47 protein-coding genes and 2 pseudogenes (1 of these 49 running past the window's edge) are annotated in these 57,671 nt (G+C 58.4%); 19 read left to right on the top strand and 30 right to left on the bottom strand.

Annotated elements, in window-relative coordinates; translation table 11 throughout:
* The 4 genes from D5S08_RS14440 to D5S08_RS16530 form a co-directional block, all read right to left on the bottom strand.
* Positions 1-394, bottom strand: partial view of a histidine kinase famiy protein gene (locus tag D5S08_RS14440; RefSeq protein ID WP_338322992.1) — the beginning only. Its footprint begins 1,352 nt before the window's first position; only the first 394 of its 1,746 coding nucleotides appear in the window; its start codon is at positions 392-394; its stop codon lies off the left edge, out of view.
* 72 nt (positions 395-466) lie between these two features.
* On the bottom strand, positions 467-3,154 hold the full coding sequence (locus D5S08_RS14435) for a hybrid sensor histidine kinase/response regulator (protein WP_162301988.1): 2,688 nt from the start codon (positions 3,152-3,154) through the stop codon (positions 467-469).
* Positions 3,155-4,583: 1,429 nt separating this feature from the next.
* Complete coding sequence (locus tag D5S08_RS14430; protein WP_126665588.1) at positions 4,584-4,865, bottom strand: hypothetical protein; 282 nt, start codon at positions 4,863-4,865, stop codon at positions 4,584-4,586.
* A gap of 109 nt (positions 4,866-4,974) precedes the next feature.
* A complete protein-coding gene (locus D5S08_RS16530; RefSeq protein ID WP_126665587.1) occupies positions 4,975-5,370 on the bottom strand; it encodes a phage integrase central domain-containing protein in 396 nt (131 codons plus the stop codon).
* A gap of 540 nt (positions 5,371-5,910) precedes the next feature.
* On the opposite strand from D5S08_RS16530, the gene D5S08_RS14425 reads away from it, so the two are divergent.
* A complete protein-coding gene (locus D5S08_RS14425) occupies positions 5,911-6,582 on the top strand; it encodes a hypothetical protein (RefSeq protein ID WP_126665586.1) in 672 nt (223 codons plus the stop codon).
* Here D5S08_RS14425 and D5S08_RS14420 read toward each other — a convergent pair.
* A complete protein-coding gene (locus tag D5S08_RS14420) occupies positions 6,579-6,827 on the bottom strand; it encodes a hypothetical protein (RefSeq protein WP_126665585.1) in 249 nt (82 codons plus the stop codon). The two genes, D5S08_RS14425 and D5S08_RS14420, sit on opposite strands and share 4 nt — an antisense overlap.
* 195 nt (positions 6,828-7,022) lie before the next feature.
* Positions 7,023-7,181 (bottom strand): hypothetical protein, encoded by a 159-nt coding sequence (locus D5S08_RS16750; RefSeq protein WP_155522981.1) that lies wholly within the window; start codon positions 7,179-7,181, stop codon positions 7,023-7,025.
* Between the two features lie 1,403 nt (positions 7,182-8,584).
* Between D5S08_RS16750 and D5S08_RS14415 the strand changes: the two genes are divergently transcribed.
* From D5S08_RS14415 to D5S08_RS16740, 4 genes are all read left to right on the top strand, one after another.
* Complete coding sequence (locus D5S08_RS14415; protein ID WP_121119802.1) at positions 8,585-8,935, top strand: acyltransferase family protein; 351 nt, start codon at positions 8,585-8,587, stop codon at positions 8,933-8,935.
* The gene (locus tag D5S08_RS16745) at positions 8,920-9,057 is read left to right on the top strand and encodes a hypothetical protein (RefSeq protein WP_155522980.1); all 138 of its coding nucleotides are present in this window, start codon (positions 8,920-8,922) and stop codon (positions 9,055-9,057) included. Before D5S08_RS14415 ends, D5S08_RS16745 begins: the two co-directional genes overlap by 16 nt.
* Positions 9,058-9,353: 296 nt before the next feature.
* Positions 9,354-9,581, top strand: a complete 228-nt coding sequence (locus tag D5S08_RS14405; protein WP_126665584.1) for a hypothetical protein — start codon at positions 9,354-9,356, stop codon at positions 9,579-9,581.
* 22 nt (positions 9,582-9,603) lie between these two features.
* The gene (locus D5S08_RS16740) at positions 9,604-9,771 is read left to right on the top strand and encodes a hypothetical protein (protein ID WP_155522979.1); all 168 of its coding nucleotides are present in this window, start codon (positions 9,604-9,606) and stop codon (positions 9,769-9,771) included.
* A gap of 598 nt (positions 9,772-10,369) precedes the next feature.
* Here D5S08_RS16740 and sciP read toward each other — a convergent pair.
* Both sciP and D5S08_RS14395 read right to left on the bottom strand, forming a co-directional pair.
* On the bottom strand, positions 10,370-10,675 hold the full coding sequence (gene sciP / locus D5S08_RS14400) for a CtrA inhibitor SciP (RefSeq protein ID WP_421757472.1): 306 nt from the start codon (positions 10,673-10,675) through the stop codon (positions 10,370-10,372).
* Between the two features lie 336 nt (positions 10,676-11,011).
* Positions 11,012-11,479 (bottom strand): hypothetical protein, encoded by a 468-nt coding sequence (locus D5S08_RS14395; RefSeq protein ID WP_126665583.1) that lies wholly within the window; start codon positions 11,477-11,479, stop codon positions 11,012-11,014.
* Between the two features lie 754 nt (positions 11,480-12,233).
* Between D5S08_RS14395 and D5S08_RS16525 the strand changes: the two genes are divergently transcribed.
* A complete protein-coding gene (locus D5S08_RS16525) occupies positions 12,234-12,701 on the top strand; it encodes a hypothetical protein (RefSeq protein ID WP_126665582.1) in 468 nt (155 codons plus the stop codon).
* Positions 12,702-12,952: 251 nt separating this feature from the next.
* On the opposite strand, the gene D5S08_RS14390 is transcribed toward D5S08_RS16525, so the two are convergent.
* From D5S08_RS14390 to D5S08_RS17185, 6 genes and pseudogenes are all read right to left on the bottom strand, one after another.
* Positions 12,953-14,032 carry an acyltransferase family protein gene (locus D5S08_RS14390; protein ID WP_126665581.1) on the bottom strand — a complete coding sequence of 360 codons (1,080 nt, stop codon included), beginning with the start codon at positions 14,030-14,032 and terminating at the stop codon, positions 12,953-12,955.
* Between the two features lie 1,163 nt (positions 14,033-15,195).
* Positions 15,196-15,459 carry a hypothetical protein gene (locus tag D5S08_RS14385; protein WP_126665580.1) on the bottom strand — a complete coding sequence of 88 codons (264 nt, stop codon included), beginning with the start codon at positions 15,457-15,459 and terminating at the stop codon, positions 15,196-15,198.
* 693 nt (positions 15,460-16,152) lie between these two features.
* Complete coding sequence (locus D5S08_RS14380; RefSeq protein ID WP_126665579.1) at positions 16,153-16,488, bottom strand: hypothetical protein; 336 nt, start codon at positions 16,486-16,488, stop codon at positions 16,153-16,155.
* A complete protein-coding gene (locus D5S08_RS14375; protein WP_121119788.1) occupies positions 16,485-17,000 on the bottom strand; it encodes a hypothetical protein in 516 nt (171 codons plus the stop codon). The genes D5S08_RS14380 and D5S08_RS14375 overlap by 4 nt, the downstream gene beginning before the upstream one ends.
* Positions 17,001-18,007: 1,007 nt before the next feature.
* Entirely contained in the window at positions 18,008-18,277 is a 270-nt protein-coding gene (locus tag D5S08_RS14370) for a LexA family transcriptional regulator (protein WP_121119786.1), read from the bottom strand.
* A gap of 433 nt (positions 18,278-18,710) precedes the next feature.
* A pseudogene (locus D5S08_RS17185) lies at positions 18,711-19,775 on the bottom strand (IS630 family transposase).
* A gap of 186 nt (positions 19,776-19,961) precedes the next feature.
* Between D5S08_RS17185 and D5S08_RS17515 the strand changes: the two are divergent.
* Both D5S08_RS17515 and D5S08_RS16515 read left to right on the top strand, forming a co-directional pair.
* Entirely contained in the window at positions 19,962-20,234 is a 273-nt protein-coding gene (locus tag D5S08_RS17515; RefSeq protein ID WP_126665578.1) for a DUF6894 family protein, read from the top strand.
* 170 nt (positions 20,235-20,404) lie between these two features.
* Positions 20,405-21,217, top strand: coding sequence for a tetratricopeptide repeat protein (locus tag D5S08_RS16515; RefSeq protein WP_126665577.1), 813 nt, complete (start codon positions 20,405-20,407; stop codon positions 21,215-21,217).
* Between the two features lie 603 nt (positions 21,218-21,820).
* On the opposite strand, the gene D5S08_RS14350 is transcribed toward D5S08_RS16515, so the two are convergent.
* The 4 genes from D5S08_RS14350 to D5S08_RS14330 all read right to left on the bottom strand — a co-directional run bounded on the left by D5S08_RS14350 (position 21,821) and on the right by D5S08_RS14330 (position 24,591).
* The gene (locus tag D5S08_RS14350; protein WP_121119778.1) at positions 21,821-22,108 is read right to left on the bottom strand and encodes a hypothetical protein; all 288 of its coding nucleotides are present in this window, start codon (positions 22,106-22,108) and stop codon (positions 21,821-21,823) included.
* A gap of 1,082 nt (positions 22,109-23,190) precedes the next feature.
* Positions 23,191-23,589: a hypothetical protein gene (locus D5S08_RS14340; protein ID WP_121119774.1), complete on the bottom strand. Its 399-nt coding sequence runs from the start codon at positions 23,587-23,589 to the stop codon at positions 23,191-23,193.
* 11 nt (positions 23,590-23,600) lie between these two features.
* Positions 23,601-23,891, bottom strand: coding sequence for an HIRAN domain-containing protein (locus D5S08_RS14335; RefSeq protein ID WP_162301987.1), 291 nt, complete (start codon positions 23,889-23,891; stop codon positions 23,601-23,603).
* Between the two features lie 172 nt (positions 23,892-24,063).
* Positions 24,064-24,591 (bottom strand): S24 family peptidase, encoded by a 528-nt coding sequence (locus D5S08_RS14330; protein ID WP_121119770.1) that lies wholly within the window; start codon positions 24,589-24,591, stop codon positions 24,064-24,066.
* A gap of 1,322 nt (positions 24,592-25,913) precedes the next feature.
* Between D5S08_RS14330 and D5S08_RS17010 the strand changes: the two genes are divergently transcribed.
* Positions 25,914-26,069, top strand: coding sequence for a hypothetical protein (locus tag D5S08_RS17010; RefSeq protein WP_206610355.1), 156 nt, complete (start codon positions 25,914-25,916; stop codon positions 26,067-26,069).
* A gap of 1,324 nt (positions 26,070-27,393) precedes the next feature.
* On the opposite strand, the gene D5S08_RS14325 is transcribed toward D5S08_RS17010, so the two are convergent.
* From D5S08_RS14325 to D5S08_RS14310, 4 genes are all read right to left on the bottom strand, one after another.
* Positions 27,394-28,545 (bottom strand): acyltransferase family protein, encoded by a 1,152-nt coding sequence (locus D5S08_RS14325; RefSeq protein ID WP_121119768.1) that lies wholly within the window; start codon positions 28,543-28,545, stop codon positions 27,394-27,396.
* Positions 28,546-29,428: 883 nt separating this feature from the next.
* Positions 29,429-30,190 (bottom strand): glycosyltransferase family 25 protein, encoded by a 762-nt coding sequence (locus D5S08_RS14320; RefSeq protein WP_121119766.1) that lies wholly within the window; start codon positions 30,188-30,190, stop codon positions 29,429-29,431.
* Between the two features lie 7 nt (positions 30,191-30,197).
* Positions 30,198-31,733 carry a lipopolysaccharide biosynthesis protein gene (locus D5S08_RS14315; RefSeq protein WP_241557430.1) on the bottom strand — a complete coding sequence of 512 codons (1,536 nt, stop codon included), beginning with the start codon at positions 31,731-31,733 and terminating at the stop codon, positions 30,198-30,200.
* Positions 31,734-31,878: 145 nt separating this feature from the next.
* Positions 31,879-32,910, bottom strand: a complete 1,032-nt coding sequence (locus tag D5S08_RS14310; RefSeq protein ID WP_241557429.1) for a polysaccharide pyruvyl transferase family protein — start codon at positions 32,908-32,910, stop codon at positions 31,879-31,881.
* Between the two features lie 405 nt (positions 32,911-33,315).
* Here D5S08_RS14310 and D5S08_RS14305 point away from each other — a divergent pair.
* Positions 33,316-34,067 (top strand): IS5 family transposase gene (locus tag D5S08_RS14305; RefSeq protein ID WP_121119762.1). Its coding sequence is split into 2 segments (ribosomal slippage): positions 33,316-33,642 and positions 33,645-34,067, totalling 750 coding nucleotides; the frame shifts between segments, so codons are not numbered across the junction.
* A 25-nt stretch (positions 34,068-34,092) separates the two neighbouring features.
* Positions 34,093-34,398, top strand: coding sequence for a hypothetical protein (locus D5S08_RS14300; protein WP_175578951.1), 306 nt, complete (start codon positions 34,093-34,095; stop codon positions 34,396-34,398).
* Here D5S08_RS14300 and D5S08_RS14295 read toward each other — a convergent pair.
* A pseudogene (locus tag D5S08_RS14295) lies at positions 34,322-35,313 on the bottom strand (IS630 family transposase). The gene D5S08_RS14300 and the pseudogene D5S08_RS14295 sit on opposite strands and share 77 nt — an antisense overlap.
* Positions 35,314-35,656: 343 nt before the next feature.
* Between D5S08_RS14295 and D5S08_RS14290 the strand changes: the two are divergent.
* From D5S08_RS14290 to D5S08_RS14270, 5 genes are all read left to right on the top strand, one after another.
* The gene (locus D5S08_RS14290) at positions 35,657-35,926 is read left to right on the top strand and encodes a transposase (RefSeq protein ID WP_121119760.1); all 270 of its coding nucleotides are present in this window, start codon (positions 35,657-35,659) and stop codon (positions 35,924-35,926) included.
* 1,544 nt (positions 35,927-37,470) lie between these two features.
* A complete protein-coding gene (locus D5S08_RS14285) occupies positions 37,471-38,241 on the top strand; it encodes a polysaccharide biosynthesis/export family protein (protein ID WP_162301986.1) in 771 nt (256 codons plus the stop codon).
* A 13-nt stretch (positions 38,242-38,254) separates the two neighbouring features.
* Positions 38,255-39,646: a Wzz/FepE/Etk N-terminal domain-containing protein gene (locus D5S08_RS14280; RefSeq protein ID WP_121119756.1), complete on the top strand. Its 1,392-nt coding sequence runs from the start codon at positions 38,255-38,257 to the stop codon at positions 39,644-39,646.
* On the top strand, positions 39,647-40,438 hold the full coding sequence (locus D5S08_RS14275) for a tyrosine-protein kinase family protein (RefSeq protein WP_121119754.1): 792 nt from the start codon (positions 39,647-39,649) through the stop codon (positions 40,436-40,438). It abuts the gene before it with no gap.
* A 113-nt stretch (positions 40,439-40,551) separates the two neighbouring features.
* Entirely contained in the window at positions 40,552-41,817 is a 1,266-nt protein-coding gene (locus D5S08_RS14270; protein ID WP_121119752.1) for an outer membrane beta-barrel protein, read from the top strand.
* A gap of 23 nt (positions 41,818-41,840) precedes the next feature.
* On the opposite strand, the gene D5S08_RS14265 is transcribed toward D5S08_RS14270, so the two are convergent.
* The 4 genes from D5S08_RS14265 to D5S08_RS17510 all read right to left on the bottom strand — a co-directional run bounded on the left by D5S08_RS14265 (position 41,841) and on the right by D5S08_RS17510 (position 46,621).
* Positions 41,841-42,950: a glycosyltransferase gene (locus D5S08_RS14265; protein ID WP_121119750.1), complete on the bottom strand. Its 1,110-nt coding sequence runs from the start codon at positions 42,948-42,950 to the stop codon at positions 41,841-41,843.
* The gene (locus D5S08_RS14260) at positions 42,947-43,924 is read right to left on the bottom strand and encodes a glycosyltransferase family 2 protein (RefSeq protein ID WP_162301985.1); all 978 of its coding nucleotides are present in this window, start codon (positions 43,922-43,924) and stop codon (positions 42,947-42,949) included. Before D5S08_RS14260 ends, D5S08_RS14265 begins: the two co-directional genes overlap by 4 nt.
* Positions 43,925-44,092: 168 nt before the next feature.
* Entirely contained in the window at positions 44,093-45,454 is a 1,362-nt protein-coding gene (locus D5S08_RS14255; RefSeq protein WP_121119746.1) for an O-antigen ligase family protein, read from the bottom strand.
* 900 nt (positions 45,455-46,354) lie between these two features.
* Positions 46,355-46,621: a DUF6894 family protein gene (locus D5S08_RS17510; protein ID WP_121119744.1), complete on the bottom strand. Its 267-nt coding sequence runs from the start codon at positions 46,619-46,621 to the stop codon at positions 46,355-46,357.
* 314 nt (positions 46,622-46,935) lie between these two features.
* Here D5S08_RS17510 and D5S08_RS16510 point away from each other — a divergent pair, with 314 nt between their 5' ends.
* A complete protein-coding gene (locus D5S08_RS16510; RefSeq protein ID WP_126665576.1) occupies positions 46,936-47,259 on the top strand; it encodes a hypothetical protein in 324 nt (107 codons plus the stop codon).
* A gap of 273 nt (positions 47,260-47,532) precedes the next feature.
* On the opposite strand, the gene D5S08_RS14240 is transcribed toward D5S08_RS16510, so the two are convergent.
* From D5S08_RS14240 to D5S08_RS14230, 3 genes are all read right to left on the bottom strand, one after another.
* Positions 47,533-47,790, bottom strand: a complete 258-nt coding sequence (locus tag D5S08_RS14240) for a hypothetical protein (protein WP_126665575.1) — start codon at positions 47,788-47,790, stop codon at positions 47,533-47,535.
* Between the two features lie 1,210 nt (positions 47,791-49,000).
* Positions 49,001-49,468, bottom strand: coding sequence for a hypothetical protein (locus D5S08_RS16505; RefSeq protein WP_126665574.1), 468 nt, complete (start codon positions 49,466-49,468; stop codon positions 49,001-49,003).
* A gap of 1,767 nt (positions 49,469-51,235) precedes the next feature.
* The gene (locus tag D5S08_RS14230) at positions 51,236-51,529 is read right to left on the bottom strand and encodes a hypothetical protein (RefSeq protein WP_126665573.1); all 294 of its coding nucleotides are present in this window, start codon (positions 51,527-51,529) and stop codon (positions 51,236-51,238) included.
* A gap of 2,128 nt (positions 51,530-53,657) precedes the next feature.
* Between D5S08_RS14230 and D5S08_RS16500 the strand changes: the two genes are divergently transcribed.
* Together D5S08_RS16500 and D5S08_RS16495 are read left to right on the top strand one after the other, a co-directional pair.
* Positions 53,658-54,362 (top strand): helix-turn-helix domain-containing protein, encoded by a 705-nt coding sequence (locus tag D5S08_RS16500; RefSeq protein ID WP_126665572.1) that lies wholly within the window; start codon positions 53,658-53,660, stop codon positions 54,360-54,362.
* A 681-nt stretch (positions 54,363-55,043) separates the two neighbouring features.
* Positions 55,044-57,122, top strand: a complete 2,079-nt coding sequence (locus D5S08_RS16495) for a hypothetical protein (protein ID WP_126665571.1) — start codon at positions 55,044-55,046, stop codon at positions 57,120-57,122.
* The last annotated feature ends 549 nt before the right edge of the window (positions 57,123-57,671 follow it).

Here is a 57,671-nt window from a genome sequence, read left to right as displayed (position 1 = left end):
ATTCATTGTTGGCCACGGCGTCGCGTAATTGGCCCACCATCTCCCGATCCGTCTGCGCTCCCTGCAGGAAGCGGCAGTTACGGCCGACAACCTCAGCTTCTTCGTACAGGGTGAGGTCGAGGAACGCCTTGTTGGCGAACACGATCGGATTATCGGGCTGATGCGGATCGGTCAGGATCATCGGCATCCGGGTCATCTCAATGGCCGCGAAGAATACGTCCCCCCGGTCGTCTAGACCGGCCTTGGTGATCGTAGCTTCGCGCCAGTGATGGAGACCTCGCGTCTCGATCGGTTCACGCGCACCAACATCCATCGCGCGTGCGGCCGGGACGCCGGCGCTTTGCCCATCACCCTCAATGTCCAGATGATCGCGTCTTTGCTTCTCGTCGTTCACGAATGTCCTCGGCGCTATTAAGCGGTGCAGCGAAGGCTCCGCTAGCCGTCATGATATATGCGTCAATCCGTTTTAGGTTCGCACAGGGGTGAGCGCGGCGAGGCGCGCCGCGAGCTCGGCCATCCTGAACGGTTTGGTAAGCCGTGGGAGGGCAGGCATGATTTCGTCGGCCTCAGCATACCCGGAGACGATGAGGATCGGCAGTTCAGGTATGACACCGCGAAGCGCTGATGCGAGCTGTACGCCATTCATCCCGGGCATGAGGTGGTCGGTGACGAGCAGATCGGGCTTCAGCCCATCGGCGACCATTGCCAAAGCAACATCGCCGGAATTTGCCTGCTGCACTTCGTATCCAAACTCCTCCAGCATGTCGGCGGTGCTCGCCCGCACGACATCTTCATCATCGACAAGCAAGACAAGACCCCGAGCAGCGCTGACAGTCGTCGGATCGCTTGGAGCGTCATCGAGGTCCGCAGCCGAGATGCTAACGGGCAGCCACAACTCAACAATGGTGCCTACGCCCTCTTGGCTGCTGATGGTGAGTGCTCCCCCAAGCTGAGCGGCCAGACCGTGCGCCATAGACAGGCCGAGGCCTGTCCCTTTCCCGATACCTTTCGTCGAGAAGAATGGTTCAACTGCGCGGGCGAGCGTCGCATCATTCATCCCTACGCCCGTATCCGCCACCGAGAGTCGCACGTAGTGCCCGCGCCTGAGAGCGCCACGTGGGCTGCGAACGTTGTCCCGAGTTGCACTGATTTTGAGCGTGCCGCCGTCGGGCATTGCGTCGCGCGCGTTCACGCCAAGATTAAGAAGTGCCATCTCAAGCTGGTTGGGATCGGCTTGAGCAAGGGGCAGGTTGTCTGCCGCTTCCACAATGACGCGAACCTGCGGACCAGTCGTGCTGGAAAGCAGGTCAGCCATGCCTTTCACCAGTCTTCTCACATCCACTGCAGTGGGTTGCAGGGGCTGGCGGCGTGCAAAGGCAAGAAGGCGCTGAACCAGTATCTTCGCGCGATCAGCTGATTGGATTGCGCCTTCGATGAGCCGCTGCTCGCGCTCATTACCCACACCTTTGCGCTGAAGCAGGTCGAGCGACCCGACAATCGGCGTTAGCAGATTGTTGAAATCGTGCGCGACACCCCCGGTGAGCTGACCCATCGCTTCCATTTTTTGGCTTTGGCGCAGAGCTTCCTGTGCATACGCCAGCTCCTCGGCGGTTTCCTTCTCGGGCGTGACGTCCCGCCCTACGGCATAAAAAACGTCACCCTCCGGCACCAGTGTCCACGAAATCCAGCGCCACGAGCCGTCTGCGTGGGCAAGCCGATCTTCGAAGCGCTCGACTGTTTCACCGCGGAGCAGTCGCTCCATCACCTGCTCGACGGCGCGATGGTCGTCAGGATGCACCTGCTCGCGAAAGGACAAAGCAAGCAGCGTCTCCGTGTCACGGCCGAGGGTAGTTTCCCAAGCCGGGTTGATTGCTTTCAGCAGACCATCGAAGCCCATGATACCGAGCAGGTCTCGGCTCATCTCCCAAACGCGATTTCGCTCCGCGGTGCGTTCGGTAACCTCCTGCTCAAGTTGGTCATTCAGCTCATGAAGCCGGAGTTCGGCCGCTTTGCGCGCCGTGATGTCGATGGCTGTGCCTAGCACCCGGTAGCAGACACCTTGCGCATCGAACAAACCGCGTCCCTTGGCAGCAACCCAGCGGACGACGCCGTCCTCCTTGCCAACGGTTCGGTATTCAACGTCATAGAGGGCGCGAAGTTCGGGATTGCTGGCAGACTCGTAAGCCGACCGCGTTTTCTCCCGGTCGTCCGAATGCACGCCGTTAAGAAAGTCCTCCAACGTAACCGGGACCTCGGGGGAGATGCCGAACATCGCCTTCACCCGGGGAGGCCAGAACATGCTTCCTGTAGCCTGATCGACATCCCACTGCCCAATCTCCGCCACATCAAGGGCGAGCCGCAACTGCTCCTCACTTAGTGCGAGCCGCTCCTCGGCTTCGCGGCGATCGTTGATGTCGATGACGGTGCCAACATAGCCGAGGTACTCTCCGGCATCGTTAAAGCGCGGACTAGCGGCATCAATGGCCCAACGGTAAGCACCCGAACGGTGGCGGAGGCGGTACTCCATTCGGAACGACGTACGGTCTGCATTTGCCTTGACGAATACCTCTTCGGCACGCTGACGATCGTCAGAATGTATTGCCTCAAGCCACCCAAAGCCCTCTGCGCCGGCGACACTTTGGCCGGTAAATTCATACCATTGCCGGTTGAGATAAGTGCAATATCCGTCTGGGTTGGTAACCCACATCATGACCGGCGCATGATCCGCCATGTTGCGGAAGCGGCTCTCACTCTCCCGCAGAGCCTCATCTCGCGCTTTTTGCTCAGTTATATCTTGAACTTCGACGATCGTGCCGACCGGTTCTCCATCGTCGCCCAGGATTGGAGAGGCCGTGAAAGCAACATGGTAAAAATGCCCGTCTTTGTGGACGAAGGTCTCTTCCCCTGACATCCGCTCCTTGATGGGAAACGCCAGGCCAATGGGGCACTCCTCGACCCGGTACGCGCTGCCATCGGGACGACCGTGGTGAACAACATCGTGCATGCGATGGCCTAGCACTTCGTGCGACCTGTAGCCGGTCAGCTCCTCCGCCGCCTGGTTCATAAACACGCATTGCTGCTGCTCGTCCGTGAGGAAGATCGCCATCCTGGTATTTTCCAGAATGGCATTGAGCCGTCGCTCGGTTGACTGCACTCGTCCCACCTCCGCCCTGCCACGCTTGCTCCGGCGTTATACGCCGCGCAAGCTTACATCAGCTACTCATCAATCATCTCACCTTGTCGAGAAATAATTGGTTAACGCATACATCTTACAGCGGTGCCATTTCTGTGGCGGAAATTCTGTATGGCGGCGGTGAACAGTAAAGCGTGGACCAGAACAGGTGGCCGTCCCCGAGGACCAAAGTTCAGCGGCAGATTTCATTTGGCAACGGCGGCAAAGCCACACTCCGCCTTCAAACGAACATATGGCCGAATTTGCCTGCACCTGTATGTAAGTCGTCCGGCCGCTTTCGGGCAAGCGGATGAAGATAGCCAAGATAGCCAAGATAGCCGAACGCTACCGATTTTTCTTTAAAAATGACGGGCGGCGAAGATTTTTTGGAAACGCCCGCGAACAGCGGAAACTACATGAGACGGCTCGCTCTCATCCGCTTGCTATGATCAACCATCGCTTCGGGTTAGGACGGCTTTGCTGTTTCGGGCCTCTTTTCACAAAGGTCGGCCTCCGTCTGCGCGGCCATGTTGATATCCCTGCCAGCCTCAGTCCCAACTCAGATCGGTTTGTTCGTACCCGACTCACTAGTTCGAAGCCGCTCTGCGATGCCAGGGTGGAAACAGCGCATTCTATAACGTCGATGGAATAGGGCGCGCCGTGCAAAGCTACAAAATACTTAGCCGTAAATGCGGCTTACACAAATTGTGTTCACATTGTCGTAGGTAGTTAGCATGCCGGACCTTTAGACTGCATCTCCATCGACAAAGCGAATGTATGATGCAAAGGCGAGCGACAGGGGTCTAGCTTGCAGGTTTCTGACGAGTTTTATTCAATAAAACAATTCATAATCTCGCTCGTGCTATTCCGCGCCGCGGCGCCGGGCACAGGGTCGCACCGTTACGGTGTGCGAAGTTGCTGATGATTAGCTCGCCCTTTCGCCTGCCGCTGCCGGGGCTCGCCGTCGCAAGCGTGTACGTGGTTTCGACCGCGGCCTTGCAGAAAGCGACGAGAGTTCGCGGCTCTCCGGCGGTTCGTTCATGGCAGCAATGAATTGCCGCGCGCCGCCGAGCTCGCCGCAAGGCGGGTGAAGTCCACACGACGTAAGGGATTTCATAACGGTTTCGAGTCCAGTGCGCTTGCGCCCGATGTGCACGGGTGCGGGACGGCCGCGTCAGGCCAATTGGGTCGTGGCGAGTTACAGCTCGTCGGTGTCCGGGTGTCTGCCCGGGCACCCCCGCTGTTGCGCAGGGCAGCCCGGCCGTAGCCGCCCGCCGGCGCCGACCTCAGCCGCCGTTTACAAGCCGGCAGCCCTTCGCCGCTGTCGAATAGTTTGCTTCTACGGCCGAACAGCTGCGACCGGGTGTAGGCAGTCTTGACCTTGTCGTTCTTCGCACGGCCGAACGCTACGTCAATCGTGGTGGACCACCCTCACCCAGTTGCTCGTTGAGAATAGTGCTGAGCTGGCGCACCAGCCACGCGGCACGTGACTGCCGGTCAAATTGGCTTGCGAGTAGAGCTCACCGATGACGCCCTCCTCGATCAAGCCCACCCCGCTCCGCTCCGGGAACACCAGCATGTTAATTTTGCCGTTCCGGTTTGAGGCCGCGAAAGTCAAAGCTTCGCGCGGCACCGCAATGGCTGCGGCCGATAGCGGTATTAGGTGCTCGAACCGTGGCTCGTCCTTCTTCAACCGGCTGAGCTTTAGCCGTTCGGGCGGCAGCCGCCACAGCGGGCCGGACCGTCCAAACCGTTGACCTTGCTCCAGCGCAGACGGCGTGTCGAAATCAGCCGGACTTCAATCAGCGCCAGGAAGCGCACAGCCAGCAGCGCGCGGTAATCCTCGACCGCGGTTCGCTACGGGTGCGGTCCTCCGGCGGTAACTCCTGCATCGCGGCACGACGGTTGCCGGCGAGGTTGCCGGCGCACAGGCCATCGGCGATGCCGGAGGTGGAGATCTCCGATAGGCGATGCCGGGTCCGTCGCGCGTTGGCGACGCGGCAGCGCCGCTCGACTGAACGCAAGGCGTTCAGCAGCGCCCGCGTTTCAATCGCATCCGGCGCAAGCTCACCACGCCCGGGCAGGACGTCACACCCGAGGCTGCACAGTACGTCGGTGGCATGTCGCCCACCATGTCGGCCGATGATGTGGGTGCCCGGCGCGGGCCAGCTGCTCGAACGTACCGGATGTGTCAGCATCGGCGGCGTGCCGCGGATCCGCGTCGTTTGCCAGCTGCGCTTTCGCTTCTAGCGCTCACATGCGCGGTCGGACTCGGCCGAGCTCGGAAACTCTGGCGAAGATCATCAGCTGCTCACGGCCGCGCAGGCGACACTTGAGCATTCAGCTCCTCAGTTCGTTGCGGGATGAACAGGAACAGGTTGCCCTCGGTCGAACATCTTATAGGCGCGCGGCTGCGCGCCGGCGGCTCTCGCCACGACGTTAACTAGCATCTACCATTTTCTGCAGGGTGCAAAGAGAATGACTATCGTGGGCGAAGCCCCCTTAGGTGCTACCCACCGGATGAGCTATGGCCGACCTCTCGTTCGAGGACCCGATCAGGAAAGCGTCAGTGGCCGCTGTACTATGTGGCTTCAGCCAAGCTGCACATACCGATCAGGCGAGCCAGAGCATGGTGCTTCATCTCGCCGCATGGAGTCAGAAGCGTCCTGGGCCCTGATAACTTCGTCTTAACCACGGGCTGACATCTAGGCTCGATCTCGACAAGGAAGCGGCCAACTATGATTCACCGGCATTTGCTCGTTCAGTTTTCCGTTCTGGCAGCCACCCTGCCAGCTGTTGCGGGTGCTCAGGACGCGTCCCCGGTTGTAACTCTGGGTATTACCGGTGGATCGCTTGGGGTGGGCCCGGAGATTGGGTATCGCCCTATACCAGCGCTTGGCTTCCGCGCGTCAGCGAACTTCCTCAAGCTTAGCCACGACGTTGATGTCGACGACATCGATTATAATGGCGACCTGCACCTGCGGTCCTACGGTGCAACAGCCGACCTTTATCCATTCGAGAGCGCCTTCCGCCTGTCTGCTGGGCTTCGCATCAGCCGCAATCGCGTAGATCTTCTCGCTACCCCTTTGAGCCCTGTCTCGATTGGTGGTACCACCTACAGCCCCGAAAAAATTGGTTCCATCCAGGCCGAGGTGCGTGCCCGCGACGTCGCGCCGACGCTGACGATCGGCGTAGCACGTAATCAAAGCAGAGGGTTCGCTTGGAGTTTGGACGCAGGGGTTATGCTGCACGGTACACCCCGAACCGACAACCTCCAAGTTACCGGTGAACTCGCCAGTAATCCGTTCCTGCAGGATGACCTGGCGCGCGAGCGCGCCGAAATCGAGGCGGAAATCGACAATTACAAGGTTTATCCGCTGGTGCAGTTGGCCGTAGGATACACTTTCTAAGCGCCTCCCAGGCGCAGGGTGCGCCATTGACCGTAGAGAAACGGCCTTATAGCAGCGGCGGCGCCTATCCACGCGACGAACTGTTGGTCCTGAACGTCGCCGCACAGGCCGGCCAAGTTCGTCGAAGACAGAAAGCCGAGGATGGCCGTCACGCTGCCCATCAGGAGGGAGAGCTGGCGTAGTAGAACTATCAAGCCGGGGGCATTGATGGACGTACTGGTGACGACCGACATAGGATTGGTCATGATTGCCCCCAGTACGGCGCGCTCAGTCTCGCAGGGTTAGACGGAACAGTGTAGGCGCTGCGGCGATCGCTCGCCACAGCGCTCCGGGAGTGCCCACCCGCCGAAGTTCCAGCGCGTGCCCGCGCCGATGGTGCCGCCGAGGAGGGTCTTGCGCATGTACTCGGTAAAGTAGGGCAGATTGCGCAGTTTCACCGCTCAATTGGCGACACCGTACTTGTCGCGGAGGGGGCCCATCGCCTCGTTGAGGCTGGCAGACCGGTTCTTGGTCGAGGAATGCACCATGCTGACGCGCGCATTGTGGCCGGCGGCAGCGCTGGCGGTTGTCGCCGGCAGGGGCTGCACAGCTTCGGGCACCTCTGATGACGTCGCTCTCGGCGACGGTGGGAGCGGAAAGCGCGACCAGGGCGGAAACGGCAAATTACGATCAAATGCGTCAAAGGTTCTCTCATTAGGAACGGTACTTACAGGGAAGCATCCCCCGGTCTGTTCGGATAATTGCGCGCTGTGTTATCCGTATGCCCCGTTCTATTGAGCACGAGGGCAACAAGATCTGGTGAGCGTGGGTCATCGCACCGTGGGTCCAGGCGCCGCCGGGGTGAGGTTCACCGCTTGCAGTTGCCACTAACGGTTGCATCGGCAACAATGCGTGCGGTTCGGTTCTGAGCGTCATGCTCAGGTCGGCCTTTATGACGAGGTACTCGTCTTGCGGGTGAGTACTGGCGCTTCGCTGAAGCCGTCAGCACTCATTCGCTGGTGGCATGGTGGGGTGACGCGCCCGAGTGCCCGGGAGGCAGCGCCACCCCTCGCTGCGTGCCGGGCTTCACTCCGGCGGCAGCGTTAGCTTGACCTATGTTTGGTGACGCATCCGGTCAATGGCTGGAGTAGGAACACGCGCGATCTTATCGACCGGCGGTCTATCGCTACTGACAAAAAACATGCCGCCGGCGGCCCGCCCTTTCTAGGGTGCGGCTGTGCCCGGATGCGGATGGCTCATGCCGGGTTGATGCCAGGCGAGAAAGGAGCGACGACTTCTCGCCCGTGAAAAGCCTCGCTTTCATGATTTCCCATTTTGGCCGCCTGCGAGGTCAGAAAGGGAGTTGCACCGGCGGGGCAATGGAGACACGAGCCTCCATGTAACTGACAGACACCTTGGCGTTCCAGGTGTCGGCGGGCTTGGGAGCGAGCGAGAATGACACCGCCTGACGCATTCAAGGTCGAGGCATCAGTCTTCATGCCGCACATGCGCGATACGTCCATAAAGCTGAAGCGTGGTGAGACCCTGTTTTGCTTGACGGACAAGGGATTGTCGGAGTGCCCAAACTCCGGCCCCGATGATGTACTGATTGTTACGGAGGAATTCGGCTGCTGGCCTGTGGTCGCATTCACTACGCGGCATGCCGAGGCGTGGCGTCAGACAACCACTGCCGATCGTCTGCGGATGATGCGGAGAGTGCGACAGAAGCTTCGCCCGAAAGCAATCGTCGCTTGCGTTTAGACCAGTTCGTCTCCGAGCTGTTTCAGGGATTGAGCCCGGCAATCTCAGGTTAAAGTGTGCCACGCCGCTGGCATTCTAGGTGACGCCGGCCGCGAGGTTTGCGGGTTCGGGAGTGTCGGCTAGCTGCTTTCGTTGCTAAGTGTTCCTTTGCTATCAGCGCGCCAAGATCTTAGCCGGGGGCTGCGCTTGGGGGCTATAGGACGGGCAAAATCAGGTATCCGTGGGTCGACGCTGCGAAGGCAACATCTATCCTCTTGTGACGATGATGCACTGCACCCAACTTACCGAGTTGCTAGGCATTGAAGCGCCGCTCCTTGAGGCCGCAAACGTCCCTTTGGGCGCTGTTCGGATGCCGTTGTTTTTCGTGGTGTCTGGTGTCTTCGCCGCGTCAGGTGTCAGCCGGTCATGGTCCGACCTGCTTCAACGGAAGGTCGCCCTCTTCGTGTGGCTGCTCCTCATTTGGAGCGTCATCCGCTTCCTTTTTGTGTCGTACGTCATGCTCAATCCGGACAACCCCTTGGAGGGGACCAGACTCGCTGAAATATATGAGGTCCTTGTTGAGCCGAGAACCGGCATCTGGTTCGATGGAGAATTGCCGTGTTCTTTGTCGTGACGAAGCTCCTGAAGGTGACTGCCCCGGGCATCGGTGCTGCCGTTGCCATCCTTGTCGCTGTTGTTGCCAATGCTGAGTTTGCAGGCGGCAACGTGACGCTGGCCTACGTCTTCGACAGCTAGGCCTATGGTGCAAAGCTCAGCTACTTCGCATTTTTTCTCGGCTGTTGCTTCCCGCAGATCGTGACGGCGGTGGGGAACGCTCGTCTCGCGCCTTGGCTGATTGGCAGCTGAGTCACGTTCCTGGTTGTCCTAAGGAGCGAAGAGGCGGTTTCCTCCATGCTGCCGCCCGGCGCGTTCGGCGTCATAAAGTCCATCTTAGACGTTATCGCCATGCTGTTCGCAGTGCGTGCATTGATGTCCCTGCCGATCGTGCGCTCGGTGCTTGAGTTCATAGGCAAGCAGACGTTGCGATCTACGTGGTGCCGGTGCCGGTTATTTCCGTCCTGGCGGTGGTAGCCGTAGAGATGGGCGCCAATCGTCTGGGCTCTATCGAGGACGCTGTGCCGGTTATTCTCAATCCGACGGTCGTAACGATGACAATAGGTATTCAGATGGTTGCACTCCGGGCCGGGGCTGGATGGCTCTATAGCCTTCCCAAGATCGATGGTATGCTGGGAGAACCGGCTGCCACCGCCGCCATTTAGGCCATGCTACGGAGTTCGCGTCATGATGAAAGAAGTCGGCAAAGTTGCCCTCGCGATTTTTCATGCCCCTCGCCTGTTCCTCGAGCGTGTTGGCCGCGTGGAGCCGGGGCACTGCGAAATCTGCCATGAACCGCTACAAGATCTGAGCGCCGGCAGGTGTGACGACTGCTATCTGGACATGCAGATTTGAGGCCGATACGCGGTAAATGGTCTCGCTGGTGACAACGCGCACGTCGCCACCGCCATGCGATCTCATGACAAACTAGTGCAGTCCCTCGGCACAGCAAGCGAGGGGGCCAGACTTCGTCGAATTGCTCTTAACTTCACGGTGCGATCGGTGGCACGGCGGCTCGGCATCGCGGAGAGCCTCATCTACAACTGGCGCTCGGCGCAGCGAAGGGCCGAACGCATCAGCAGCGAGCCGCTGCAGTTTGTCTCCTACGGCGTGGTAACGGACGACTCATATCGCGCTCACGCCACCAATGCACTCTGCAGATCCTGCCATGCGGCCGCCGCCTGCCGCTGCTGCAACGGATCTGGTCCACCAGCATCCAGGCACCCGGCCAGGCGGCATCGAGATCAACCTGGCGAGCGCCATACGCTTGTCGGTCGACAGCTACGTCAACGAGAAGGCGCTTGCACGCGTACTGCGAACGCTGCGAGATGTCTCGTGATAGCGCTGGGGCTGGGCACGAAGGTGCATCTCGCGTGCAAGCCGGTGAGCAGTAAGCGTCCGCCTTCAACAGGGTGTCGCCTGATGCGGCGGCTTCAGTGCCATAGGATGAGGACTAGGTCGCGTTGACATGGTACGTCATCTGGCGCGTGTATCGCGTGCGGTATTGTTGCGTTTTGGTGGTGCGCAGGCCTCGCATGCCCGAGCGCTCAAAGCCACGCTGCCAGCTCACGAACTCTTCGAGGGTGAGGCCATAACGTGCCAGCACTTCGTCGATCGTCAAAAGGCCCCCATTAACTGCGGCCACCACCTCGGCTTTCCGGCGAATGACCCAGCGCGAGATTTCGGGCGGTGGCAAGTCGTCCAGTGTGATGGGTGTGCCGAGTGGGCCAATGACACGGCTCACTTCATCAGTTTTCACCAGCTGCAGAGCTGGGCGTACGATTGTAGTATGCATGGCAACCTTTCCGCACCGATTGAAGTTGGAGCGGTTTAAGGCCGTGATTTTGGTTTGCGCTAAATGGCTAGGGTTAACGACTGCGTCACCTTTGCTGCAGCACCGCCATGGGCCATGTCCATCGACAACTGACTTGCCGATTGTAACGAAGAGCGTGCTCGCACAGAGCTGTGCGATCTGCTCTCACAATCCCTGGCTGTGCTAGGCTGGTGAGCGGATGACCGCGTTTGAGTTGCGCCAGAGGCCGGCTTTATACCGAGGTGTGGGTGGGTTGCGGACCTTCCGCTTACAAGCAGAGAATTATCGAAGCTGCTCGGCCTCCGCCTCTTCAGCGGTACGTTGGTCGATCCACGAAGTTCTCAAGGTTAGCAACCACGCCGCTGCGAGCATCATGTATTCGGCCCGAAGATACTCATACCATGGCATTGCGATAATGGTGTCAACCAGCGCACCAAGACATAGAATAGCAGCGCTGACGCCAAAAACCACTGTAGCAATGAAGCTGCGGTATGGGCGATCTAAGCGGAAGGCGAGAAGTCGGGTGGATGGATTGTAGCGCCGGAAACATAACCAAGCCACGCCCAGAACTATGGCCGAGGCGATCAGCGTCACGAGTAAGCTGCCAAACATCGGTATGTCGATGCTATCACCATCGGCAGGAAGAATGCCTGAGTTCCGAGCCTCAGGCCAATAGACGAAGTTCAGCGCTGGGTATGCCAGTATCAGCAAGGCTGTCAGCGTCCATAATGTAGATGAGCGGGAAGGCATCGAACGTCTCCTTCCAATGATCGTATGCGCCCGTCTAGATGTCTGCAACGGGGCGTGAGCCGAACGGCAGCTTCCAGATCGTCGGAGGGAAAAGCAGATATCGAGCCGGCGGCGGATGCACTGTCCGCGATCCTGCGGCTTCGCAGGAGAAGCTGCACCGCCGCATGGGTGCGACTGCGCTGAGCCAAAGCGTGCTGAACGTCGCTCACCCAGGCCAGGGAAGGCAGTAATCCAGATCTAGCCGGTGGCGGGATCAACGCGCCCGCCCGCCGTGCTGCGAATGACAAGGTGTTCAAGCGATGACAACCACGCCTCTCGGGACGGCCCGGCGGAAGAGGGAACTCACGCCGGGCCTGACCGCGCTTTGTTTTTCGGAACACGACGCGGCTGCGCGCAGGATTGGCGATTTTGCGCGTCGAGTAAAGCTTGAGGGCTCAGGCGGCCCGGCAGGAACTGTGGAGATATCCGCCGTGCCTGACCGCGCGCTCGCCGCGCGGCTTGCAGGCGGCTGCCCTCACAATGCCACCGCCGTCGGCGATGTAAATGTTCGGCAGGAGACAGAGGCGGCCCGGCGGAAGGATCTCAGGCGCAAACCGCCGGGCCTAACCGCGTAGGGCCTCACGTCCGACGCGGCTGCCGCCGAACATGCCACCACCACCCATGAAGTAAAGGGCGTGCGATGGTCAGGCCAGGGTTGTCGCAGGGCAATGTAGCGGTGTTGCGGAGGGGGTGGGCAGGGTCTTACACTTTAACGGTGCTCGGCTCTTCCGCGCCAGAGCGGAACTTCACGGAATATACCGGTCGGGCGAATGCCTTCGTGCAGCGTTCCACGAGCGGCTCGAGCTTCAAGGCGATGAGCACAATTGGCGCGGGTGCGGCAACGCTCGGCGACGTGATTCAGAAGGGGCGTGGTGGCACGGTCCGTTTGATCGGACGCGGCGATGGCGGCTCCAATCTTGCTGATTCGGAGGCGAGCGGAAGCACGCAGCGGTCTGGAACAGTAGCCGCAGCCATCGCGGGCAAGGTTTTGCAGCCGCCACCCCCGCAATCGCCAAGCCCCACCCCGAGCGCCAAGACTGCAGACGCGGTGGGCGAGCATATTGGGAGAAATCAGGAAGCGGGCCGGGACAGATTGCGACCCGACCGGCCCGCTCCACGTTCGTCGATCCATCACGAGCGTGGATTCGATCGATCAATGACAACCTTGCGCTCGGCAAGTTGATTTTTTTGCAACCTGCCGGGTCACCTGTCACAACGTGGCACAAGAGGCGTCGGAACGCCTCTCTGCATCACCATCGGTAACGGTCCGTCGCCGTCCCCCGCCAGCTGCCATCCGACTACCGGCGCGATGGCCCAAGCTCGCCAGATTGTCCGCCTCGGTTCCGATCGCCGGCCCAGCGAACAGCTAAGAAAAAGCGGTCTGCCACTCCATCCAATCAACCGCGACAGTCGGGCCGCTTGCAAGAGGCAGCATTACGACGAGGCGCGAACCCGATGCTTGGTCAGCCAAGGCGCCTCCATCGTCCAGCGCGCATAGCGGCTAAGAACATGCTCCCCGAGCGCCCAGCAGCCCACAACGATCGCAAGACCTCCCACCGTCAGCGCCAAGACGTCGTTTTGCATTCCTACCTCTGCTAAGAAGAGGTTGTAGTAGTATAGCGGAATCCGATGCAGTACGAAGACGAATAGTGATTGCCTACCCAGCTTGTTAAGGGTCCGCACTGTGATTGATGTACTGTGCCGATAAAGAAGCATGAGCAATGATGCGACACCGATGATGCTGGCACTGAATGTCGCGAGCGGATTGAATCCGCCGTCAAAGGCGACGATCGCGACGGCGATGAAGAAATATGCTGCCAGTCCGCGAAGCGCCCAGTGCGCCCAGTCCTGAATGAAGGTTCGAATGATCTGCGAGTGGTAGCTCGCAATCAAAAAGAAGGGTGCAAGCGCCGCCAATCTGCAGAGCATTTCTAGGAGGTCGTGCCGGAAAGTGAACCATCCAGAAATGACGACAGCGTAAGCAGCAAACGAAGCGCCAAGGACAATCTGCCAATTAAAAGGCCGGACTAGCTTTGCCCCTAGATACATCAAGCCCAGAGCGTAAAGGAACCACAACGTATTAGGCGGGTCGATGAGCATCGTCGCTGGCTCCAGACCCTCCTCAAGGCTGAGGTCCGACCGGACCATCTCAGTAGCGCCGGTTGTCATGTAATACACGATCGGCACCCACAAGAGGTACAGCCAGAAGATCTGACCGACACGCACTGGCAGAAAATCTTTCCAGCGCGCATCAAGACCACGCTGGGCGAACAGGCCCGCGGCGAAGAAGAATAGCGGCATACGAAGATAAACGAGCGCTTCGAAAATGAGCAAGCGATCGCCAACTGCGTGCCACAGAACGACCAGGATGACAGCGATGCCTTTTGCCGCATCGACATAACTCAGACGCGAACAAGGCTTCTCTGCAGGCCCGGGATCGCCGCCTGTTGCCGTCATCTGTCCAGACGTTGGCTCAACCGCCGCCGCCCGATACAAGGCTAAACCTTGGTTCACGCTGTCCCCCCTCAGAACACGGTATTCAACCCTGTTAGCTAGCCGGCTGACACTTCAGAGCGTGCTCACCAGCACAGCTCGCAACTGCGATCACAGTGCCGCCCAGTGACTTTCCCTCTTAAAACGCCTCGCAATGGACGCACGTTTCGAGGACCGCGTCGAAGTAATCCGTCGATCCACACCAGTCACAAGAATGCCTCCGCGACTTTCGCGCGAGTGGGCCTTTGAGCGATTGCACAAGGCGAACCCAGATTCCCTCGCCCTTGGCTTCCGAATAGAGTTCTTGGGGCGCTGGCGCCAAGTCGGCAGGCTTTTCCGCCGAGCCTGGGATAGCAACGAAAGGAAGGCTTGAAGCTGTACGAGCCGTTGTCATCGGGAAGGCAGAACCTAGCGCCGGATTGCGCACCACTATTCTATCGGCGCTTCGTTCCCGCAGATAGACGTATGAGGAGATCGCCTTGTCCCATTTAGAGAAGGCATTGTTCTGTTCCGGTAAGTGGTAAACCCCATCCCCTTCCCGCCCTACGCTCACCTCCCCACGGATCATCAGCATTCAATCAGCCTCTCCCTCATGGCCCGGCATGGGCCATGTTTTTCCGGCTGTGATCGTGCTGGATAATGCCGGTGATTGCCATGGAAGCCTCCTTGATCGCCCCCACCATGGAAACCCGGCCGCGCCATCAGGTGGGAGGCGTCCGCAGATGCGTTAACAGCGGGGACACATCTCTGTGCCGCGGCAGGTTGGAACGTAGTCTGATCGTGGCAACAAGTTTCCAGCTTCCGGCAACTTGCTTCCGCAAGCGATCGTCACCCGCAAGGGTTGAGACCCGCTTGCGGGGCTCGGTGGAGAAGGCGGCCCTGCATGGACGCGCAGCGGCCAGGCAGGGGTGACGGCGGAGTAGAGCGCGGTCCCGCTCTTGCGGGAGGCGGCCATGGTCAGTTGGCGCGTACTGCGGCCGATCTTCAGAGGTACGGCAGTGCGCCCATGCCGAGGCCGATGACGATCCCGAGCCCCGGCAACGAGTGGCAAGGCTGCGAACAGATTGAACTGATTTGGTTTGGCGGTCGGAGCTGGATGCATGACGCCGGAGCGCCACTCGTCGAGGTAAACGACGTTGCTAGGCGGTGTATCGCTGGTCATCGTCCCCACCCGGTGCGGTCGCCTAAAGCGGGGCCGAAGCCGCGGCTCGATTGAGCGCGTTGGTAACGGCCACGACCACACCTGCGATCACGATCGCGGTCCAGAAGTACCACTTGGTTCGGTTGAGGCCCTTTTGCATGGACTTCAGCTCGGCGATCAGCGGCGCATTGGCTTCGGAAATCTTCATCGCGGTGTGTCCTTCCAGCTCCGCCACGACCTTGGTCGCTTCGTCGTTCCCGATCTTAACCGATCGGAGGGCTTCGAACGATTCAACCTGCATTCCCATGCGTGCCTCCCGCTTCAAGCTTTGCGAGGACCTCGCGATTGGGCGCCTACTGGCTCCAGCAGGATGCAGGCGGTTTATGGGCGCTTGTCATGCGGCAGCTGACGGCTGTCAAAGTGATGGGCGCCGCCCTTTCCGATCGTAAGCATGTCGAAGATCGGCGCCGGCTTGCCGGCGCCGATCTGGCACTGTGGCACCACTGTCGTGAAACTGGATGCCGAGGAATGTCGGCGGTCCGCCCTCGTGTCGCCGGCCCACTCTCGCCCTCCCTCTTTTCTGTGCCGCGGAGTCGGTGAAGACTTGGCACTGCAAGCAGGTGTCTACCCGATAGCTACCAATCGGATAGCTTGAAGGTAGCCGATGGCGGAAAACGCCGCGATCCGGTGTCAGGCACTGGTTGGAAAAAGGTGGCTCGCCCGGGGACGGAGGGGGGATCAACCCGGGCGAGCCATATCTCGCTGCCCGGCGGATGGGGATGTCCGGGCAGACCTTTATCGGCGCGATGGTTGCTGTCAGGGATCAGCGCCGCTTGCACAGGAATATCGCTGAGCGGCGGACCGGTTCCGAACTATGCGCAGGGTTAAGCTGCGATAGCCGCAGGCAAGAAAAGGCCCGTCCGGGGAGGTAACACCTGGGCGGGCCAGATTTGGCGATGCGGACAGCGGGACCCATTTGCACCGCCGGCAAAGGTATCGCTCAGCTGCTTGCGAGTTCCCTCGCGCGCCGCAGGTGATGGTCGCTGATGGCGGCGGTCTGCCGCGCCAGCTTGGCTTCAAGCGCACCGAGTTCGTGCCGCGCTTCGCTGGTCAGCTCGCTGAGAATGCGCTGGAAGCGCTCTTCATGCTGGCGGGGCCAATCGCTGGAGTGCCGGCGGTGGCTTGCCGGAAGATCCGGTTCAGCGCGGGTTCTGCTTTCGGCGGTCCGGCTGAGGCGCTGGCGGATGCTGGCGAGGTTGGCGACCGTATGGTCGCGCGCCGCGCGCATTCGCAGAAGCTGCGTTGCGTGCGATGCCGAAGAAGTTGCGAACGTCATGCCGCTACCGCTCCCGGCACCTCGATCTCGGGCCATGGGTCGCGCAGATTGGTGTGCAGTCGTTCCCACGAGGCGACCGGGTACTTGCCCTGCGGCGTCGGCCGCGTGATCTGCAGGGCGCTTCTGACCGCTTCCTCGACCGTGCGGGCGTGCAGCGTGGTGGTGCCGTTGGGACCATACTCGATCCACTGGCCGAAGCCGGCATCGCTCCAGCGTTCCAGGCCGTTCTCGGCTTCCTGGGCATAGTCCAGCGCCGTGGCCGCTTCATCGTCCGGCAGCGTCTCGTCGATCTCGATGGCGAGGGTGCGATAGGTGCCGAAATCGTGGCGATTGGCGACGACGCGGAAGCGCACGCCGGCAGGCGGCGCGCCGTAGGTCGCCTTCAAGGCAGCGACGTAGATGTTGGCTTCGAGCCGGTTGATGGTAGCGAAGTCTCGGGTGCGGCCGACCTGGGCGCAACGCTCCGAGCTGGGAGTGCCGTCGAGATCTGCGAACAGGGAATAGCTGGCCATCTGTCATCTCCTGATTGAACCGACCATCGCCCTCCCCCTCCTCTCCCCCGCGAAGCCGGGCCTCAGGAGCACGGCGCAAAAAAGGAACCGCCCGAGGGAGCAACCGGGCAGGCCAGCCCGCAGCCGTCAGCAGATCGTTGCTCGGGAACACCTGCCGGTGGCAGGCCCGCCTCCGCTACCTCCACCACCTCCGTGATCGTCCGCAATCCCGCCGCATTGCCGACCGCCAATCTAAGCCCGATCATCACGCGCCCTTTACTTCGTGAGTGGTGGTGCCATTGGAGGTGACAGCCGCACACACTCTGTCAGCCGAGGGTGCGGTCAGGCCCGGCGCTGGTCCCCAAATTACCTGCGCCGGGCCGCCTCTGTCTTCTGCCGAACATTTACTTCATCAGCGCAGGTGGCATTTTGTCGACAGCCGCGCCCCAGCTGCGCAGCGAAGGCGCGGTTAGGCCCGGCGGATATCTCCAACCATTCCCGCCGGGCCGTCTTAACTCTCGAGAAAAGTTTTACGTGGCGCGCAGAGTTGCCGTTCGTGCTCGCAGCTGCGCCGTGCCCCGAAACACGTAGCGCACTCAGGCCCGGCGTGAATTCCCTCTTCCACCGGGCCGTCACCGCGGTGCGCGGCTGCGATCATCAGTTCACCAGCCGGGCCCGATCGCGGTTCTGCCGGTGCGAACCTACGTCGGCCATTCGGGGCAGCGTGCCCTCACTCACTTGGCTCAGCTTCTGCAGCGTCTCCGGCGTGGCAGCGGGCCCATACTGGCCGTGTTCACGATGTAGGGTGGCCTGTTCCAGCCGGAGGGCCCGCTGCTCAGCCGCTCGTACGAGGTGGCGCTCGCAATAGCTGCGGTGGATCGCTTAAGCAGCGGTCGTGTTGCCTAACCTTCGTCTTTGGTACGCGCCGCGCCATCGTTGCCCCTCGTCGGGGCCTCGGTATCAGGTAAGTAGTCGAGCGCCGGGGCGGTCAGCAAACCCCTTCTCGTTACCGGCACATACGCCTCGAACTAGCTATCTCGCGGCGGAGCGATGTTGACATCCTCATCAATGATGCGACCAAGATTGCGCAGTTGACGGATCGCGGCATTCCAAAGGCCAGGTAGATGCAGATCGCGGCGGATCAGCAGAGCCTGGCGCTCCAGCGACTGTACGGCCTTGTGCACGCGCTTGCGATGCAAACCGAGCTTGTAGGCGATCTCGCCATAGCTCGGACTGCCACCCATCAGAGCGATGGAGTCGCGCACGACGCCGAGCACGAGGCGACGCAAGCTGGCCAATCCAGGCTCGAGGCTCGCCGATCGTGTCGGTTTAAAGAGCCGATCTGGCAGCGCTGGATTGGAGGCGATCAGAGCGACGACCCTTCTTATGCTCTAAGCGGAACATAGGAGGGATCTCAGATACGGGAAGCTTATGGGCGGGGCATCGCGGCGAGATTCGTATCCGCCGCAGTTTTCCTGCTACCGCTTCATTGCTTGCTCAGAGGTCACTTCGCGACGGTCGCGGCCGCAAGGGTAATACCCGCTCCAGCCGGTCCGGAAGAACGCGCGGCTGGAGCGGATAAGAGGGCCTTTCAAGAAAGAACGGGCCGGCTCTACAAAGGTGAATAGCGATAATTGGTTTATGATCGCTGCGCGGCGGATCCGTAAAAATGCGTGCCGCTGTAGCGCACTGGGGCGGAGAGTTCATCCGCCTTAAACCAACCTGCGCTGGTCAGAACCGGCGTGCCCATGGGTCCCGGCCGATTGGCATGATGCGCCATGGCTGATCGACGAGCTTGTTCCAGGCTTCGCATCAGTGGTCGACGATGTTGTCGTGGGATGTGAAGGCGCGGTTGGAGAGCCAGTTGTCGCGCATGAACTGCCAGACGTTTTCGACCGGGTTCAGCTCGGGGCACTTGGCGGGCAGCGCGACGATGCTGATATTGCCAGGCACCTTGAGCTTGCCGGTCATGTGCCATCCGGCCTGGTCCATCAGCACCACGGCATGCGCGCCCGGTGCGACGGCAAGCGCGATCTCGGCCAGGTGCAGCGTCATTGTCTCGGTGTTACAGAAGGGCAGGACCAGTCTGGCGCCTGTGCCCTCCTCGGGGCAGATGGCGCCAAAGATGTAGGCCGATCTGGTGCGCTGGTCCTTGGGCGCCGAGGGCCGCGTGCCGCGCCGGGCTCAGCGGCGTGTGATCGTGTTCTTCTGGCAGACACCGGCCTCGGCCTGGAACCAGATCTCTATGGGTGTGTCTTGCGGGAGGTCCGCCCTGACTTTTGCCACTTCGGCGGCAAAGCCTCTTTTTTTGAAAGCCTCCACGGCCCGCTCGTTCTGTACATGGTGACGAGGCCGGGCGGTCAGCGTCTCATTGTCCAGCTCTTTAAGCTCGCGGCTGATGGTGGTCTCATCCAGCGACACTGCAAACTCCTCGTGCAGCCACTGCACTAAGTCGCTCAGCCGCCAGCGTACAACGCCATGGATCGCCGGGATGGTTCCGCAATCGACGGCTTCGACCATTGCCCGGCGCGGGGCATCACTGAGGATCCACGACCTGCCCAGCGCCTGGCCGTCGAGTAGGCCATCAGGTCCGCGAGCATTGGAGCGGCGCACCCAGTCGCGCACGATCTGCAGGGTGACGTCGACGATTGGCGCCGCCCCGCTCCGGCTTCCGTCATCGTAGAAATGTGCCAAGACCAGCAGCCGGCGCGCCTGCGGCGCGCTCCTCGAGGAACGCTCCAAGCGCCGCAGCGCCGTTCCGTTGAAAGCCTCTCGCAAGTCGATCGGCTGTCCCATCGTCGCGTCCTCGTGATCTCGGACGCCATTGATTCAGACTTTCACGGCCTCGGGAACCCCCCTCGTGAGTCAGCCTTACGCAAGCTGGTAAGTTGTACGTGTTGCAAGGCCTTTGACCATGACGATCGCATCGGCAGTGTCCGACACCATACAGAAACAGCCTCGGTGGTGATCCGTTTATCTTAGGTGCAGCGCTACTACACAGATGTCCGGTCCGCGACTTACTCGGCGCGAGATGCAGAGGGACAACTCTTCACCGATCTTGGTGAAGCACTGGACTTTGTGCGTAAAGACGGACGTCAAATGATCTCAGCGGTGCTCGCTGGTGGAGAGGACGCTCCGGAGATCGAGTTTCGGATCTACGACGAACTCAGAAACCACACTGCTACCATGTACATGGTCGCCAAATTAGAGGCTACGGTTCACCTTGAAATGCCGGACAGCTCGCAAGGCGGGTAGCGCCGCGGAGGATCCATCGTCTCACAGACAAAGTCAGTGCAGTTTACGGCTATCTCGACCTTGCTTGGGAAAGATGGTGCCCCTGCAAGGCCTAATCGATACCCTTCTGATCCGGATTAACTCGTCTAGTAGAAGTCGTCGCGCGAGGAAACAGCGACCCACATTAGGACGTGAGCAAAGCTGCCGGTAAGTTTCAGGCTGCAGCTGCCGACCGCGTTCTGGCTGTTCGATCAGGTCGGTACCAAGAGGCGCAGGATTGGTTCCGCCGCGCGCATCGCCGACTTTACTGGCGCATCGGCGGGAAGGAGGCGGCCCTATTCATCGGCAAGATCAACCTGCTGGAGCCGGGCGACTGGACAGCTCCGGAGGAAGGCGTCAGACGGCTGAAGAAGGCCGCGAAGGCCCGCTTCAATCCCCTGCAGAACCTACCGGTATTTGACCCGCAGCCGCTCGAGCGGAACATCGCTGTCGGCGAGGCAGCGGCGGTTCTAGGCGATCTGTATCGCACTGGCTTCGCAGGTGTGGCATCCGACATGGGCAGGCGCGCCGCTGGTACGATCGCGCGCTGCCTGCCGGGGATCTCGCGGCCGCGCAGATGCTTGGCGACATGGCGTTCGATAGTGTGGGCATCCGCCGCGACGCGCGGCCGCCGACTATTATCGCCAAGCGGTTCGCTCCGGCCTGCCCTCCGCCTAACACTTCCTTGCTCAGATCTCGAGGTTCGGCGCCGGTGGCAAACCGTGGGATCGGCACGAGGCGCTGGGATGGTGCCGGGAACGGCCAATGCCGGACATCCCGGTGCGCTGTTCGCCCTGACCCTGACTTTTGATAATGGCGAGGGCGTGACGCGCGACATAGATCCCGCTCTCGCCTTCTACAGGGACGCGGCGGTGCTGGGGCATGGCGGCGCCACGGCCTCGCTGGGTGCCTTCTTCCACAAGGGCAAAGGCGTGCCGCAAGACCGTGCCCCTGCGAGCCATTAACTTGGCCATGCCGCCGTCTGCGATAACCGCGCTGGCAAGGTTTATTTCGCGGTCATGACGTTGAGGATCGAAGGTGCCCCACCCGCAGGGCGGCTGCCCGGCAATGGCTGGCATGGACGGTGGCGGCCCGGCACGAACGAGCGGCGGTAATGCTGGCGGCTGTAAAGTGCAGATGACAGATGAAGAACTTAATACGACTCTGGCCCTACCGCCGGCAGCTGCCTGCGGCGACACGTGATCAGCCCAGCTGCGCCCAGACGCCGTGCCCGTATGAGATGAAGCAAGGAAAACACAGCCGCGCAACGTTCACCTCCAGAGGAGTACGGCACCGTCAGGGTCTCGATCCGAAGACGCACAGGCGGCACCGCCGCTCGCAATATTCAACTGGGCGGAGATAAAGGCGGGGTGGTTGATGGCACTAACGGCGCTTCGAACCATCTGTATCCGGCCAGTCTAGGCTCAATTGATTCCGGTCGGCTCCCGCGTCAAGGCGGCGTTACTCGGCAAAAAGGGTGCGGTGATCAGCACCGTCGACGAATACAAAACGAAGGTATCTACCGATGCGACCGAAGGGCTGCAAGGCAAAGACTTATCGGCTGCGGGTCAGACCTTGCAGTAGCGTGCCCTTGAGCGGATGGGATCAGCCAGCCTCGTCACCACGATTCGTCCAAATACGATCTGCCAAGCGCACAGCAGAGTCATCAAACTCGCGAAATGCCCACCGCTGCGGCCGTTCGTGCTCTCCAACATCTGAGCATCTGCGGCACGTACCTCGCGCATCAGCTTGCCATACCCGATACTTTCACCAGAAAAGCCAACTGGCCGGAAGCCCCGATCGAGCACGCTTTCAAACTCCTGCTTACCAGCGCAGCTGAGCTGAAGGTTAATCATAGGTAGAACTACCGACCCCAGAACTTCGGAACTCCGAGCAAGCCCCTCTGTTTTTGAAAGGCAATCTGCAAGGAGCTTTTGGAGAGATGGTAAAAATCGGTGACACAGCGGCACTTGCAGAGCGCTTCCGCCTGATCGTGGGCGGGGTTAGCAACCCTGCGGACGATGTCATAGTGCAGCAGTACGCCACGAAAAAGGCGGACCAGATAAAGTCGCTCCGCCGGATAGCAGATCGGTCGGCAAAGTGTTGGAGCCTGCCGCTATGAGCATTGGTATCACCGAGCGAGATCTGCGCCACGATGCTGACCCAACTCGTTTGGATAGCGCTATGATGAAATGCCAAGGTTGGGCACCGACTTGCGCCGACATGGGGATGTGTCACCAAAGCGGCGGATGCTTCTCTGGCGTGACATGTGCTTCGCAGCGCACATTAGACGCGCCATTCGTCGGTGATAGATCCAGCCGCATCCACTAGCTCGCCGGTAACACGCACTGCCGAACCGAGGCCGAAGTGGTATCCACTGCAGTTGTGAGTGAGGGGGTTTCACGCCTGGAAGAGCCTCTGCAGGCGGGCCGCTACGCTCGCCAGCCGGCGCGGGTCGGCCGGGATCAGCTGCTCGAAAGATGTGGCAATCAACGCAGCCCGCGCCTCCGGCTTATAGCTCACCCACACGGCCATCCTCCGAGAGTGGCATTCTCCGGGTGGCCGTCCTGCCGACACAAGGCCCGCGCGGCAGCCTCAACCGCTTTCTCGTTCACGTCAGTCCCCGCTTCGCTAAAGGTTCCGCCATATCCGCATTTTGCAAATTTGCAGGTGATTGGCCGCTGTGTGCTTTACAAACCTGCGCAGCTCTCGCTCCAGGCTTTCCATTTCCTCTACCGGGTGCGGCTCTCCGTACCTCGGTCGAACCGTCTTGTTGAACAGCTGCGCCCAGGTCTTCTGCTAATCCCGAGTTGTTCCTTCAGCAATGCGCGTCTCGAGCTCCATCGCAACCATCAGGCTTGCCCAATCCGCACGCTTCGGGCCGAACCGGTAGTATCCATCATCGTCGGCAGAAAACCTCGGAAGGCCCATCGATGCGTCATTCATCAGCTTTAAACCGGATCACCTCCCAATCGCCGATATGTCCGAAATCGAAGGCTTCCTCCTGTTTGCTATCAAGACAGTAGCCGGTGAGCCGTCCGCCTTCGGATCTCCAATTGCCGACCGTGTGCTTGCGGGACAGGCCGTGCTCGTCAGTGTAGGTAAAGCGGATCAGGTCACCTGCTTGTCCCTCGTGCAAACCTGCGACGCGATCGACGCTCGCGGGTCCATTTGGCGGCATCGGCGCTGTTTCCGCATCGGCATCCACTCGGCCACTGTGCCACTTCCCCCAGGCATCCACGCCCTTGTCCCACAACGATTTGGCGGCGCGCTGCGCGCGCTCGTCCTTAGCGATCATGGTGGCGGCTGCGATCAGCACCGTCACCGGGAGTGCCATCTCAAACTGCCTTAATCATCGGAGTAAACCTCGTCGGGATAGAAGTCCGGCTCGGCGTTAACCCACGCGCCGTCATCGTGGAAAGCTTCCACCAGCATCGCGTCCGTTAGCGTCGGCACCTCGCCAGTAAACGCCACCCGGATCCACGCGCCGAACGTCGCAGGCCGCTGGAAGATTGCCTGCACTTTCGTCCGGCCCAGCAGCATGCCCAGGCGCCGTGCGCGGTCGGCAGTAAGGTAGCCAATCTGGACGCCACGGCAGGAGAACACGGCCACTGCGTTCCGGTCGTGCTTGTTACGCACCTCCGAACGCAGCTACACCGTCTCGCCGCCCTGGCAGCAGGATCTCAAACTGCGGATTGGAGCCACTATCGTTCAGATGCGGCGCACCAACTACCGCCAGCGACATCGGCCGCAGCTTATCGGTGATGATGGTCGCAGACACGCGGAGCCCAGGAGGGAGCGGTACAATCGATCAGGTCCGCAGGAACACGCCGGGAACGCGGCAGATCACGGAGAGTTGGCTGGCGGCAGCCGACTCATCGCGCACCAGGGGATTGGCTGCCGTCAGACGGGCGGTGCCGCCTGGAAGCATGCGAACGAGCCTGATCGTGCTGAAGCCGCCGAACACAAGCAGGCATATGCCGTCTGCCCGATCGATCTTCGTTTGCAATCGGGCGACGAGCACTAGTTCGCGGTCGTTGATCGTAGGATACATGCTCTCGCCCACTGCTCGAGCGATCGCCAGCAGCGGCGCCGGTGTGCCGGTAAAGTTGCTCACCCACTCCTGTAGGATCCAGCGATCAACTTCGGGGACCTGCGCCTTGTCCATGAAAGCCGCGCCGATGCCAATGTCAAGATCGATTTCGCTGATCTTCACCAGCCTCATCTCGGCCGCTATTTCGGCCGGGGCCGGCGGGATGAACGCATCCTCTGCGGGATCGTCAATCTCGCCCGACACGTAAGTCGCCGTAGTCTGTAGGACCTGAGCGATCTTGTGCATTTGGGGCGACCCGACCTGCTGATCGCGCTTCAGCTAGGCTACGGTTGGCTGGCTGATGCCGGCGAGACGCGCAAGATCAATCTGGGGAACCCCCAGTTCCTTGCGCCGAGCTGCAATTCGTTCGTCCTTTGTCACTCTCCACCCATATTCGATGCAGAATAGTTGAAAAGAGAGTGATCGGGGTACCCCTGAATATTCTTCTACGAATATGTCGGGCATGGCTGACGTTCTCGCCCGCTCACGAGCACTCGATCGCGCCGTCTGGCTGGCCTGTTAATGGGCCGCGGGCGGAGCAGATCCTCGGCCGCCCCGTGATCCGGCCGATGTTGCTGTGCACCTGGCTCTGCGGTGCCTGCGGAAACGGCTCCGGGAGCGCGCACCAAGATGGGTGCAGTGGCTCGCTCGCAAGCGCCGCAGCCTGACGCCGCACACGCCAAGATATATATGAGGCTCTCAGCGGTGCTGTGGCGTTTTGCGCCGTCGCTTACGTAAACGCCGTCTTGCTCGGCGGCGTCCAGGATTGCCACCCTCCCATTCGGCGAGCTACCGGCGTCGCCCATTAGCGCAGTAATCTCGGTCCGGTCCGACACAAAGCTTCCTTCTGGAGTCCGGCCTCAGGCCGCACTACCAAAGCCTCGTCCTCGGCGAGTCGCACTGCCGCAACACGGAAGACGTCGGACGTTTACCTGTGATGACTTCACTGTAGATCATCCGCACTCTGCCTTATAGGGTGCGAAGGGGCATCCCCGAGGCCTCACCGCATCGCGCAACTGGGCCGCGTAGCGACACGCACTAGGCCGGAAACTTACCTTCCTCGCCCAACAGAAAGGCCTACCTTTCGCACCATCGCCGATGCAGCGGACATGTATGTTCCGCATCTGTTCTGCAAGGGAAGCTCATGTCCCCCTCCCCCGGGCTAACCCTAGGCGTATCCGAGCAGCCATCGATCTTGCACGAAATGCCCCTCGCTCGGATGGGTGGTCGCGCTCGCTCCGGCAGTGCTGCGATGCATGCTATCGCAAAAGAAGAGCCTAACGTGCTATCGAGAGTACGCCCAGTCTGATGGCGATGCGTATTCGCAAAGTGGGGCCTGCCGTGAGCTCTAGTATGGGATTGCTGCAGCTTGCGGAGAGGATGGTCCTGCGCGCCGGTCGATCAAACCGCTGGCGGCTTACCCAGCCGATAGAGCGCACCAGTGATCCGCCTCGAGGCGGCAAGTCCGTATGTTTCTGCCGATAAGCAATACTACTGATGCCAAGTCTCGGAACTGCGCGCGAAAGCCGCTGTTCTTGCAAGAGTGATCACAGCGGGATGGTTAACAAATGGCAGGTTTGCACAACGCCGTGGCAGCAGTTGAGCGCTTCAAGTGGGTGGCAGGTGGCCTGAACAATCCACGTGATGCGGCTATCGTGCAGCAGTACGCCGCCGAAATGGCGCTTTTGCACGCTGAGGCAGATTGGGTATGCGCCGCGGGTTAAAAGGATAAAGGGCCGCCCTGCACCGCTAAAGGGCAGCCCTCACCCTACCGACGCCAGGAGACGGTCATGGGCGAGATGAATGTGCGCGCCGCGGGTTAACAGGTCGTCACCCTCATCTCAAATTGCTCCGCTGCTCCGCTGATGTGCAAAGGCGCCAGGTCGCTAGAGGCAATGTCCCTACAGTGTAACGCCTCGCTCTAGTCGATGAGAGTGCGCTGAATTTCGGCAGGACACCTGCCAAATTCATCTACCGCGGCCAAGAAGTCGGCTGTGCAGATCCGTCGCCGCAGGCTGATTTATCCATGCCGCCCTCAATCGGGCGAGTTGTTTGAAGCGCATCAGCCCCCTTCCCTTTGGAGCCCTTTTCGTAAGTAGCTGGGAGTGGAGGATTCCGGCATGACATAATCTCAGGAGGTATCTGACGCCATCCCGAGCCGCCATGTGGATCCGCGACACTCGACGGCAGGATGGCCGCGATCATCTCCATCATACAAGCAGCCTCACGGATGCAGAATGCCCGGTGTTAGCTATCTGTCTGCCTGCAGAGCCGGCGGGAGGTCGGCCACGAAGGGCCCTTGGCGAGACTTGTTTGATGCAAGCCTTTTCGTATTGCGCGCGAGGGCACCTCGGCGGTGCCAGCAGTCGGGCTTTCTGCCGTGGCAGACGCCATACCGCTAGTTCGCCCGATTGCGAGATCAAGGCTCCTTTCAGAAGGTGGATCATGCTCTGGTGCCCACCGACCGCGACCGGCACGCCCAGGAGTCGGCGTTCCTGCGGAGGCGGGCCGCTGGAACATCCTGGCCGAACGCTTGCCGCGGGAATCGGCAGAAATTACGCCGGGTAGGCCACGTCGCGGCGGATTGTCGTGACACACCTGCTGGTGCCCTGTCGCATCGGCAATCGTCTGCGACGTCGGCTTGGCACCGCAAACAACGATCGTCCGCTCTCCCCAGTCACACGGCACGTTTGAAGCCTTCGTCAGAACCCTCGAGCGCCACCACGTTATTGGGAGTGTGACGCACGATGCCTTCACCGCCCTTGAGCAGCTTCCCGGCTGAGTGACCGACTACTACGAGGTGCGGCAGAAGGATCTGCGCTATTGAGCAACCGCGAACACATCATCCGGAGTCCCGAAACCCGGTTGGACAATTTGGAGCAACAGCAATTGCTTCAGGCTGATGCAAGTCCCGTCCTGCAAGATGGTGTCGATCGTGGGCCCGCACGGGTGGCAGGCTACATCAACGTGTAACGCCAAGAACTGCGATGACGACACCTATATTGAACCTCAAAACGCCGCTTGGCTAACAACGCGAAGAAAGCTTGATTACGGCGCCGCAATCTTTTCAGCAGTAGTTTGCTGAGCTGACTCTTTAGCGTTGAACAAACGTACTATGCACCTTTTTCCAAAACTTTGGCCCGGCTTCTCTACGAAGAAATATCCCACAGCAGCCAGAGCGTAAGTTGGAGGCAGGACAACAGCGGAGACGATCAGGAATCGAGCGGAAGCTGTTGAGTCCGGTCCCAAGTAGCTAAACACCCAAGCGGCAATAGGCTGCATTACAAGAAGGTGTATTAGGTAGGCGCCAAAAGATAGTTCACCCAGCCACTTGAGGAGTCGCCCGCCAAGAACGATCGAGAGGAGATCTCCCGGTCGGTACTGGCGCCCATATAATAAGCCGAAAAATGCTACGAGCATGGATCCTCTAATCAGCACGTGAAGAAGGTCTTTGTGCGGACCAATGGGCAGCATTGCAAAGCTTGCAGAGGCGGCCAAATACAGCAGACTAGCTCGGCCAGGGCGGAGCCTGGCCGCAGCCACGAGCATACCGGCTATAAACACATGAAGTTTGAGTGGTAGGAAAGACGGCATGGGGAATTGCATACCCATCTTAGCGACCGTGGCGGCCACAATCACGCCCGCAATACCAGCGAGCGACGACCCGCCGATCCATCCAACCTTACGCGCCAAAAGGACAATAGCCGGGAACACGGCATAAAACTGCATTTCAAGCCCCAGGCTCCAATCAGGCAGAGGCGTCCGATATGCATGACTAGGGAGAAGTCCGAAAAGGAAGGTCACATGAAGCACAATATTTGTAATGCTGCTATCTAAATAGCGCTCTTCGGGCTGTGGACTTCTCCCTAAAGCAGTGTCTATTGCCAATCGGTCATCGTAAATTGCGGGCCCAAGGATAATAGAAAAAAATAGGGCTACATAGAACAACGGAGCTATTCGGAAAAACCGCCGGACCCAGAAACTTGCCCACGTTCTTGGCTGACCCCAGTCCTCAAAGCTCGAGCGAATATAATACTGATGCACCATCAGGAAGCCGGACAGCAGAATGAAGAGATCAACACCAAGATCGGGCTGGCTGAGCAGTGGAAGCTTGAAGCCCGTCAGCAGCGCAGCGTGGCCGAGTAAAACCCATAGGGCAGCTAGGCCGCGAAGGCCATCAAGACACTCGACTCGATTCACCTGGGCCCGCTACATCTGCGCTCAGAAAATATCAAATCCAATGTGGGTACATAAGTAGCAAGGCGCCGCGCCGGATGATGCTTTGTGCCACCACGGAGCGTTTGGCTAGAATGCCGTCCCGCTGGGAAGTGGCATTGTCGGCCAAGTGCGGAAATCAGAGCAACGCAGCGGAAAAATGAAAGTTGTATCTCACCCACAGCAGAGAACAGGCCTACGTAATATATCAATTGCGGTCGCCAGCCCTGATAGCGCATCTTCATTCGCCTGATTAGGAGTATTGACTGCAAGCAGTTGCATTCCCGACACGACTTAGATGTCTTGATTTAGTTCATCGCCGCCGTCATGTAAAGGCGACCTCCACTCCCACACATAGTCGCCATGCGGTTAGAGAAGTCGCGAAGCTCGGACAAATGGCCGTAGACAAGCGCTCATACCCGAACCTTTTCCCTAGCAACTTTCAAACACCAGCTAATCGAGCATTTTCATAGATACTACAAGTTTTCACCATTCTACTAGACTGGCTGTGGCACCACAGCCGTCTTGACGCCGATTATCCGTAAGTAGTAAGCCAAAGACATGGAATAAGATCGTTCAGCATTGTGTGAGACCAAATTGCTCGCGTTCTGAGATATAGGAGCTACAAAGACGACCCCCCTCATTGATCGCGAAGGATCCGACAGGGCTCTGCAAATCACGGTCTTGCTGGCAAACTGACCTTTGCGATCTTTTTTGCAACCGCTTGCCGGCGCGCGGTTTCAAAAACTGCAACAAGGCATATCCTTGCTGAGTAGACGGATTGTCGTCGAACCTATCCCTGACAACCCCGGGAGCTAACTAATTTAATCTTTTCGAGGGTGTTGCGACTTTGCATGCCTCATTACAGTTAACTGAACCCTATGCGCCTTAAAGCCTTTTGCACAAACAAATGACCTACACTCCTCAGGTAGGCATAGTTGCGGGACCTTCTATCCAAACGCGCTTGACGCATGGATTTCGACGGGGCCTTATCCTTCTCAAAGCGGCTAGCACCGATTTCGGATGAGACGCTCTCTTCGACTAGCAAAAATGGATACATGGAGAGATTGCGAATCCCATGGGCAAAATAGCGATCCATCTGATCATCTATCGGCCTGACAACGTCCTTGAATGACGCAAGAAACCTCGCTGCAGAAGACCTAGTGATAATATATCCTTGAGTCCCGTAGGCTTTGTCAAAGAGCTGCACGATGTGCAACGATCTTCGGGAGAAGTCAGCGGCATAAGTTTGCATCCGTCCGGGGCGTTTGTGGTACAGCCGTAAATACTCGATACCTCGGTCGGCAAGATTATTATTGACCAAGAGTCTGACACCAGCCCAATCTACAATCACGTCGTCTTCCAGAACAACACATTGTTCGCAACCAGATTCAAGAAACTGCTTCCAGACGCTATAATGACTAGAGTAACAGCCAAGCTCTCCTGCGGTAAGAGGGCGACCATGGTTGTCTATTGCACGCTGCTCTAGATACACTAGCCCCTCTGCCAGTTGGGTATGCGCATCGAAAAAATGCCAATTCAGTCCGCAGCCCTCTGCATGGTGCGAAAACCGTCGTCTTCGCTCAATGGAACTATTCATGCTGATGACGTACACTGTTATATCCGCCATGTGAGTATTACCCTTGAATCCGCGTCATAACTCTTCTGACCAACTTGATAGCCTCGTCCTCAGGTCCAGCAGGGCTGCCCATTAATCGCCAGGTAATCAGCAGCGTGCTTATGTAAGTCAATGCTCCAACCGCAGCGGAAATCCCGAGCGATAATATCATGGATGTATGCTGACCATGAAGTGCCAACATTCGCTGCGCAAGAACGACTGCACCCGCCATCATGGACACACTGATAAGGGTACGCGCACTCCCGCTAACTTGGTTCACGAGCGGTATGCCAATTAAACGGCGCACGATCGTCATGTTCGTGACCGTCGCTATAACACCCGTCAGACAGCGGGCATACACAAGCCCAGTAAGCCCAAACAGCAAGGTGCCGGTGATGATAATCGGCAGGCGCACAAAGAACATCTGCAAATCGCGCCGAAATAGAAGACGAGGAGCGCCCAAAGACATGGCTAAAGGGGCAACCAATGATCCAAATGTCTGTAGAGCAAAGATGGTTGCAAGCGCTTCAATGATGGGAACAACCGGTCCCCAGCGCTCCCCCAATGCTAGTGCCACAAGGGGTGACGCAACTAGCGCAACTCCCGCGCCAGCTGGTAAGGCGACCGCGGTCACAATTGACTGCGCGCGGGTGTAAGCTTGACGTAAACGAAGAGCATCATCCGCGATCCGGCTAAACCCCGGAAACAGGGTCTTCGTCAGCGGAGCGGTGGTCTCGCGGGAAGGAATTTGGGAAAGATTGTCACCTACAGCGTAGAAGCCAAGCGCCGCCTTGCCAAGCAAGGCTCCTACTAGCAATTGGTCGAAGCGCCAGTTGATAGTGCTCATCGCTTGCCCGAGTGTCAACCAAATGGAAAACGACCAAAGCTCTCGCGCGTGGCGAAGAGCGAAGCGCGGGCGAAACGGTAACGAAGTGTAGGATACAACGATGGCTGCAACCTGCCCAGAGATCACGCCAAGCACAAGGGCCCAGTAGCTTTCGTATGCAACTGCGACGGCAATTGATACAGCCACTGTTATAACTCTTTGCGAGACAGTGAGCAAAAACTCTTGCCAAAATACGAGTTGCTTCGCAAGCATCACACGGCGGGGATTTGCAAACCCCGCGAGAAAGGTCGACGCACCGAGCGTTAGCATAATCGGAAGCAGCCGGGGATCGTCATAGAACCAAGACATCGGTAACCCGAGGCTGGCTACCAGCATTCCCAACAGCAAACCGCGAAGAACGCTCAGGGTCCATGCAGTATGGAAGTGATAGTCAGTCGGCTCTCGGTGATGTATCAGTGCCTGGTTGAGAGATATGTCAGTTACAGAGTTTATGATAGCCAGTGCCGTAGTTGCAAGTGCAACAAGTCCAAAGTCACTTGGGCTCAGAAACCGAGCTAGAACTATCGTGCTAGTAAATCCGAGAATATTAATGACTGCTCGTGCGGCAGCCATCCAGCCGCTGCCTCGCAGTAGTTTGCTGCTCATGCTTGCTTCAGGTGCCTTCGCCTTCGCTTCGGCTGTTGGTTCTTCAGGTCTGTTATAGGCCACGCCGTTCTGAATCCTTGCACAGCTGAAGGGGCAAGCGTCACGCCTTTCATAGAAAGCGCTGTTGAGGCGCCTGACGCTACAGGGAAGCAACTCGTAATTTATAATGCTTAGCTAAAGCAGCGTATTGAAGGAAATCGAGAGTAAATCATAGAGCTCTGATCAAAGCATCATTGTATTCCTTCAATGCGCTCGCAGAAGATTTTGCGATCCTGACACTGGGATATTTGTGGGTCCAAGCATTGATGTAATTTGAGACCTTTCCGTAGTCGTTATCGAGAGCCACGTGCGGAATGTCGAGTAGCACGCACAGTATGTGGCCGTGCAATCGATCTGTGATCACGATCTGGCCTTCACATAGCTGAGCTATACCGCGTTTAACGCGACTATTTGCCAACCACTCGTACCATCGTACACGCAGTGCATTGGAATCTGCACCTGAGACTATCTTCACTAATCGACGTCGGGCCCGTGCCGCTCTAATCGTCCTTGGACAATCTTGCAGCCAGTCGACGATCTTACCTTCCCTTATCGACGCAAATGGGGCCATGTCATATCCTGCCCGCTCACTGTCGGTACGAAGGAGTAGCAAAGCATCGCGCGTAGCCGGGCTACGACGTTGTTGCCCCATACCAAACGCAGAGTCCGGCATCAAATCGACTTTGCAAGCAAATTTGAGCTTTGCAAACTCATAACTTGGGTTATCTCGGACGTAGAGCGTAAAATTCGGATGGCGCTCAAGTAATTGAGCAAAGTGCTTTGTACCGGCTTCATCTCGAAACTTGATAGATTGAGGAAGCTGGACAATCTCCCGCTGTGGGAACCTAGCTAATAGCTCTTCGCGAAAAATCTGATGGCTAGGCCAGATATCGCCAAGGTTTCCACCACCATGGATAAACAAGACCCCATTGGGACACGCTGCTTCAAAAGCAGCAGCATCGAAGTTGGCGTACGTCGACACGTACCTCGGAGATCGGCCAGTGATTTTCTTCAGCAAGGCAATCTCCCCTAGCCAAATAGCGCTATCGCCAACATTTGGATGGTCCGGAAAATCAACAAGCGCGTACGAGCTACCCATACCAACATGACGTCTATACATAGATAGAAGTTCATGTTTCTGCGACTCTACCGCGTTGGTGTTGTTTGCCATAAAGCCTTCTCTGACGAACCAAAGCGCCATGCGAGCTCGCACATGACTGCGACACGGCGCCTACATGCCTTTGCAACTACGCTCAACGGCAGATTCAGTTTGGTCCGTCATTGCCCTGCCAGCTCGCAGGTGACCTTTGACAGAGAGCGAGTAGTGTATGACCCCAGGCTTCGGATGTGATGACGGGCGGAGAGTTTTCCTGACCTCTGCGGCCTTGCAAGTCGGCAAGTAGTTGCGCGTGCGTGTCCCGATCCGCCTGCGGCCAAAAGCGACCGTCACTTTGAGAACGTTTTGAACCACCACCCTGCTTTCCTTCGCAAAGGACGGCCGAGCGGATACACAAGCAGCCGATCGTTGGGGCTCAAACTCAATCAGCGGCTTGAGGCGGACCGGCTTTCCTGATTCACTGCGGTGGTGAATCGCAGGAGGCTGGGCATGGCGCTATTCTGGTTATCGGACGAAGCATGGGCGGCGATCGAGCCGCACCTGCTCAAGAACCAGCCTGGAGCGCGACGGGTGGACGACCGGCGGGTGATCTCCGGCATCCTACATGTGTTAAAGGTCGGCTGTCGCTGGTGCGACTGCCCGGCCGAGTACGGGCCCTCGACGACGGTCTACAACCGGTTCAATCGCTGGTCGCACCGGGGCTTCTGGCTCAAGCTGCTGGACGCGCTGGTGGCCGCGGGCGCGGTGACGAGGAGCACCGCCATCGACAGCACCTACGTGAAGGCGCAGCGTGCCGCATTTGGCGCAAAAGGGGGCGCTCGGCGCAGGCGATCGGCCGCTCCTGCGGTGGTTGGACGACCAAGGTCCACGCGCTCACCGACGTTATCGGCCGCTCCTATGCGTTGATGCTGACGCGCGGCAACGTCAGCGACGTGAAGGCCGCGCCCGCCCTCCCCGAACACGCCGGGCGCATGCGCTACCTGCTGGGCGACAAGGGCTATGACGCCGACCGGCTGCGCCGTCTGACTCGCGACGCCGGTGCCGGCCCGGTCATCCCGGGCCGGCGCAACCGCAAGCACGCCATCCGCTACGACAAGAACCGCTATGCGGGCCGCAACCTCATCGAAAAGGCCTTCTGCCGCCTCAAGGACTTCCGCCGTGTTGCCACCCGCTACGACAAGCTTGCTGCCAACTTCCTCTCCGGTGTGGCCCTCGCTACCGCAGTCGCGTTCTGGCTATGACGGCGTTGAAGAATGAAAGAAGATCATGACCGAAGATGAAGTCGCGTCAGGCCCATATCTGCCACCTGGAACTCCCGTTCGCTATGCCGGTCTTGAGCAGGGTGGCCCAGAATACGGGGTGGTCGTCCACTGCTGGCTCGACGACGAAATCAACGCCTATGAACGCTATGTCGCCTTCTTCGGCAACGAGGAGCCCGCGGGGAAGCCTTCTGAAAAGCCGTACATCCTACGCTATGCCTCGACGTCACTGACGATCAGCCGCTTCTCGGGTGATTGTGTCTGGACCCTAGAGCGGTATCCGATTGGTCTGGTTCGTAGCTGCAAAAGCTGAAGTAGTTGGCGCACTCCTGTGGTTGGAAGAGATCGACCAGCTCGCCGATGAGGGACCATAAGCCGGATACGGTTCGCTCGCCGGCCTTGCGGAGCATGGCCTTGAGGCGGGCGAACGCCTTCTCGATCGGGTTGAAATCGGGGCTGTAGGGCGGGAGGAACATGAGGCGGGCTCCGGCCGCCTCGATCAGGTCGCGGACGCTGGCGCGCTTGTGGCTCGGCAGGTTGTCTATGATGACGACTCCGCCGTGCTGGAGGCTGGGCACGAGCATCTGGCCGCATAGGCTTCGAACCAGTCGCCGCTGATAGGTCCGTCGAGCACCATGGGCGCGACCATGCCGGACATGCGCAGGCCGGCGGCCAGCGTGATCGTCTTGCGGTGGCCGTGCGGAAAGCCCATCCGCAGCCGCTCGCCTCGGCGGCAGCGGCCGTGGCTGCGGGTCACATGGGCGCCGTCCAGGTCTCGTCGATGAAGACCAGCTGCGCAGGGTCGAGATCGAGCTGGCGGTCGAACCATGCTTCGCGCTGGCTCAGGACGTCGGCACGGTCCTGCTCGACCGCGTGCCCGGTCTTTTTTTCGCATGATCCCGTGGCGGGCGAAGAAGCGGTGCAGCGTCGAGATCGCCACGGTCACCCCCGCCTCGCCCAGTGCGCGCCGAAGCTCGTCCAGCGTGATGTCCTGCCGCGCCTCGTGCAGCGTCCGGCTCGTGTGCGCATGCGCTTCGATCTGACGCGACCGCGTACCACTGCCTTGCCCCTCGGCGGCAAAGCCACCCGTGCTGCGGCGCTGGTCGTGCCAGCGGATCACTGTTCCAACGGCCACCCCGAACCGCCGCGCCGCAGCCCGACAACTCATCCCGTCGTCAACCGCAGCCAGCGCCCGCGACCGTAGGTCGATCGACAACGGCTTGCTCATCCATGCCGGCCTCCTTCCCAGCCAGCATCTTGAACCAGATCACCACGCCCAGGGGAATCCGCCTTTGACTCACGTAAGCCGGAAACCGCCTTAGGAAAAAAAGGTCATCCACTCGATAGTCGGGCAGCACCTCCGTGGGGCATCAGCAAGGCGTTCTCTTGTGGTCGTGTAAGCCAGACCAAAGCTTTCGCCGCGTCTGCCGACTATCAAGGATCGAAGTACGACGCTTAAATCACCTCGATGTGATGTTTGCTATCCGGCACTTGCTGAAGGTTCCTCGAGTGCTGGCGCGACTGCCCCAAATGACCTGACAGGGTCTCGCTCTTAGTTAAGAGTGAGGCCCATGACTGAGCATACGACCAGGCGGTACCACGTCGGCGAGGTCCTTTCCGGGGTTCAGCGCGGGAGGCGCTGGCTCCCGGAAGAAAAGGTCCGGATCCGCGAGGAGACGTACTTGCCGGGCATCAGCGTGTCACTCGTGGCCCGTCAGCACGGCATCAGCGGCAGCCAGATCTTCGCCTGGCGCGGGCTGTTGGCTCAAGGGGCGTTGACCGCAGCTGGTGCCGGCAGAGCGATGGTGCCCGCGTCTGAGTACCGCGCGCTCCAGGGCTAGATCGCCGAGCTGCAGCGCTTGCTGGGCAAGAAGACGATGGAGGCCGAGATCCTGCGTGAGGCCGTGTTCCGGGCGCAGGCCTGAAGAACTGCTGTTGCGCTCGATCGTACTGCAAGGAGATGATCGGTGAGCGCCGTGGCCGAGGCGCTAGTCATCAGCCGGCAGCATTTGTCGGCCATGCACAACCGACCACCGCCACGTCAGCGCGGGCAAGCGCCACTGCCCGATGCCGAGCTGGTCGGTAACATCCAGGCGCTGACCGCCGATCTGCCTACCCACGGCTATTGCCGGGTCCATGCATTGCCGCGCCGCCATGACGCTAGGTCTGGGCGCGCCGCGCCCAATCCTAAGCGGGTGTACCAAGGGCGGCCTGAACTCCAAGCTTCACGCCGTGTGCGACGGCAAGGGGCGCCCTCTGATCATGGCGCTCAGCAAGGCCAGCTGAGCGACTACAAAGACGCTGCCCTGATGCTTGATACGCTGGCCAAGGGCCAAAACTCTGCTCGGCGACCGAGATGTGACGCAGACTGGTTCCGAGCCGTCCTGCCCCATCGCAAAATAGCTGCGTGCATCCCTTCTAGGGCGAACCGGCGAGATCCGATCCCGCACGACACCGTGCTTTACCGCGGCGCCACAAGATCGAGATCGTGTCTGGCCGCCTAAAGGACTGGCGCCTTTTCCACACCCGCTATGACCGATGCCCCACACCTTCTTCTCGGCCATCTGCATCGCCGCCACCGTTTGGCTGTGATCAATGAGTCCGAGCCTAGGGGGTAACAACATGTGGAGGCTGCGCCAGTCCTGCTCGAACGAGAGCATCGGAGGCCCGACGTGCTCGAGACCAACGGTAACGATGCAATTGGTTGCGCCGCTCACTACCGGCGGCCGGCGCACCCGGACATCCCAGTATGACCAGCAGCGCTACTGCGGCGGCACCTCATCGGACACGCCGTCGATCGTCCCAAAAACTACGGAGTTGCGCGCCTCCTGTCCTGCCACGGCGCCGTCTGTTTCCGCAAGCTGTGCACCAGCTTTGTATCGGCTGGTGCTTTCCGCTGCGCTGCTGTTAGGTGTCGATGGTAGTAAGTCCCTTCACCGGCAGGTCGCAGGATCATATCGCTATATGATTTTCTTCCTCCTCGCCCTGCCTTTGCTCGGCGCCTTTTTGCGGTTTAAGCACCCCACTTGGCCTCGATTGAAGCAGACGAGGATGAGGCCGTGAGATAACGGGTATTTCTGAACGACCGGAATTGTGGTGCTTCTGAACAACCGGTGTAGATCTCCTAACACTTTTCCATTGCCCCATATGCGCACACATCACCCAAGGGCCTCATCTCGGAAGTGGATGCAGCTCTACCGGGCTTGTGTGGTGCACTGCACCACGGTATCAAGCGGCATTGGAGCCATCGCCCGGAGTCCGCTTTACAGGAGGTACGCCGGTGGCCGGCGCAACCTTATCTCACGCCAAACCAATGGTTCGGACTTAGCGCCTAAGAGGAATAGAAACGATGCGACGCCGAGTTCATCAAGCCATTGCAAGCATCATGATTACCGCTGCTGGTATTCACGGCAACATGGCAGTCGCTCAGAACGCCGCTGCTCAGGAATCGGTCTATCAAGTTGGTGGTGGCGACGTCCTAAACATTTCTGTTTACGGCACGACGGCATACAACACTGTAGTGCAAGTTGCGACAGATGGTCAGATACCCGTGCCGGAGCTCGGCAACGTTCAGGTGGGTGGTCTCTCCCCTGCCCAGATTTCCGCTAAGCTCGCTACGAACTTCCAGGCAGCGGGTATTCTAGTCGATCCTGTCGTCAATGTGCTTGTTCAAGAATATCGCAGCCGAAAGGTCTCGGTGTTCGGCGCGGTTGCGAGGCCGGGTGAGTACATTTTGGATCGCACCGGTCTTAAACTAACAGATGTCCTTGCCCGATCTGGTGCGCAGCTGGGAAGAGGCTCTGGTGTCATCCAGATCACAGACGCAACTGGGCATCGCACAGAACTCTCGGCTTTAGGCGTCATGACCGGCGAGCTCGATCGTCTGGCGCAACCTGACGAGATCATTATGGTGGCAGACGCGCCCACCTTCTTCATCCTTGGTGAAGTGAAAAATCCAGGCGCTTACCCGATCGAGCCGGGGCTTACCGTGGAGCAGGCTGTTGCCCTTGCTGGAGGCCTTACTCCAAGGGGCGCTCGCAATAAGTTGAGTGTAACTCGCACCGGACAAGATGGCGACGAAGTCACGACCGACGCAAAGCGCGGAGACGATGTCCAGCCACGTGACTTAATCCGGGTCGGCGCACGAATCTTTTAAGAGGACCGTTTCTATGTTGATGCGCCACCTCTACAAGGTGCTCGCGCTGCGATGGCTCATCATCGCTGCCTGTTTAGCTATTGGCCTTGGGACGGCAGCAGCTTATGCTCTGCTTGCCGCCCCTACCTATCGATCTTCCGCAGCAGTCGTAGTCGACGTGCGTGCTGATGAGACGATCGGCCAGCAGGCGCGCGCTGAAGCGATGTCTCCTGATTATCTTCTCACGCTCGAAGACATCCTTAAAAGCGATCGCGTAGCGATGCAGGTTGTCGAAAGTTTCGAGCCAAATGAGCTGCAAAGCCTTGGCTTGGCATATGGTTGGACACCATCCGACCGGCCGATGAAGGAGTATGTTGCCAGCGCATTGCAAAACCAGATGGAGGTTAGCTCAAGTCTTGGCAGCTCTCGGGTCATGCAGATCGGCTTCTACAGCGGCAATCCGGACTTTTCTGCAGCTATGGCGAACGCCTATGCTAGGGCGTTCATGGATGTAAATCTTGCGCTTCAGACTGAGCCGGCGCGGCATGCAGCCGAAGCCTACGAACAACAACTGACCCGTAAGGCGCAGGAGCTCGAGGCAGCACAACAGCGTCTCGCTCTTAAGCAGCGCGAGCTCGGTGTTGTGGATCCGGGTACCGGGGGAAGCGCCGACAACGTCAATCTCTCAACGTTGGCGACGCAGCTAGCGAACGCTACCGCGACGGCCGAACAGGCGAGATCGCAAGCAACCGGGGGCGCGCTGCCTGCTATCGCGGCTGACCCGGTGATTACCCAATTGGACGTTCAGCTTGGCACTGCTCGCTCGGAGTTGGCGCAGCTCACAACGATTGCCGGGCCGAACAATGCTCAAGTGCGACAATTGCAAAACCGCATCGATGCGCTGCAAGCGCAACGTGCGCAACAGGTCGCTGCGGCTCAGCGTCGGACGTCCGCTGCAGCGGCTCAAGCCCGATCAGCGCAGAGCGGCTTGCAGGGCCAGGTAGCTGCTCAAACGCGGCGCACGATGGCAACCCAGGAGGCAGAGAATGAGCTCGCAAAGGCGCGGCTCGACGTAGCGAGTGTTCGGCAAGCTTATGACCAAATGGCTCAGCGGCGTACACAGCTGGAGGTCCTTGGTGAATCCGGGCAGACTAATATCTCGATGTTGACACCAGCAGTGCCCAATCCGAGCAAAGTTGGCCCCAAGCGTATCCTTGCTATGGTAATCGGCCTTGTAGTGGGTCTTCTGGCCGGGGTCGTTATCGCTGTAGGGTTGGAGCTGATCAGCCTGAGGATCCGCGTTCCTGAGGAACTGGATGCATGGTTAGGCATCCCTGATCTCGGAACGATCCGGTCAGCGTCATCCCGAACGATGCTACCCCGTCGAAAGTCAACCGGCTACCTTCCGTTCCTGAGGAGTGCATAAGTGGACTACCCAGCTGAACATGGCCGTGAAGGCAATAGCCGGGCGACAGACGACGATACAACTGCAGACAAGCAAGGCGGCATTGGGAATGATCAGGCCTACGACGCACAGCCAGAAGCGGTGACCCTACCATCGATCGATAGCCGTTACCGAGAGCTCGATGCCCCAGCGACGGCGCCAAGCACGTCGTTGGTCGAAGCGGTAAGCGTGTTGAGAGAGCCACTCTCCTCTGCTGCTGCCGATACGAGGAGGCTGGCGCAAAGACTAGCGGTGCACTGGTTCCGAGGAGACGCAGTACACCCTGCCTTGTCAATCATCAGTGCGGAGCGCGGTGAAGGACGTACAAGCACTGCGATCAATCTGGCTTGCGTGTACGCTCAAGCGACAGTGCGCACCTTGTTAATCGACGCCGATTTGCACAATCCCACGGTTCATGTGCAACTTGGTTTGGACCCTGATGCGTCCGATAAAGGTGTTCCGATCCCGGTGGAGGGCGTGCCAAACTTGTCTGTACTGCCCGCGTCTCATATCTCCAAGGGCCCTCATGATCGGCTAGTACCGTCGGCACTCGGCGGCCTCATCGAGCACCTTCGCTCCCACTTCGATGTCATTCTCGTAGATACCCCGGCGGCTGCTGTCGGCGAAGATTATCTATTTGCCGGCTTGGCAACGGGAGGTGGCTTGGTTGTGACTCGAGAGGGTCAAACCAAGGTCAAGGCCATCGCCAAAGTTTTGAACAGTTGTGAAGATGCAGGTATCAAGATCGTTGGCGGCACGATGCTTGAGCGCTGAGGCCGACATTAACTTTACTGCCGGATTCACACCCAAAAGTTAGTTGGCGCTGTTGAGTCACTGCGATCGACGAATGCACCTTTACAAAGTTCTGCTCTATTCGGAGCTCACATATGACGTGTCACCTGCAAGCTGCTGAATGCCGCAGCGTCCTTTGTTCGCGCTCCAGTCAGCCTTTTGCCCGGCTGGCTTTGACCGGTCTGGCAACCGCGCTTACAGCTTATGCTAGTCCAGGGACGGCTCAGGACCGGTATTTCCAGGTGTCCGCCTCGACGCAGTACGACGACAATCTGCGTCGCCGTCCCGACGACCAAAGATCGGAACTGCCGCATAACGGCAGCGAGATAGCCACCTTCGTAAGTCTCGACGCTGGTATCGCTGCAAACTTCAATCTCTTGACAGTTCGTGTTGATGGAAACGTCGGCAAGCGCTTCTTCGCCTACGATAATGATCTAAACTCTGAGGAGTACCGTATCGGAGCCACCGCTGACTACCAGGCGCAGAGTGGTTCAGTTTCACTTGAAGCGGTAAGTAGCCGGCAAAACCTGGGTTTCACAGATCCGATTTTTCGTGGGACCAACATCCGGCAACTGAACCGCGTGATTGCTGAAGGCGACCGCCGCATAATCGGAAATCTTCGCCTTGCGGCCACTGCACGGTACAGTGCAAGCTCGAGTCCCGACCCTGTACTATCTCGCGCCAACAACAACAGTTACGGCTATACGTTAGGTCTCGCATACGTGTCGCCATTGGGAAACCGTTTGACAGTTGGGTACAGCGACAATCGGACAGAAAGTACAAACGAACGCATACTCGTCGTCGACGAGGCTGAAATACCTTACACAGGTAAAGCTACCACGCGCGGCGTGTTCGGGCAGATCGAATATGCTCCTTCGGTCGCTTTAGCCTTTGATGCCAGGGTGGGGTATACGTGGCGCGATGACCGGACAATTTTGGATGCCGACTTTCAGGGGATTACTTACAACGGATCGGTCACCTGGCAGCCCTTGGAGAGCGTCAGGATTGTCGCTGCGGCAAATCGGTCGTTCAGCAGCAACAACGAACTATTTGCCAACGGAGTTGAGGCAACCTCCTACTCTCTTGAAGGCACAGCTGTTGCTGCGGGCCGTCTGACACTCACATCATTAATTCGGCACGACGAACGCAATTTCAGGTTCGATCTGCAAGATTCTGTTCCAGCTCTTGGCCCACGAACCGATCGTTTCTGGGTCTATGGCGCTGGCGCCCGCTACATGACCGGGATCGGCGTCGCTGTCGGGCTGAACGTCAACCATGTGCGCATCAAAGACGACGCCGTAAGTACGACAATCAAAAGCAATTCCGTGTTTTTGACCTTGTCACGCCGGTTTGGCTTTTAGGGTCGGGCAGGCACAGGGCCCCTCTACAGCACCAAGGCCCTGATCCTGGCTGAGAAGTCTTTGTAGACTGCCTTGATCGTGCCTTCTGAGAACCGCCGGTTGACCATGCTCATCCCCGCCGCTCGCATCTCGGCAAGCTGACCGGGTGTGTCAATCAGGCCGGCAATTCTCGCGGCAAGTTCGCCCGCGCTGCCTTCCTCCAAGAAGCTGACACGCGCATCAACACCGTAGTCGACGAGCCCGCCAACTTTGGTGGCTACGACCGGTATGCCGCGGCTCAACGCTTCAAGAGCGACGATGCACAGACCTTCATTCTTACTCGTGACCACAAACACGTCTGCCGGATTGGTCATCCAGTGGGGATCGAAGCCTGGCATCGAGACATCGTCCTTCAAATGCAGGTCGTTGATCAAGGCTTGGTACGCCTCGGCGTTCGGGCCTTCTCCGTAGAGGGTAACGGATATAGAGTGACCGCTATCCTTCAACAGCCGCGCTGCTTCAATGATGACCCTCTGGTTCTTTGTGTCGGTAAAGCGAGCAGCGCTGATGATCCTGAACGGTGCACCAGCCGTTGTATGGCTCGGCGCGTGCCGCGAAAATGACGCGAGCGGCAGGACAACACGCTCCGATGGAGAGCGCGTATACAGCCGATCCTGAGCCATGTGGGCGGTGATCTCGCAGTCGGCCAGCAGCCAATCTACCCGACGCGATGTTAGCCTAAACAATCGTTCGTAAATTGGCTTCGCCAGATGAGTGTTGTGCTCGAACGAGGCGACGGTAACTCTTGAGAGCCCCAGGGCCGCTATTCTACCAGCGATATTAGCCTGCGGCAGCGAGAGTACGAGTAAATCAGGGGCAAAGCGCTTCAGCTCTCGTCGAAACCGAGGGATTGCTCGAAGCCACTGCCAAGGAGACATACGGTGTCCATGTGACAGATGCTCGACGACAACACCTGCCGCGGTGAGGTCACTAACATGTGCACCTTGATCTCGGATGATCGACAGGACTTTCAGGTCACAACCAGCAAAAGCACCATGCTGTACAAGATGCAGAAGACCTTTCTCCGCACCGCCGCGCTTGAAGCCGTTAATAAGGTACAGCACGCGTGGCTTACGCTTGGAATGAACAATCACGAGAAGCTATCCCTACCGTTCACTTCGACCCTCGATGCAAAAACCGTTCGCTGTAGCACGCTAGCGGCCGCAGCCGGCAGACGCGCGAGGAACCAGGTCAGCCAGTTGCGCGCTTTCCACGGCACGAGACGTACAGCAAACGCACTGGCGGATCGCGCTTGTTGCGCTTCGCCAGCCAGAAAGTGCTGATTTGCAAGCTTGCGGGCCCGCTCCGCCAGACGCACCGGCACTTTCCCAAGTAAGTCAGAATTGGCCGCCGCTGCTTTCAGTGCGACAAAGGCGTGGAACGCCAATAGATCATTACGCCCACCTGTAATACTCCCCAGCCGGTTTCGCTTGAGCACAAGCGGCGTTTCCAAACACGCAAAGCGCGTGGAAGGAGCAACTCTCAAATAGAACTCTGTCTCCTCAAAGCAATGAATGGTTGGATCCATTCCACCGCTCTTCACGTACAACTCACGACGCATAAGAACCGTTGAAGGTAAAATCGGAGGATCGTTCAGGAAGTACGCGAGAGCCAAGTCCTTCGCCTTAGTGATGTCAACCAGATTGGCTGGGCGTGCATTGCTAGCATCGTCGTTAGAGAAGTTGCTGAACGCAGTGTAGACTAAACCAACCGTCGGGTCCGAGCGGCAAACTTCCAATTGTGCTGCAAGCTTGCCAGGTTCCCAAAGATCATCTCCGTCAAGAAATGCTACGAGAGGAAGATCGGTGTCTTGAACGGCCATGTTACGCTGAGCGGCCTGCCGGTTGCCTCCGGGACCGTAGATCACTTTAATTCTCGGGTCCCAGTGTTCAATATCGCGTAACACTGCGAGCGTATCCTCGTCAGAGCCATCATCTGCGATGATGATGTCGCCTATCGCTTCAGCCGCTGATTGTTTCAGAACGCTGTGAACTGCTGCACCGATGAAAGGACCTTCATTGTAGCAGGTAATAATTACAGCTACGTTCCCACGGCTTGGGAGGTTCATTCCGACTGCTCCGATACGTACGGCGTTAGTGGGGTAATCATGACGGCTCCTATGTTCTCTCATGCGTGCAGGCTAGCGATCAGCCGCCGTATCGACTGCCAGGGTGGGTTTAACACCGTTGCACCTACCAACAGCGTCGCAGCTCTAGTCAGGTAAGCAGGGCTGCCGCTAGCGCCGGACTAGTCGGCGCAGAAAGGTGGGTTGAGAACGGTGAGCGATCGCCGGGATCGTTAGCCTCCGTTCTGAAGGCGGCCTGCGCTTTAGAAAAACGTTGATCGTCGGCGAGGGCAATCTGGCACTCACCACCCCTGCCAAACCGATCAAAACCAGCATCGCTGAATCAATAGCTTCAGCATACGCGTAGCACATGACATAGAGCAGCAAATAAAATGGCGTACGCTCCAGGGAACTCCCTGTACGCGCTCGGCGAAGAAACGCGAAATGACCAGTTCGCCAGGCGATGGTGACAATATACACCGCTGCGATCGTCAGGCCCACAATGCCGCCCTCTGCCGGAATCCGGTGGACTTCGCCATGAACATTCATCGCAAGTCCACTACCCCTCCCATACGCGGTCGTTGCCCAATCCCAATATCCCGTGGCACCGACCCCGAACCAGGGGTTCTCCTGGAACAGTTGCCATGCACGGCGATTCACGAACTCTCTGATGATGTTGCTGTAGTCGGCGATATTATGGACGGTAGTGAAGTAGCGGTCCGAGAGCTCAGTGTAGTTTGCAGAAGAGGCTTGATACTTCCCGTACAGGTACCCGCCATCAAGACCAAGTATGGCGATGGTAACGAGTAGAACCGGGCCGACAATGCATAACAGTAATCGAGTCGAAACCGCCATATTGGAAAATACGAGAAGTACTGCCATTAAAAGCAGCGCTTTTCGCTCAGCACTCATGATTACCAACACTATCAGGATAGCCAACACTACCAGGAATGGAATGTACTTAACAATTTGATCACGCAACGCAAATGCAACGAAGACGGTTAACGAGATAACAAGCTTTGTGTCGTACAGGTACTTCCAAGTGATGTACCGGCCCATCATGACGTGGTGTATGATAAGGTGAGCAAAGATAAGGCAGCTCGCAGCGGCGACAACTTTCACGACGCGAAGCGCGTCTTCAGACTTCATCTGAAACGAGTAGGCATAGATGCCAACCAGGCTTCCCGCGATTAGCAGGAATTGAGCCGTGCGGTAAATGCCGGCTGATGTCGAAACCAAAAAGGCGGTCGTCGTGGCGTCTGCGACATAGAGCAACCCTACTACTAACGAGGCATTGATTTTTGTGATATATCGCCGCCCTGACCAGCACCCGCCTGCGAGAATAATGAACGCCAGAGTCCATGTTACAACGAGTTTGTAGCAAAGTGCCACCAAAAGCAGAACGAACGTGCCGAGGTAGACTTCATTCCACCCAATCTTACGCACACTGCCAAGCAGCAGCGAACCGGCATGTCTCCGGCCTGATGATTGGTTACGTCCATTGCGTCCCAGCAGCGTTTTCACGATTGACATGTCAGATTACCTTCAGGACTTCCCTAGCGCCCACCTGCGTCCGACGGGTTACGCTCGGTCGCAGCCAGCCAGCCTTGGACTGCCAGTTTGCCGGTAGGTCCGTTACCACCGGCTCCCGTAACGACAAAGCGGATCGTCATAGTGACCCGATAGAGCACAAATGATCGGATCATGCCCAGAGCGCCGAGCGACCTATAGCTATAGAGCCGCAGCGCGCTTTGCAGGCGAGCAAGCGGCTTTGATACCGCTTTACAGGGAAGGCGAGCGGGGAGTGCTAACCACGTGCTGTCGCTCCAGCGCCCTGCGATCGCGATCAACCTCCGCCTATGACCCGATAGCTCGATGCTGCATGACCGCCTCGATGGTGCAGTGATAAAAAAGCTCATGAACGCCGCTTCAACGATGATGGCTTAAGTTGGTCCTGCGGAGGCTCGGCGATCGTCACGCAAACGCCTAAGCGCCTCCGCTCATCCGCTCATCCGCTCATCCGCCAACAGAAATGGCGCAAGTCGATGCGGCTTCTCCAGGTTTAGAAGGAGCTTTGCACCACGCGAATTTCTTGTATGTGGAATGGGCTGCGGCGCCCCGAACTGACGACCCGTCAAAATCCCCGGGTTCGCCGCAGCACCCTGCGATGTCAGGATGCATCACCCTCCGCGCACGCTACGGCCCACCTCCGGTAAGTCCAGGAGAGCATGCAGTGCCCGATGAGATCGTATCGCAGACTTTTGCCGTCGCTCAGGCGTAGGTAGCGGGCGGGAGGGCACGACAGGTCGTCTTATGCGCTCAGGTCGTCTTATGCGCTCAGGTCGTCTTCCAGGCATTCTGCACACTTAGGCATTAACCTTTGCACAAGCCCACTTCGCCCGCAGAGGCATGAACTTGAATGCGGCAACGCGATCAGGCGCGCGCACGGAGCAGGTTGGAAGTCCCTTGAGGTTCGGCGGCCATCGTCGTCACCGAGAACAGCAGATTCCACGATGCGTCCGTCACAAGTATTGCTAGGCACCCCTTGGACCAGAAGTCTTGAGGGAACTCCGTGAGCAACTCACCCATCCACCGTATGGCCTCTTGGTGCGCGGCATCAAGATCCTCTAGCTCTATCCCTTCGGCATCTAGATGGCGGGTACTGTCTGCGCAGTGAAAAAAATAGCGAGTCACGTTCATCTCTACGGTCGTACTGCAAGCTCCAACGTCCGAGCGAGAAGTTCACTCCACGCTCGACAACCATTTGACGGGGCTGTGCCAGGGCGGGACAGTTCGCGCTCGTCTAATTTCGGTCGAGCGATGACTTTCTACCTTCTCGCAAATCTCCGGAGATCGATAGTAGTTATCGCTTTGTGCTTATGCCCGAGGCATTTAGCTTCCGCGACGACAATTTTTGTTGATGAGGGTTCCGTGTCACGCTGGCCTGCATCGCGCATGACCAGATCAGGCGTGGGTATTTTCAGGCGGACATCCCACCGGATCGAGAGTGCTTAATGATCACCTCGTCGAAGATCTCGTCGCCGGCGCATCATTCATATTTGCAGATGGTTGCCGGCTGTGTGCCTGATGAAACGCCTTACCTTCCGATCCAAAAACTCCATTTCCTCAAAGGAGTGAGGCCGTCCACAATCGGGCTTCACGGTCTCGTTGAACAACTCGGACCAGATCTGCTGCTCGGTCCGGGAGAAATCGCCGCCACGTCTTTCGATCTCCATGGCCACGAGCAGACTAGCCCAGTCGGCGAGTTCTGGTCCAAACCGATAGAAACCATCTGGACCGGGCATGAATTTGGGAAGGATCACTGGCGCAACGCCTGAACGCAGACCGGACAGATCCCATGACTCATGCGACGACACTCAAATCCAGCGCTGGATTTCATTCGTTCACTGCCCGATGATGGCTTGCAAGGACTGGGCGCCTCCGGTTCACACCCGATCTACAAGCAAATTCAACCGCTCGTAACGTTCACCGGAAAGCGGTAGAACGCTCTTCGTTCTCAGCCAGACGAAGCAGACTTCAGTCAGGATAATGTGACTCAATCTTGGCTGCTGCACGAGAAAACAGTAGCATCAAAACCTGGGAACATGAAACTACTGCAAGCTTCTCTTGATCGGAATCGCTTTCGAATCACAGATCTGATCGATCATAGCGTCTAGATGAGAGAAATTCAGCTGCGTGTCGTCGAACAGCGCCCCGAATGAGAGCTGCTGGCGAGCCTCTTCTCTGAAACTCTGCAAGGCGGCATCGACGTGAGCCGCGCTGATGTGAGCGCCAAGATCATCAAGTAAGCCGAGCGCCATTGAAAGATGAGCGATGATCGCCTGCGCATCGATAAATTGCTGGGGCACTTTCCACCTCATCTCCGCACCACATGCGCGACACTAAATACCGGCGACACAAACATCACCCGAAATGTCGAACTCCAGGCGTTATGCTGAACCATCGCTCAAGTCGCCTTACTACCTACCTTCGGGGGCTCACAATACGATCATCCGCGTGGTCGGGATCCTGAAATTATTCACTTCGTCTGCTAACGTCCAGCCTGCTGTGCCAGGTGACGCAATTTGCGACAAATGTCCATCCGCGCCATCCGCCGGCAACAACGAAGTGTAATTGCACCTTTTTTATAATAGAATGCGATACGTGAGAGGCTTGCAAAGCACTGGAGGTCTTTGCGCAAGGGGTAAGATAAATGGCGAACCTATCTCGGACCATCTAAATTGCAGGTCAACCTCCCCTATGCCCTTGGGTCTCAGCTAGAAATCAGGCACAAAGCGACCTTGAGAATTTCGTTACACTGCACCTTGTCGCTACAACCTCTCGCGAGCTACAGCTTAACCTATAACCTGAACCTAGAATTCTCGAAATTTCGGTGCCGGCTGGAAGCTAGATGAGACTAGGCGCCCTGTTTTCATGGTAAGCGGCAGCGAGGCTCCGATCGAACGCCGCGGAGCTAAAGCCCTCGTTGCAAGTGCCCGCCCATCATGATCATCGAACGGAGACGTAATTCAGGTTAGACGTCAGCGTCAGGCCGCACTCCACGGCGCAATACGGCAGCGTAGCTGCGGTCATCTCGCATGCTAACTGCGCGCGATTTCGGGTCAGCCAGATGTTTTGTCCACTTACGCGACGATGCGGTGGTCCTAGGCGCAAATGTGCTCGCCTTAGCTTTGACCATTTCGCCCGGCGCTGAGGTCCAGCGGTCCGCCTGTCCTACCTGCTCAGTTAACTTGCGGTCGGTCTTGATCTGCCTCTCGACCGTTCTTCTAGCACCGTGGCGCCAGCCTGGGTTATCCGCTTCGAGGCCCTTTGTGTAGGCCATGCACCGACCATCGCAGGTACAACGAGAATCACCGTTGCGCTGCCATTCTCCGACGACGCAGGCCAGGCCGGAGGTCTGCCCATCGCGACGATTTCCGATCGACGCATTGCGGTGTAGAGCAACAGGGTCATTGCGACGTTCTCGTGCATACCTTCCGGCCACTTCTTGTCGTTTCGTGCAATCTCATCCTCAGTTCGAAAAAAAGACCTGTCCGTGTGAAGACGCGTCGGGCGCGCTCACCTTGCTGCGGATGCGCCAGCGTAGCTTTCCCACTTGTAGGGGGAGGCGCGCCAGCGCGTCGGAGATCCTGTTCGCCGCAGCCGGTGCCTGACATGCTGAATCGCTTCATGTCTGATCCAGCGCACGTCCTTGCTGCCGATCCTGGACCAAAGCCGCTCGCGGATGCTGCTACCAGTCGACTGGGCGCCAGAACGAGCCAAGGGGCAAAGTCTTGGTCCCTGGCCAGGGTTGCCAGGTCGTGGCAGCGCGGCGCTCGCGGTGAAGGTGATCGGAGCCACACCATGGATCGTCATGAGCCGCCATACAATTGCATGCTCGCGTGTTCGGCGGAGGATCTCTTGACGGAGATCTCCCATCCTGTTGTTCGATTCATCCAGCAGATCGAGCATGGTGCGAAACATCGGCCTTGCCGCCTCGGGTAGCGATGAACCAACCTCCTCGTCGAGCAGGTGACCAAGCACCATCGCGTGCGACGAACCTTAGGCGCTAACCAGCCGTAGTCGGTAAGGTGACCGTGGATCGCGTTGATCAACTGGGTGCGCTGACACACCAGCAAGTCGCGGGTGCGGAACACCAGACTAGATGCCTCCCACGGCGGCGAGGCAAATCAACGACATAGCGTGACTTGCTGCCGGAGCGTAACAAGATCATTTCCCCAGCCGCAAGCCGACGTCGAGCAATATCGGCACCAGACCCTGTCTACGACTAGACTTCTCAACCAACCCCGGCGCAAACGAATGACAGATAGTTCGGTTCTAAGAGCAGCAATGTCCCGATTGTCAGGTGCCATCTCTGGATCGCTTGGTCGATCGAAAGCGATTATGCCGGGCTTTGACTATCGCCCGTGCCCGCTCGTTCCTGCCGATCACCGGCAGGTAGAAGAACCTGGAGGCTCAGGCGCAGCGTAGCGCCCTTTTCGGCCTTGAAACAAACCAGGCCACGCGGGACTGTGCGTGCCTCTCTTCAGGAGAAAACGGCCGGCTATGTGCTCAAGTACGTACCCGATTCTTTCGCCTGGCCGAAAGCCTTCGGCGCCTCCCATGACGTGCCGATCACGGCTCAACGCCGATCGAACCGAAGCCCATCCTACGCGAGGTGACCATTGATAAAGAGGTAGGTGTCGATCCGCCATGACATCCGAAGAAGGTGTCCCATCGAGTTTGAATAGCATCGGCAGTATCGCTTTGAGATGTTCAATCTTGCCACCAGCAGCCGGCCTCGCGATTGGAGCACGCATTGGAATCCTCACGGTGATAACCAAGGATTTTTGACCTTCGACAATGGATCACGCGAGCTCATCTGAGGCAGTAGAAAATATCTAAGATTTAGCGAAGGCTACCGGCCATATTGCGCAAAAGACTATATCTCTTGCGGTGCGAAGGGCACGTGCGAGGTCCCAATGAACTACTTTGGCGTGCACTCGAATGGGCGTCGAGATTAAGATGACGCTTGAGCCGCGCACTTCCTTGCCGCGCAGCGCTGGAGCACTTCCGCCTCGTGCTGAGCCGAATGAGCACCGGCAGACCTGATGCACCGCCGACACTCAGCCGCTAAACGAGTGTGTCGTCATTTGAGTTGCTCATCAACCGGGGAGACCGGCCTGCGAGTGAGCGCCCGAACAGCGGGCCGACATCCTAAGCTCACCCCCCGATCCGCGAATTCCCAGTGCCAGCGGGACCAGTTCCTGTAATTTGGGCGCCAACGTCCCACTTCAGGACAGGCCTCAGCGCCCACCATCTTTCCAGTTGAGCAGCGATCCGTAAGATACCCGAGTTGCGGCGGCCTTTTTTCCACGCTCCTGCTATCCACAGAACCGCCGCAACACCCCCTCATTCTGCCTCGTCGCTGATCTCGCCATGCCTGCGGAATGCCCGGTCTTCCACTCTCCCGCGTCCAGCGCGCCTTGGTCCTGCGAATGGTCACTCTGGCTGTAACGGCCGCGAGCAACGTGGCATGCCACGCACAAGCAGCGCGTCGACACGTTGCCCGGTAGCCTAACGATAGCGTTGCGGTCCTGCATGCTGACGGACATGTAGGGCTCGACGGTTTCTGGGAGCGTGCCCAGCGCGATGACAAGGAGCATCCAGCCTCCTGATCGGATAGTTTGCGGCGGTCGATCGTACGACCGGACGCTTGCTCGGTAAAGCGGCTTGAAGATCGTCCGGGTGGCGTCCCGTTCTGACGGGCCCCAATGCCCGCTCAGACACCGTGTCGGCGCTGTTCCCCTGCCGCTAACTCTCGTTGCCGGGGTAGCTTTGTTGAGCTTCAGGCGAAATGCTCCATCCGTAAAATTCTTCGCCCATGGCGAACCAGAGGTCGTCAAAGGAAAGGGACCTGACGTCGCGAGGGAGCCAACAGAACTTGAGCATGAGGAAGTACCGGACCGCATCAGTGCCCTTGTGATGCTGATAACCTTCCCGCTCGGCGAGCCGATCGCCAAAAAGTTCCAGGCTGAAACGCAGGGCGCCGTCGTAGAAATGCGCTTGCGCTCTCGCATCGTTGATAATGGTGTCCTCGCTACTCATGACTCTCTCCTCGTGAGGGCGCGCTTTGATCAAGACTTTCGAGGTTAAAGAAGCCGCTCTGCTGCGAAAAGAGCGGCCTTAGCCCATTTTAGCGCTTGAGACGATGGGGATGATGGATGTGGGCGGTGCCGAATGGAGAAGCCTCACCTACGCTTTCGAGCGGACCTGTGAAGCTCCGAGCGGCCATACAGCTACATACTGCCGATTTTGCAACCCATGTCGGCCAACCCGCTAAGCCTTCATCGCCGACCGGATTCGAGCACATCAGCGGCTCGGTGACAATCGTGCTTTCGCCTGATCGCCGCCGGGGCAGTGATGCTCCGATCCTGCTTCAATGTGCCTGTAGGCAACGACCCTCACGAAGACGTTGGCTCCAGCTCAGCAGACCTAGACGCTCCATCACACGAGACTTTGCGATTTGCCGTATCCTTGTTGAGGGGCAATCGAGGCAGGTTCTGAGACGATTCGGGAGGACCTGAATGTTCGCGCCAATGCCGGGCTGATGCTGTTCAGGCTAACCTTGGCGTCACCAAACTGGGGCGCGCAGGCAAGGCCAAGACCTCGCCCGGCTTCCCTAGTCCCCTGACAATCGCAACGACGCCTTGCAGGTGATGGGCCCGGCACGCTTCCAGCCCCTTGACTGATGCAATTACTGCCGGCCACCGGGTAGCATGCTTCCAGAAACGGGTTCCAGTGGTTCTTCGAAGAGGGCTGGTCATCTGCCAACATGCAATGAACGGCGGAGCTTCGCGTGACCTGTCTCCCCCAGCTCGCCAAATTCACGCGCCTGTAACAAACCGCTTGTTGAAGCGCCACGTGACTTGAGCCGAGGCATCGAACACCCGCAACCAACTCATCTGAGATAGAGCAGGGCGCTGCCTAAATGTTCAAAGCGGATAGGCCCCGCAGGATTATGACCTTGATGACGGCTCAGGAGGAGGTTGCACAATCATCCGCACACCATTCTCAGTTCGCTACTCCATGAGACCGAAGCGAGCGCTGACAAACGCCTGTCCTTTTGAAAGCGGGTCCCCGTCATGGTGCAAGCTGTTATGGCAGCGGTGAGGGTCTTGATGTCGCCAGACACGGTCCGGAGCTGAGGCCGGAAGCGCTCGTCAGCCGAAGGTTGACATAGCAATGCCTGCCACTCTTGGTACTCCACAGCACGTAAGGGCAAATTCAGCTTTACGACAGCCTTTGGAGAAGCTTAGGCTAATCTTAACCTAATTGGGGAACACCAACAGCTTACGAGCAGGTCTCTCTGGCGCAGTCATGGCCTCCTTGCATGGCTAAAAGTCGGTTTGATCGGCTATGGAGTGATAAGTACACAAAATCAGCTGGTCGTCAGTGGGGTGGTGATTAATGGGCGCTAAAAACAAGGGATGTCGGAGGGAGGTTGCATGACCGGTTCTGCAGATACCGGAGCGTTGTACGCCCTGTTTGAAGACTGGTTTCAGCAACGCCAAGGCGAGTCCGCTCAGCCAGCTGACGAAGTGATCGAAATCAAGCTTCCGCCGCAGTCGTCTTCACTCACGCACGAAGCGATGATTAGTGTGGCCGATATTAGCGCGTCGGCAAAGCGTGCCTACGAGCATCGGCGGGCTCGAGATCGCGTCTTCCAAGAGCCCGAACTTTTCGGGGAGCCAGTTTGGGACATGTTGCTAGATATCTCAGCTGCCGAGACACGCGGAGAGTGTCTGTCTGTTACGAGCGTATGTATCGGGTCGTGCGTAGCTGAGACCACCGCCCTGCGATGGCTCAAAATAATGGAAGTGCGCGGTTTGGCTTGCCGAGAGGCAGACCCACGAGACGGCCGACGTTCATTTATAAGATTAACAGACGACGGCAGACAGAAGTTGGAGCGCTACTTTGCAGAAGTCGAGCGACTTTAAGCTAAAATGCCATGACGCGCCTGACATTTGCTTAAGAAATGCGTGAAGAAAAGCGCAAAAAATAGTGTTTCTTCAAGACGAAAGCCTCCTGCCTTTGTCCCGAAGCATCGTCTCTACAGCCGGCGTCAGCTGCCTACGGCTGGATGTGCGACGGTTGGATCAGCAAAGACGCTACATGGCTTAGGTGTTAAATTATCTCATGGCACTGGCAAGTTTGATCATCGGGTCTATGGCAGGTGGAGGATGTTGATTGCGACGATGGATCCCGAAAGCTGACCGATACACCAGCACGCGGTTTGGCCAGCATCGAAGAGCGGGATCGGATCCGATATGACATTTCTAGGTATGGAAACGAAGCAGACGAGATTGGCAACGAGAGGCGCAGAGTGAGCGAAGCAACAGAGCCTAGCGGTGCCAAGCCGGCTGATGGGACCGTTGATCCCATTCGGGTCGTAGCACGGGGAGATAAGTTCCAAGAGGTCGTTCGCGACTGGCTGACGTCTGATCGCAATGCACTTGTTGTGGGTCCTGATCAGGAACCCCAAAACGAAGTGTCAAAGGGAACGGCCGCCCCCACTCAAGATATCACCCTCGCGGAGGTCGCCGCTCAGCTTTATGAAGAAAGACGGCTAAGAGACGTATGTTTCCGCGAGGTGGATATCTTTGGCGAGCCTGCCTGGGACATCCTCTTGGACGTCGCCTTTGCGGAAGCTAGGGGTGAAAAGTTATCGGTATCGAAGGTATGTATCGGGTCTTGCGTCCCGGTCTCCACAGCCAATCGTTGGATCAACATCCTGCAATCCCGTAACCTCGTCTACAAGGTCGGTGACACCGGTGATCCGTTGGAGACGTTTGTACGGCTGACTGAACAAGGCCATGAAAACACCAAGCGTTATTTAGCGAGTGTCAGAACACTGCGCCATGGTCGGCCAGCTACATGAATACGCTGGTTTATTGACTTTCGGCTATCGTTCCAGAGTTCATGGTCTCCAACCCACGAGCCATCAATGGGGGCGCCGGTGTCAGGCGTCATGCCTCTTGGCAGCGTTTCCACCCCCGCCTGAGCCGGACTGCCGATGGAGGCGCTGGATTGGCAGCGGAACGTGCAAGCGACGATCTTGACGCGGCAGTGGGTGTTAAGCTCAATTTCGCCCGCGACACTCAGCTCCTCTGTGGACTAAGGTAAGCAGGTTTGAAATCCACCACCATTGTTGTGTCATTTCTCAGCACATGGCGGGCTGTCAGATCCTCTAGCAGCATCCTCGCTTGCCGGGCAAGCAACCAAGACTTCGGTTAGGAAGCTGGAGCGGGATGACGTGGGTGCGACGGACTGGAGTAGGACCCGCTCATGATGTAGGCTCGCATCGTTATTAGCCAACAGCAAGTGACCACGCGCGATTGTCGCTCGTTGTGGGGCGCGGCACCTATTTGCCTCTCGTCGAAGCCCGACAAGCGGCCGCCCTGTCCCGCGATTATCGATGCCCCTGTCCCTCACGTGAAAGGGACGAAGAGCTTGAGGACTGTCAACAAGACGGATCATCGTAAGCTGGGGTGTCAACCTTCACGTCAGAACGTTAAGGGCTACAGCTCAAGGCCTGCCTCCACGAAGATGCGGATGTAATATGACCAGAAAGAATTATGATCCGAGGTCGCTGAAGTTTTCTAAGCTCGTCACCTTCTTTGCTGGTGCAACTGCGCAGGCCAAGGCAGTGTCCGAGCAGCCGGTTGAACGTGGGACAACGCTTTGGAGCCCAAGTCTGTTCCCCAACGAGATCTTGTTCGCGTTTCATGCGGACAAGATGCAGGGCAGTCCTGTCACTCACAAGCCGGATGGGCTGCTTTCCGCGGCTTCCCGCCAAGCCTTGGCCAGTCGGGTTCCGACCCTTTCAGAAGGCGGCCTCAGGTTCACCGGCAATCAGTACCTTTTGCGTGAGGGCACGAGCTTTGGTGCATCACTGTTCCGGGGGCTCCTCGTCATCTTCAAGGTGGACGACCCTTCTCGTAACGGGCAGGCACATCTTGTTGCAATCAATGCAAGCGGCAAGTGGGACACCCCTTCTATACGATATCAAAATGGTCGCTTGATCGGGCGCTGGGATGCCACCTTCATGGGCGCAGCAAAGAGCACGGACAGACCTCACGAGAGCGAGCGTATTGAGGTCTATTGCGATGGTGTGGTGTCCGATGGCGCAACGTGGAATGTTGCCGTCATAGGTCGTCATGACAACTATCTATTTGCCCGTTTGAACGGGCGATCGTCTACCGGCCGCAGCCATCCCGATCTGCCGTACACTACGAGCAATAACACCAATGGTGAGAGCATCATTGGATTGCGGGCTGATCAGGGTGACAATCGCACAATCGTTATCAAAGACCTCGTTGCCTGGCAGGGTGAGGTGTCAGAAGGATGGGTGCGCAAGTTGGAGGATTGGGCTGCGGGCAGAGCCCAACGCCCCTTCTTCCATGGCGAGGAACCGCCAGTGTATGAAGAAAGTGATACACCATACATCCCGCAATTCGATAAGACTGCGTGGGACGCTTGGGTGGCAGCCAATCCGCGGAACGCCCCGGAATATCGCGATCATATCGGCGAACCTGCTCTGTCACTCGAGGGCTATAGCCCGGTCTTTCGCGAGGACTTTAGAGCCAATCCACTGAGTTCATCATCTAAGATGGCGAATTCAATCTTTGCGTTGAAAGCACAAGGAGGAAATCCTGCGGTCGGCGGTGATGCAGCCACGCGAAATCCGTTTCTCGATGACGTGCCGAGTCCGGCCTATGAATACGACCCGGATCAGCAGTCACTTACGCTATACAACCAGTTTTATGACAATCGATGGAACAGCGCCGCAGTCACATCCGTGACCAACTCGGCTCACGGCCGCAGTTGGGCAGGAGGCTATGTGCTTCGTTGGCGTGACCAGTTCGGTTCTGATACCGCAGGCAAGCTTTTCTGGGGCCGAGGCTGGGGCTACGGCCTTTTGTCACGACGTTATCATCATATCCCGCGGTTCGAGATCGACTTCAACGAGCCCGACGCGATCAACCGGTTCTATGGCAATCTGTTTTCGGTGCATAATCATGCGCCGCATTTCGGTGGCCGACGGCCGGTTCCGCACCACAAGTTGATCGCGCAAGAGATCAAAGTGTCTAGGGGATGGCCTGTTGACCTTGATCAATGGAATGGCCGACCAATCACCTGGGAGGTGCGGGTCGACCCGGATTATGTTTACCTAAATGTCGATCTGACTAGCCCGGCCGACATGTCGCAGCGCAGCTGCATGATCGAATGGTTGCGTTTTCCAACTCCACCAGGCGCTCTCGAGCGATGGTACTTCATGTTTAACACAGCCATCAAAACCGGGGGTGACTGGGAGCCAGATCGGGCGAAACGCTACCCCTATACGCTTCATGAGATTCAGGTCTGGCAACGTGACGCCATCGTCAACGTTATTCCGGACGCGTTCAGCGCTCGCCCGGTATTGCGTCGAGCCGGCGACATGCTGATCGTTGATCCAAAGTTACGTACACCGTTCGATTTCGTTGAGTATGTCTGGGTCGCAGAAGACGGCTACCTGATCGACGTCACGCGAGATGCTCGCCGGCGAGTTGATCTTAATAACACAACTGTTAAAGTGCTTGTAAGGGCCGTTGGTGCCGTTGATCTGCCAGAGGCTTGGTCTAATTCATTGCTGGTGTAGCTGCATTTGACTGGCGGGCGTGGATGCATGCGTCTTCGCCAAGCTACGCTCTGCTGGCGGTGTTCACTCGGCTTAGGTCAAGGACTGTTCTCATGCGCCTTTGTCTGGCCTGATAGATTCGGCGTTCTACGCTCTTGTACGAGCTCGGGCCTGCCAGTCCAGCATGGCTCGTTTCGGCGGCGAGTATACTCACTCCACGTCGACAAACGGGTTTGATGCCGCGCTTGTCCACTTGGCAGGGCAGCCATTCCACGACCTCGCGCTTACGCACGACATGCTCCTCATAGGTACTTGCACCTAATTGCAGAGACTTCCAAGTTTACCGTAAATGGCGGCGCATCGTCTCGCAGGTATGCTTTGCGCGCTTCTTTTTTGATCTCGCACTGACCCTGTTGACGGCTTGATCCATCCAATGACGATCTGTGATCGGCAGTCTGCTGCCTGGCCAGGTCCGGAGTAAATCAGTGCCTGCCAAGTCACCTGCCTTCTTTTCCCGCCTGCTCGCCACCCTTGCTGCGATGTTTGCGCCTGTCGCCGCGCAGGCGCAGG

It is taken from the genome of Croceibacterium ferulae (assembly GCF_003660445.1).
GTDB classification, from domain to species: Bacteria; Pseudomonadota; Alphaproteobacteria; order Sphingomonadales; family Sphingomonadaceae; genus Croceibacterium; species Croceibacterium ferulae.
Note: the sequence above shows the minus strand (reverse complement) of the source record. Positions and strands in the feature narration are given on the sequence as shown.

What these genes read in the sequence shown, in the direction of transcription:
- D5S08_RS16530 (WP_126665587.1), bottom strand. Translation starts at nt 5,370, where the DNA reads ATGCTGACACATCCGGTACGTTCGAGCAGCTGGCCCGCGCCGGGCACC.
- D5S08_RS14425 (WP_126665586.1), top strand. Translation starts at nt 5,911, where the DNA reads ATGATTCACCGGCATTTGCTCGTTCAGTTTTCCGTTCTGGCAGCCACC.
- D5S08_RS14420 (WP_126665585.1), bottom strand. Translation starts at nt 6,827, where the DNA reads ATGACCAATCCTATGTCGGTCGTCACCAGTACGTCCATCAATGCCCCC.
- D5S08_RS14415 (WP_121119802.1), top strand. Translation starts at nt 8,585, where the DNA reads ATGATGCACTGCACCCAACTTACCGAGTTGCTAGGCATTGAAGCGCCG.
- D5S08_RS16740 (WP_155522979.1), top strand. Translation starts at nt 9,604, where the DNA reads ATGATGAAAGAAGTCGGCAAAGTTGCCCTCGCGATTTTTCATGCCCCT.
- D5S08_RS14395 (WP_126665583.1), bottom strand. Translation starts at nt 11,479, where the DNA reads ATGCCTTCCCGCTCATCTACATTATGGACGCTGACAGCCTTGCTGATA.
- D5S08_RS14385 (WP_126665580.1), bottom strand. Translation starts at nt 15,459, where the DNA reads ATGGGAATGCAGGTTGAATCGTTCGAAGCCCTCCGATCGGTTAAGATC.
- D5S08_RS14380 (WP_126665579.1), bottom strand. Translation starts at nt 16,488, where the DNA reads ATGACGTTCGCAACTTCTTCGGCATCGCACGCAACGCAGCTTCTGCGA.
- D5S08_RS14375 (WP_121119788.1), bottom strand. Translation starts at nt 17,000, where the DNA reads ATGGCCAGCTATTCCCTGTTCGCAGATCTCGACGGCACTCCCAGCTCG.
- D5S08_RS14350 (WP_121119778.1), bottom strand. Translation starts at nt 22,108, where the DNA reads ATGATTAACCTTCAGCTCAGCTGCGCTGGTAAGCAGGAGTTTGAAAGC.
- D5S08_RS14340 (WP_121119774.1), bottom strand. Translation starts at nt 23,589, where the DNA reads ATGGCACTCCCGGTGACGGTGCTGATCGCAGCCGCCACCATGATCGCT.
- D5S08_RS14330 (WP_121119770.1), bottom strand. Translation starts at nt 24,591, where the DNA reads ATGCACAAGATCGCTCAGGTCCTACAGACTACGGCGACTTACGTGTCG.
- D5S08_RS17010 (WP_206610355.1), top strand. Translation starts at nt 25,914, where the DNA reads ATGGCAGGTTTGCACAACGCCGTGGCAGCAGTTGAGCGCTTCAAGTGG.
- D5S08_RS14320 (WP_121119766.1), bottom strand. Translation starts at nt 30,190, where the DNA reads ATGGCGGATATAACAGTGTACGTCATCAGCATGAATAGTTCCATTGAG.
- D5S08_RS14310 (WP_241557429.1), bottom strand. Translation starts at nt 32,910, where the DNA reads ATGGCGCTTTGGTTCGTCAGAGAAGGCTTTATGGCAAACAACACCAAC.
- D5S08_RS14300 (WP_175578951.1), top strand. Translation starts at nt 34,093, where the DNA reads ATGACCGAAGATGAAGTCGCGTCAGGCCCATATCTGCCACCTGGAACT.
- D5S08_RS14290 (WP_121119760.1), top strand. Translation starts at nt 35,657, where the DNA reads ATGACTGAGCATACGACCAGGCGGTACCACGTCGGCGAGGTCCTTTCC.
- D5S08_RS14285 (WP_162301986.1), top strand. Translation starts at nt 37,471, where the DNA reads ATGATTACCGCTGCTGGTATTCACGGCAACATGGCAGTCGCTCAGAAC.
- D5S08_RS14280 (WP_121119756.1), top strand. Translation starts at nt 38,255, where the DNA reads ATGTTGATGCGCCACCTCTACAAGGTGCTCGCGCTGCGATGGCTCATC.
- D5S08_RS14270 (WP_121119752.1), top strand. Translation starts at nt 40,552, where the DNA reads ATGACGTGTCACCTGCAAGCTGCTGAATGCCGCAGCGTCCTTTGTTCG.
- D5S08_RS14260 (WP_162301985.1), bottom strand. Translation starts at nt 43,924, where the DNA reads ATGAACCTCCCAAGCCGTGGGAACGTAGCTGTAATTATTACCTGCTAC.
- D5S08_RS14255 (WP_121119746.1), bottom strand. Translation starts at nt 45,454, where the DNA reads ATGTCAATCGTGAAAACGCTGCTGGGACGCAATGGACGTAACCAATCA.
- D5S08_RS17510 (WP_121119744.1), bottom strand. Translation starts at nt 46,621, where the DNA reads ATGAACGTGACTCGCTATTTTTTTCACTGCGCAGACAGTACCCGCCAT.
- D5S08_RS16510 (WP_126665576.1), top strand. Translation starts at nt 46,936, where the DNA reads ATGATCACCTCGTCGAAGATCTCGTCGCCGGCGCATCATTCATATTTG.
- D5S08_RS16505 (WP_126665574.1), bottom strand. Translation starts at nt 49,468, where the DNA reads ATGGTGCTTGGTCACCTGCTCGACGAGGAGGTTGGTTCATCGCTACCC.
- D5S08_RS14230 (WP_126665573.1), bottom strand. Translation starts at nt 51,529, where the DNA reads ATGAGTAGCGAGGACACCATTATCAACGATGCGAGAGCGCAAGCGCAT.
- D5S08_RS16495 (WP_126665571.1), top strand. Translation starts at nt 55,044, where the DNA reads ATGACCAGAAAGAATTATGATCCGAGGTCGCTGAAGTTTTCTAAGCTC.